We start from the raw sequence: 57,671 nt of genomic DNA, 5'->3' as shown, positions 1-57,671 counted from the left end.
TCCCAATTACAAACCATTCCGCATCCACCGCTCAACCTCGGTTTTACCCCGAACCCAAAACTCCAGGAACTCCTTGCCGGAAAACAGCTACTCCTCGAAGATATCGACCTGCCGCTTGAAGAAATCCAGACCCACTATGAAAATGGCTTCCTAACTTATTTAAAAGGAATCGAATTCATTAGAAAAAAACCTCACTGCTCCCGGTGCGGGAACAAGGACCCCCAGCTGTTCGCCTCATTTGCATGTGCAAGATGCGGGGAAGTTTGCCGGTATTGCAGGAAATGCATCATGATGGGACGGATTAGTGATTGCACCCCGCTCATTGGCTGGTCAGGACCGCAGCCTGCTTTTGAAAATACCAGGAAAATTCTCGAATGGGATGGGACTCTTTCCGATGGCCAATTCGTTGCTGCTACCCGGGCGGTTGAAGCTGTGTGCGAGAATAAGAGTTTGTTGGTCTGGGCTGTTTGCGGAGCTGGGAAAACCGAGGTACTGTTCCCGGCGATTGAAGCAGCGATTGCAAGCGGTAAAAGGGCCTGTATTGCCACTCCAAGGACTGATGTCGTCCTCGAACTTACTCCCCGCCTTAAGGAGGCCTTTCCTTCTATAAAAATCGCTTTCTTGTACGGTGGAACTGAGGAGCGCCACACTAGTTCCCAGCTGACTATTGCGACGACCCACCAGCTGCTCCGGTTCCGGCATGCGTTTGACACGATGATTCTTGATGAAGTCGATGCATTCCCGTACACGATGGATGAATCGCTCCAATATGCCGCTGAAAGGGCAAGAAAGTCGGTTTCTTCCATCATTTACCTAACCGCCACCCCGAGCAAGAAATGGCAGGCGGAATGCAGGTCAGGGAAACGACCTTACGTGACAATACCAGCGAGGTTCCATCGTCATCCTCTTCCCGTCCCGGAATTTTCCTGGTGCGGCAACTGGCGGAAACAGCTTCATAAAAATCAGCTGCCAAAAGAATGTACAAGATGGACCAACGAAAGAATCAATGTAGGCAAGCAGGCGCTCATCTTTTTCCCGAATATCGAATTGATGCAGGCAGCTTTGCCGATTTTACAAAAGCTTCATAAAGGTATTGAATCTGTTCACGCAGAGGACCCTGACCGGAAAGACAAGGTTAAGAGGATGCGGAACGGCGAAACGCCCATCCTCCTGACTACCACCATCCTTGAGCGCGGCGTCACACTCTCAAACATTGACGTCGCAGTCATTGGCGCCGAGGACCGCATTTTTACCGAAAGCGCCCTTGTCCAAATCGCCGGCCGGGCGGGAAGGAGCGCAAGGCACCCAACCGGTGTCGTAACATTTTTTCATTATGGTAAAACAAATACGATGGTTGATGCCCGAAAGCAAATTCTCGCAATGAACAGGGAGGGGAAAGCCAAGGGTCTGCTTGATTAATCAGCCTGCAGGTATCCTTACGTAATAATCCCGGCCGGAGGGATTAGCTGGTTGGCAAATCTGAAAATGGAACCTGAATATTCTTAGAGGAGGATCAGGAATGCTTTTTACAACAAACCGCTGCCTGCTGTGCGGGAATGAAACCGATGAAGAGGAATCATGGACTAACCTGTTTGCGCAGGTGAAGGAATACATAGTCTGTGAGCCGTGTACGAAACGCCTCCAAAGGGTGGAAGGGAGCCAATGCGGCATTTGCGGGCGCCCGTTTTCCGCATACGACGAGAGGTTTCGGGTCGGGGAGCTTTGCGGTGACTGCCACCGCTGGGAACAGGATGACGAGTGGGCGGGGCTGCTGACCCGCAACCGTTCGCTTTACGTATACAATGATTTTCTGAAGGAAGTGATTGCACGGTTCAAGTACCGGGGTGATTACATCTTGGCAAGGGCGTTCAGCGAATTGGCCGCTAAGGAAATTCGAAAGTGGAAGCCGGATATTGTTGTGCCAATTCCGTTAAGCCAGGAAAGACAGTATGAGCGCGGCTTTAACCAGGCGGAAGCCATCGTAAGGGAAGCAGGCCTCCCGTACGAGCTTTTGCTTGCAAGAATCCACGGTGAAAAACAATCGAAGAAATCCCGGGAAGCGCGGATCCATATCCCGCAGGTTTTCCGCCTCGCGGGAACCCCAATACTCAACGCGAAAAAAATCCTTCTCATCGATGATATTTATACAACCGGTTCGACTCTCCGCCATGCGGCTAAACTCCTGAAGGAAGCGGGGGCTTGGGAAATTTCCTCACTTACGATTGCCAGGGGCTGACACGAATCTCCATTTCCCGACAAGCTCCAAAAACGACTAGTAAAGCAAAATACCGTCTATTTTTTGATGAAAAAAGGTTGTCACTACACCTTTAGTGCAATTGTAAAATTTTCGACAAACTTTTTGTTCTGTTTTAGCAGGATTCTCATAGGGTAAGAGAGAAGTATATTTACATAGTCTTAACAAAAGGAGGAGTTTCATTATGAATTACAACATTCGTGGTGAAAACATTGAAGTAACTCCAGCAATTCGCGAGTATGTGGAAAAAAAGATTTCCAAACTGGAAAGGTACTTTACTGAAACACCGGACTCCAATGTAAACGTGAATTTAAAAGTTTTCCAAGACAAAACATCCAAAGTGGAAGTCACCATTCCGATGCCGCATCTCGTCCTCCGCGCAGAGGAAAGCCATGCAGATATGTATGCCGCGGTCGACCTGATTACTGATAAATTGGAACGCCAAATCCGCAAGCATAAAACAAAAGTAAACCGTAAATTCCGCGAAAAGGGCGATTTCGCCGCACTGTTCGCAACAGTACAGGGTTCTGATTCATCCGAGTTCGAGGATGAAGAACTTGAGGTAGTCCGTACAAAGCGATTTGAATTAAAGCCAATGGACAGTGAAGAGGCCATCCTTCAGATGAACATGCTTGGCCATAACTTCTACGTCTTCACGAACGCTGAAACGAACCAAACCAACGTAGTTTACAAACGCCACGACGGTCGCTACGGTTTGATTGAAGCTCACTAAAAAATGCAATCCGGTTCCCGTTTCGGGAGCCGGATTTTTTAACTAAAACCGTATACGGTAGCTCTTTTTAAAAATGTGAAGGATTTTCATTTAGAGTATCGAAATGTAGGGTAGTAGATGTACAATACATACGAAGGGGGACGTTTACATGACCTTTTCCATTGTCGGGTTCGATCCAGTTGAAAAAGAATGGGGGATTGCCGTCCAATCAAAATTCCTCGGAGTGGGCGCGGTAGTGCCTTGGGCGAAAGCCGGTATCGGCGCGGTTGCAACCCAGTCGTACGCCAACACAACGTATGGCCCCAAGGCACTCGAGCTTATGGCTGCTGGGAAAACAGCGGAAGAAACGCTGCAAATCATCATTGAGGAAGACAGGGAACGGGAAATGCGCCAAGTCGGCCTTATTGATGCCCAAGGCAATGCCGCGACTTTTACAGGCTCTCAGTGCTACAAGTGGGCAGGGGGCGTAACAGGGCCCCATTTTGCCGCCCAGGGGAACATACTCGTCGGTGAAACAACCGTTTCACAAATGGCCGCGACATTCATGGAGACGAAGGGAACGCTTGCCGAACGCCTTTTGGCGGCGCTTGATGCGGGCCAGGCGGCAGGAGGGGATTCCAGAGGCCAACAGTCCGCCGCTCTCTACGTCGTCAAGGAGCGGGGCGGTTACGGCTCTTTTAATGACCGCTACATCGATCTCCGAGTCGACGATCATCCAGAACCAATTAAGGAATTGATCCGTATTTATGGCCTCCAGCAGCTTTATTTCGCACCATCCAAGCCGGAACGGATCGTACCGATTACAGGTGACGTTGAAACCGAGCTTGTCCAGCATCTTGGGCGCCTTGGTTATTTTAAAACAAACATTGCCGGAAAACAGGAAACACTTAAAGCGTTGACAGCCTATTTGCATACTGAAAACTTTGAAATGCGGGAACAGGAGGAAGGCTACATCGACCTCGATGTTCTTGAATACATGAAAACACAGGAACCGTCTACACAACAGAAATGAGATGAACGTTGAATGAAACAAGCTGATTTATTCATGGCCTTTTTCCGGGTTGGCATGCTCGGATACGGCGGGGGGCCCTCATCCATTCCCCTTGTCCAAAAAGAAGTCGTGGGCCGCTACAAATGGATGGACAGCGAGGAGTTTGGCGATGTCCTCGCCCTCGCAAACGCGCTCCCGGGGCCAATCGCAACAAAGCTCGCAGGATATATCGGTTACCGGGTTGCGGGATATACAGGGATGCTGAATGCTGTCCTGGCAACCATCGTCCCAACCATCATTTTAATGATTCTGCTCCTTACCGGGCTGAATGCTTTTAAAGATCAGCCATGGGTCCAGGGGGCGGCAAGCGCGGTCGTACCAGTCGTCGCCATCATGCTATTGACGATGACATGGGATTTTATTAAAAAATCACTTGGATCAAGCCTTGGAACCGTGTGGACGATTATCTTGCTGGTGGGAAGCTTTGTCCTTCTTGAAGCACTCGGTGTCCATCCGGCCATCATCATTTTTGCCCTGCTTCTCGGAGCCTTGCTGAAAAGGGACAAGAAGGAGGGAGGCACACCATGATTTATCTGCAAATATTTTGGGCATTTTTCCTTCCCGGAATTCTTGGATACGGCGGAGGCCCGTCGACAATTCCGTTGATTGAAGCGGAGGTTGTTGACCGTTATGGCTGGATGACAACCAGCGAGTTTTCAGAAGTGCTTGCCATGGGGAACGCGCTTCCGGGACCGATTGCGACAAAAATGGCCGGTTACATAGGCTATGAGATGGGCGGTACACTCGGTGCGGCAATAGGCGTTTTTGCCAGCGTCGCACCATCGCTCGTGCTTATGATCGGGCTTCTCGGCTTGCTCATGAAACACAAGGAATCACCAAAGGTAAAACGGATGACCATGATTGTCCGGCCGGTAATCGCCGCGTTGCTCGCCGTCATGGCATATGACTTTTTTATTGAATCCTACCAGGGGCCGGGTCTTTTGCACACGGTATTTCTTGCAGCGGCTAGCCTTGTCCTGATGGAAAAAATGAATGTCCATCCGGCTTATGTTATTGCAGGGAGCCTTTTATATGGCGCGATATTTCTTGGATAGCTTGAAAACCGAAAGGGAGGAGCCCTTTCGGTTTTTTGGTGAGAAAAATAACAATGAATTATTTATTGGATTCAAGCTGCCCTCTTATCAAAATGAGATGATATTAGACGTAAAAATCAACTTTTATTCCCGAGAACAATCATTCAATTAATATGAAATACAATTTGGTTCTGCTTTTAATGCTTTTATAGAAAAAGTTGAGGTAACGGTTATAAAAGGAAGGTAAAAAAATAATACCTCTGAATAGAATCAAAGGTATTACTGGTTGGGCTTATTGCGTTTTGGTGCATGTATCGCTTCCATAAAGGAGTTTGATGAGCCGCCATGACAACTTGAGCAAACGCTATTTACATCAATATGAGCCGGAGACAGTTCAGGGGTAGGAGCTTTTACAGTAATTCCATATAGGATAGTTGAACCGTTATGGCACGCTAAGCAAAATTCACGTTCTAAGCTTTCTGACCATTCTCCGTCGGACTTATTAAAAGCTGTTGGGTTTTCATGTCCTATCGATTTTTTTAATTGTTTTATATTATCAGACCCGTGGGTATCATGACAATCAGCACACGGGATATGGCCTGCGAGAGGACTTCCATCCTCCGCTTTGATAATATGTCCTGAAAACGATTTTTCTTCAAGGGTAATTTCTCGCTGATTATAAGCGGTCTTTTCAGTTTTTTCATATTGCATTTTGATATTTTCGGTAAGATTATTATAAAATTGAGCAATATCCGGCATGTTTTCATACTTTTCTTTGAAATTTTGATTATGGCATCGCAGGCATAATTGATAGTCCTCATAAATTCCAAGTGCAGTGTTCCATTTGTTGTATTTGAATATCCTGTAATTTGTACGAGGATCTATTTTTCTCGCCAAACTATCCGTTTCATGACAAGACTCACAAAGCTGTTCTTTACTGCTCGACGGAATTTGTTTGTCATTGGGATGATCATAAGTAAAATGATCTTGCAAAAGATTAGGATTCTCTTCTGACCATTCCAAATGTGGATTATGGCAGCTTGCACATGAGTTACTTGTGGGCATTCCATCGATACTTACTCCATAATCATGTGCATGGCTCTTCATCGAATTTTCAGGCAACGGAGCCCCAACTGTTCCATCATGACAAGCGTTACAGTAATTGGAAATATTTTGACCGTCAACACCTATAGCTTGTGATAAAAGCTTTGGGTTTTCAGCGGTATGTGTACTATGGCAGTTGCTGCATGTATTTACATTTTCCTGGTAGGTGCCATGTGGATTTTCGCCAAATGGATTTTCCTCTAATAGAGCTGGATCAGAAATAGTCGTAAAGGACCAGGAACGTGGGCGGGCATAGTTTCCTGCAGTATCTGAAATTCCTTGATTTATATTGACAATATATTTTTTTCCAGGTTCTAAATCCGCCGTTGGCTTAAACGTAATGGTTTTTGTCTCAGAGTCATAGTTCGGATTTGCTTCAATTAATACTTTAGTCCCATTTTGAGAAAGAGTGATTGCTTGATCTTTAACTGAGGATTTAGCAATAGGTGATTCATCAAACAATTGTATTTTTATTTCTGTATTAAGCGGGACATGTGTCATATCGTTTTTGGGATAAACGTTTGGCAATATAATGGGTCTGCTTTTATCAAACGTATATGTGATCTCCGAAACTGTACTTTCGTTTCCAGCCGGATCACTGGCTTTAACGTAAGCAGTTTGCAATCCTTCGGTTTGGTCTGGTATTTCGATTATCCAGAAACCAGTCTCATTTGCTACAGCGGTTTTCCAGTTTCCAAGTATTTCGTTGTCTTCATTTTTGGTACACCTTATACAGAGATGAACAGTATAGTTCGGGTTGGTAAAACCGCTAAAACTTGACCTATTAATATAACCATTGCTGGCTGGCTCTATAACAGTTACTGGATTAATTTCCGTATTTACACTTATATTAACTGGATCTGATATGGCTGAATTGCCAAGTGTGTCCAGAGCTTTCGCTGTAATTGTGTGAGTGCCGTTTCGTAAGCTAACCGAATAGGACCACTTACCATCACTTTCCGGCGCAGCTGTACCAAGTACTCTGCTTTCTTCAAATAGTTCAATAGTAACATTATTAAGCGAGTTGAAATTGGAAACGGTTCCTGTGAAGATAAAGGGATTAGAGGTCACTGTATCTCCATTCTTAGGTGATGTAATAAAAATTGTTGGATTTGATGATTCCGCAGCTTTTGCCGGGTGATAATTAATGGTGGATAGAAAGTTGAAATTAATATAAACAGCAAGAGCTACAGATAGCATGATTCTTATGTGAGTTGCAAGCCCTATCTGTTTCACAGGTAAAACCCTCTTTCATTCTCAATCTTATGCAGCTCGGTCTCTTATCTTCATTTTAATGTCAGTAACACACTTTAACTAGTGATTCAGGGTGAAATTCAATAAAAATACATATATCAAAAGTAGAAATGTCACAAATATATTCAATTTTACTTAGAATTAATTACATATTTACGGAATAAGAAAAACAGGTGCTATGCCGAAGCATAGCACCTTGTTATTAATTTTTCATAAATAACAAATAGTGGGGCTATTTGTTATTTTATTACCGTTGAATTGACTTAATAGTACCGCCAAAGTTAACATCTGTCATAGGCATTCCGTTTGGATGACCCTCAGGACGGTTTGTGTTCTTAATGGTTGTAGCTTTAGAGCTATTATGGCAAGCCCAGCATACTGTCATGTTAGTGAACTTCTTAAGTGCTGATGAATTGTTCTTATCTTTCATATAAGCCAAAGCCGCATTTTTATCACCTACAAACTTGCCACCAGTAGCGGTTAGTTGTGCAACTGTTTTACCATCTGCATCCATCATGATTTCAGCGTCAGTTCCGTGAGCGAAGTGACAGCGTACACAAGAGTAGCTTGCACTGGTTGTAGTGTGGCGGAAAGATTTTGAATATGAACCAGATTTCACTCCAGTAGAACTACTTGATTTGGCAAGATAGTCGGTATGACAAGCAGCACAGAATTCAGACATTTTAACTCCTTGACCAACGAAGTCTTTAGTTGTCCCAGTATTGTTAAGAGTCTTTTCTGTCCAGTAAGCTGATTGGTTGTTTTTGTAAATTTTCAATCCGTCAATGTTTTGTACTACTTGAAGGTCCATATCAACAGTGTACGCTAGAGATACTTGACCTACAACGGCACCGTAGTTGTCAGTATCAAGACCATTTAGGATATCATTTCCTTTTACAGTTAAAGCTTTAAAATATCCGTGTTCATTGCTGAAATATACATCAGGATCTCCGTACTCGATACGTGAAGTTGAATCTACCCATGATTTTACTTCTTTTAAGTCAGCTTTGACGCCTGTAAATGTGTCACCATTATCTAACTTAAATGTTCCTGCTGGCTTTTCCCAAACTACAGTTTGATCAGCAATTGTTTCCCATTTAAGCCCTTTGGTTGTATCATTTACTTGAACTAAAGAACCCTTCCAACCAGTTGGAGAGTTATCCTCAGTAACTGCTTTCGTTTTGTAAGCTAGATGTGTGAAGTGTGGAGTACCATGAGAACCATACCCGTATAACATAGGAACTTCTTGTTTTGTAGCTCCTTTGTATAGATAAAGTACCTTTGCTTTTACACCTGAAGCTACTTCATCTTCAACAGCGGAAGATTCAGATATTACTAATTTATAATCGCTACCTGAAGTTGGAACAGTAGCGGTGGGAACTAGGTTATCAATACGATTTCCACCTAAGTTATCTCCGTTAACGACGTTACGTGGTGTGGTAGCCATTCCGTTAGGATTATAATGCAATAAACGATCTGAGTAAGATCCGTGTGGGGCATGGCAGCTTGCACAGCTGAATGAAGCACCCCATTGAGCCTGACCAGTAGTGGAAGTACCATTCTTATTACCACCTGGCGCAGCTTTAATTAGAATAGCATCATTAGATTGGTGAATACTCATATTATTAACATGGCTTCCGCCGAAAGTTCCACCACCGTTTAGGTCGGCATTAGCTCCGGTTTCAAAAACGTTATAGAATCCTAGTGTACCATCATGGCAGGCTGCACATGTTTGGTAAGTTGTATCAGCAAACAATAGCTGCTTGCCTTTCGAAGTATGCGTCTGGTGGCAGCTTGCACAGGAGTTTGTATTGTTTTGGTATTCTCCGTGTGTTTTGTGGCCATCTACGTTTTTAATTACTTCGTCGAAATTTCCATCAGGTTTAACAACGTCTACGCCGGAACCTGTATTATTTGCGTTTTCATTCAAAACTCCTGCTTGCGGAGCAGTTTGCTCCTCATTGTGGTTTTTACCTGCATCATTGTTTGCGGGATCTTGAGCAGACGCTGCGGCTGCAAAAATACCAAGCAGCATGATCGCGAACAGCAAACTAAAACTGAACTTTTTCACTTAAAAAACCTCCCGTTAAGCTTTTCTCTTTTTACTCTTTTTTACAATGCTCTTTGTCTCCAGCCATCACCTCCTTAAAAGATTTATAAATAATTCAAGATGCTTCCATTGCTCTTAATTAAACATTGCAACCCTTAAATTAAGCGTATCTGTTATGAACACATTGTCTTCACCGTCAATATATAGTCCATTTGGAAGGTTAAACTGCCCGTTGCCTTCACCCATAGAACCAAATTGGAAGGCTTGCTCCCCATCTTTGTTAAATCCATAAATGATATGTGTCAAGTTACTGACTACATAGATAAGTCCTCGGCTATCAATTCCAATTCCTCTTGGGTTTACAAAGATAGAATCTCCTTTCCCATCCTGGGAACCGTTTATAATTCGAACAAATTTTCCTTCTTTATCAAAGACCTGTACTCGTTGATTTCCTGTATCGACAACATATATATTTCCATCTTGATCAGCTGTTATGGAATTTGGGGCTATAAATTCCCCATCATCTTTTCCAGGTTTTCCTATTTCCCTAATCAATTTTCCGTTGATGTCGAAGATAAAGACTTTGTTTTGTTGTATATCTGTAACGTAAACCTTTTCATCTATTATTCTTAATCCACCGGGTGAAGTTATTTTTTTCTCTTTTGTATATTCTTTTGCGAAGTAATCTATGAATTTGCCTTTCTCATCTAATATGGATATATTTCCGTTATAAAGGTCTGCTACATAGACCCTACCTTTCGAGTCGGTTGAAATTCCATATGGAAACTTGAACTGTCCAGGTTTATCGCCTTCCTCACCAAAGTTATAAAGTGGAGAACCGGCTAAGTCGAAAACTGAAACTCGCTTATTATTAGTATCTGAGACAAAGATGAACGAATCTGATACAGCTATATCCATTGGTTTATCTAACGCCGAATCAAAACTCCCTGTCAGCTGCTGCTTGAATTCGGGTGCCCCTGTAGGATTTATTAATCCCTGTAACCCTGTAGGTACATCTTTTCCTTGGATGAAAAGGAAGGAAAAAACGGCTGCTGTTGTGAGAGAAACTACTAACATTAATATATAGGTAGTACGCCTCTTCATTGTCATTCACCTTCTGTCTTTGTTTCGTTGTGTACTCGATCAAGGGCCTTTGAAGCATCTTCATATAAAGGATCGAATTGAAGGGCTTCCTTATAGATGTCCACGGCTGCTTTATAATCGCCTTTTGCCTCAGCTACCAACCCTATTTGGTAAATGATGTCGGCATTAGCCGGGTTTAATTTATTTGCCTCCTCAAGAGCCTCCATAGCTTCTTTATACATCTTGAGGTTACGGTAGGTAATTCCTAGCTGGACATGTCCTTTATAATCTTTTGGAGCAATGCTTACAGTTTTATTAAAGACTAGTAACGCATCGTTATAGTATTCTTCGTCAAGATAAACTAGGCCAAGATTATAATAAGCATCGTAATATTTATCATCTTGATCTAATACATACTGGAATTCTTTAATCGCTTTTTCATTTTGTCCTTTTAAAAAATACGTGTAACCCAGGATAACGCGATTTTCTAAATTTGCGGGATCGACTCTTACTTTTTCTTTGTAGTACTCTAACTGCTCATTAACCCTCTTCATGTCAATGTCATTCCAGAAATAGAAGTGGCCTAGAGCATAACCAGTACCTGAGGTTAGGGCGAAGGATAAAACAATTAAAAGAAGACTTTGTAAGAGAGTAAATCTCTTTGGCTTTTTTTTAGGCTGCTTTTCCTCTTCCCTTTGAGTTGTCTTTTCTTCTTCCATGGATAATACCCCTCTCGGAAAGTTGTCATTTTTGTCGTCTATTTGGAGTTAAACTATGACATTTATTACATAAAGGCTCTGAATGGCATTGGAGGCAGGTTCCGCTTATTTTTTGATTTTCAGCGATTTTAATAGGATGCCTATCTTTCCAAGTGTTGCCGTGTGAGCTAGGGTGGCAGGTAGCACATGCGACTTGTGTAACAGGTTCATCTCCAACTATCCTGTTGTCGTGGCATGTATAGCAATTTTTCTTATCGTTTGCCAGTTTTCCGTGATTCATATGGAATAGTGACTGCTTATGGCTTTTCGGCTGCTGGCCATGACAGTTTTTGCAAAAAGTATTAGCTTTTGCATATTGGGAAACAGTCGTTTGGATATTAACACCTGTTTGTTCATTATTTAAATATTTTTTGTAATTCAGTTCTTCTTTGAAAAAGTCATAACTCTGGCTTGACATATAGGAATGGCATTTATCACAGGTTTGAAGGTCAGAGGGTTTAATTTTCCCATGCCCTCCAAGTTTAAATTCAGAAGTTTTATGGTTTTCTGGAACCATGGATGACTGATGGCATGCTGTGCATTCTAAAGGCGCTTTTCTTGCTTTATGGCATTCCATACACGTATCCATTTGAGGTTTGGTATATTTCGTATCAGACATGATGCTTTTGCCTTGGTGTTCATTCCACTTTAGATAATCAGTTTTATACGTAATTTTTCTGTCAGCTATTTTCGCATGTGCAACCCCGCTATGGCACTGAATGCATTCAATTCCTTCATTTTTATGCTTATCATGTGGAATGATGAGATCACCGGATGGAGTGACGTCACGTTTATACACATTGTGACAACGTTCACATGACTTGTCTGGTATGTCCTTGGGCATTCGAATCGGTGCGGTGTACGTTTGTGTCTGTTTTTTGTAAAGCTCGACGAGTCCGTTGCCTTTCGCTTTTGCTAAATTCTCGACCCCTGGTTCGATATGGCAGTTTACGCAATCCACTTCACCGTGGGAGGAGGCCTTCCAGGTGTAGTACTCCGGCTTCATTTCATGGCAGGATGAGCAGAATTCGGAGCTTGATGATGTTTCGAGCCCTACAAATCCGATGGTGAAAAAAAGGACCAAAAACAGCAGGGTTAACGTTGCGATTTTGAAAAACGTATTGCGAAAACGGGGAGGGGCCGGGAGTTCCTGGTCAATCTTTTCTTCTTCCATAAGACTGTCCCTCCAGTTTCAGTATTACGGTTATTTGAGCGGCCCCGTAATTCCAGGGCCGCACATGATTTAATGACTATACACCTTTTTCACTCTTGAAGCCGGTTCTGTGGCAGTACTGGCAGTATACGTCCGTTGGCGCGGTTGACTTTGTTCCTTCCGCAGGCTTTTCTTTGTCGTGGCACACATAGCAGCGGGCTTTTGCCTCTTTGGTTTCTGCTTTCGGTGCGTGTGCTGTGAGCCATTGATCGCTGTCTAGGTGGCCCGGCGGGCGGTTTCCGTGGCAGGCGGAGCAGAAGGCGCTGGCACGGGATTTGTCTTTCACGACTGTGATATTCGGTTCGTATTTTTCCTTAACGCCGTCATCCTTGATTAAAGTTAGAATGTCCTGCTTGGCAATGTCGCGGATCCATTTAGAATCCTGGTGGCAGTTGATGCATTCATTAAGCTCTTTAAATGCGGTGCCGCCATGGCTTTCGTTCCATTTTACTTTTTCGTGGCTCTTTGGTATGGCGACTTCCTTGTGGCATGTAAAACAATCCATTGAAATCTTAACGCCATCTTTTTGTTTTCCAATTGCCTGAAGGATGATATCCTGTGTTTTCTTGGTTACTTCATGGCTGCCCTGTACTCCAATTACATCCGCTTCGTGGGGCTCGGCGGTTGCAGTTTCAGAGCCATGGCCTTTCTCTTTTTCAGCGCCGTGCGTATTGACCGGCAGGCTGTAGGCGATGTCCTTCCAAGGCTCTTCGCCTTTGTTCACCTTGTCGTGGCAATCAATGCACGTTCCCATGTTCGGGTTTGTGTATTCTTTCGTCATCAGTTTTTTAATATTTTTCTCTGTCCAGTGGTCGTACGTTTCGGAACCGTTAATTCCCCGGTCGACCACTTTCGCGTGCGCAACTCCCGCGTGGCAAGTAATACAAGGAATGTCTTTTTTAATGTGCTTTTTATGGTTCACCTTCAGGTCGCCGGTTGCGGTGACTAGGCGGTTATCCGAGTGGCATTGTCCGCAGTTTACCTTCATGACCGGTTTGGTCTGTACGATTGGGTCTGGCGGACCGACAACATGGTAGTAAACTTCCTTCAAAGATTCGATCTTATGAAGGACCATATTCTTCGCGCCAGGCTCGATGTGGCACTGCGTACATTTGATCTCGCTGTGGGCGCTCGCTTTGAATGTTTGGTATTCCGGCGCCATTTCGTGGCAGCTGGAGCAGAAAGATGGATTTGATGTGAAGGCAATTGCTCCGTATGCTGTTCCGCTCATGGCGATAAGCCCGAAAAGGAGAGCGAAGCCTAGCTTCCAGCGGTTAACCGGATTCTTCCAATCTATATTTCTGAATTTGCGCCATAATCTGCGTATAAGGCCGACTTTTTTATTCCCTTCCCTTGTCTCTGTCTCAGGGCTAGTCTCTGTCTGTTTGGATTTTCTCCAAAAGGCCACGCTGTTTCACCCTTTCCGTTTTTCTGTTTGATTTTCTATCTACTTTTATTTCCATATTAACCTCTCTAAAGGTAGTATCTAACACCCCAAAGTGATTTTCCAATGTACAATTTGTGAATAAAGTTGCGAAGTCTGTCATCGCTTTTTTTGAATAAAAATTCCCTGTGGAAACTTGATGTGCCATAGCTTTCATTAACAATACGTGTGTAGTGTAAACTAGAAAGATATTAAATTTTTATACTGTAAAATGAATAAAAATCAGCTAATTCTAGCGGTTTTGAGTTGGTTTTATGCATAATGAAAATATTGAGGTGAAATTGAAGGCCAGTATTTATCAATGAGCCGAGTTGTGATTTTATTATGTGGAAGTTGTGAAGAACTTGTGAAGATTTTTTCTTTTTAAAAATTGGCCCACAAACCAAGTGGGGGAATGCAGTTTTACAAAAAGCAGTTTCTGGGAAAAGGAAACACTTGAGAGGAATGTGGCAGCCTAAACCTTTGCACCTCATTTCGAAATTGAAAACCAACTCTTCAATCCAGCCTGGAAATAAAAACGAAAAAAAGCAGGCAGTATTAAAAATGAAGGAAATATCATTTTAGACATTTTCGAATCCCCCAATGGGTCCTTTTGCATAGCGGAAAGAATTTGTGGAAAATTTTCAAAAAGACCCTTTGGTTGACAGGTCCTATGCCTTTATCAAGGTGGGCATTTGTTGTCACTGCATAGCGGAAGTGGTAAGATGGTAACAGAAATTGGCGAATTATTTTTAGAGGAATTTTGCGCTGTAAAGAGAATCCTTTCTCCTTATGGGATTCGAATGCTGAATGAAGAAGGAGAGTCAAGATGGGAATTTTAAATAAATTGTTTGATATGAATAAACGCGAAGTCAAGAGGCTGACCAGGATGGCCAGCCAGATTGAGGCTCTGGCGGATGAAACCGAAAAGCTGACAGATGACCAGCTTCGCGAAAAAACCGAAGAATTCAAGCAGCGTTACCAAAATGGCGAGTCGCTTGATGACCTGCTTGTCGAAGCGTTTGCGGTGGTCCGTGAAGGCGCGCGCCGTGTTTTGGGGCTGTATCCATATCCGGTCCAGCTGATGGGTGGTATTTCCCTTCATGAAGGAAATATTTCTGAAATGAAAACAGGGGAAGGAAAAACACTGACAGCTACGATGCCCGTATACCTGAATGCTTTGTCCGGCAAAGGCGTCCATGTTGTTACCGTCAACGAATACCTTGCCAGCCGCGATGCCACTGAAATGGGCCAGCTGTACAATTTCCTTGGCCTCACTGTTGGATTGAACCTGAACAGTATGTCGAAGGAAGAAAAGCAGGAAGCATACGCGGCGGATATCACGTATGGAACGAACAATGAATACGGCTTTGATTATCTCCGCGACAACATGGTGTTATATAAGGAACAAAAAGTTCAGCGCCCACTTTATTACGCAGTCATTGACGAGGTTGACTCCATCCTGATCGACGAAGCGAGGACGCCGCTGATCATTTCCGGTACCGCCCAGAAATCGACGTCCCTCTACATGCAGGCGAATGCATTCGTTCGGACACTGACAAGGGATCAAGATTATACCTATGATGAAAAGACGAAAGGCGTCATGCTGACCGAGCAGGGAATTTCGAAGGCTGAGCGCGCATTCGGCATCGAAAACCTTTTTGACATCAACCATGTAACGTTGAACCATCACATTAACCAGGCGTTGAAGGCAAATGTATCAATGCACTTGGATATTGACTACGTTGTCCAGGACGGCGAAATCGTCATCGTTGACCAGTTCACAGGACGCCTTATGAAAGGCCGCCGCTATTCAGAAGGCCTTCACCAGGCAATCGAGGCGAAGGAAGGCCTTGAAGTCCAGAATGAGAGCATGACACTTGCGACGATTACATTCCAGAACTATTTCCGTATGTACGAGAAGCTCGCTGGTATGACCGGTACCGCGAAAACCGAGGAAGAAGAATTCCGCAACATATATAATATGAACGTTATCGTCATCCCGACCAACCGTCCGATCATCCGCGACGACCGCGCTGATTTGATCTATGCATCTATGGACGGGAAATTCCGGGCAGTCGTAGAGGACATTGCCGATCGACATAAAAAAGGCCAGCCAGTCCTTGTTGGTACAGTCGCAATTGAGACTTCCGAACTCATTTCGAAGTATCTACAGAAAAAAGGCATTCCCCACAACGTGCTGAATGCGAAAAACCATGGCCGTGAAGCGGAAATTATTGAAGATGCGGGCCAAAAAGGTGCCGTGACGATCGCGACGAACATGGCCGGGCGCGGTACGGATATCAAGCTTGGTGAAGGCGTTGTCGATCTTGGTGGGCTTGCCGTTATCGGTACGGAACGCCATGAATCACGCCGGATAGACAATCAGCTACGTGGACGTTCCGGACGCCAGGGAGATCCGGGGGTAACCCAGTTCTACCTTTCCATGGAAGATGAACTGATGCGCCGCTTCGGTTCCGATAATATGAAGAACATGATGGCCCGCCTTGGTATGGATGACTCCCAGCCAATCCAGAGCAAAATGGTATCGCGTGCCGTCGAGTCTGCCCAGAAGCGCGTTGAAGGCAATAACTTTGATGCCCGTAAGCAGCTCCTCCAGTATGATGACGTTCTGCGCCAGCAGCGTGAAATCATTTATGGCCAGCGAAACGAAGTGCTTGACGCGGAAAACCTTCGCGAAATTGTAGAGAATATGATTAAAGCAACCATCGACCGCGCAATCCCGGCTTATGCTCCTGGCAGCGGGGATGAAGACGAATGGAATATTCAGGGCATTGTCGACTTCACGACAAACAACCTACTCCATGAAGGCGACATCACAGTTGCTGATTTGAAGGACAAAGATCCGGACGAAATGGCCGATGTTATTTTTGCGAAAGTAAAGGAACGCTACGACGAGAAGGAAGAAATCCTGTCTCCTGAGCAAATGCGTGAATTCGAGAAGGTTATCGTCTTACGCGCCGTCGACTCCAAGTGGATTGACCACATCGATGCGATGGACCAGCTCCGCCAGGGTATCCACCTTCGCGCGTACGCCCAAACGGATCCTCTGCGTGAGTACCAGCATGAAGGCTTCGCGATGTTTGAGACTATGGTCGTCTCCATCGAGGAAGAGGTTGCCCGTTACATCATGAAGGCGGAAATCCGCAGCAACCTTCAGCGCCAGGAAGTTGCAAAGGGCCATGCCGTCAACCCGAAGGAAGACGGAGAAAAGATTAAAAAGAAGCCTGTCATTAAAAAGACGAACATTGGGCGCAATGACCCATGCCATTGCGGCAGCGGCAAAAAGTTCAAAAACTGCCACGGGGCGGTTTAATAGTGTTACTGATGGGGGCCGGCGGTTGCCGGCTTCCTTTGTTCTGGGCCCCAGTAGCCATAGCATGTGCATGTTTGTAGCCAGCGCCACATTTTTAGTTGATATAAGTTCAAAAGAAAGCTTCTCGATTGTTTGGACACGGAACTGAATTTCCGGGAAGTAGGAGTCCAAAGATACCCATTGTTTGGACACAAAACCACATTTCCGGGAGGTAAGAGTCCAGAGGTGCCTGTTCTTTGGACACGGAACTTCATTCCCGGGATGTATGTGTCCAAAGATGCCCAATGTTTGGACACAAAACTGCATTTCCGGGATGTAGGAGTCCAAAGCTACGCTTATGTTCGGACCTTACCCTATGCTTTATAGGAAATTTTATCGAACGTTTCCCTGTTTTTTGCCTTCGTAGCTGGGCTTCGGCGGCTTTTAATTTTTCCTAGAGCTTTGGCATTCGAGGCTTGAGGGTATATACTAGATAATGACTATTCTAATGGAAAGATGTTTGAGGTGATTGATATGGAGTTTTCAGATATCAGAAACGAGTTGGAGAAAACAGCTAAGCGATTAGCGGGCTTCAGGGGGTCTCTTTGACCTAGAGGAAAAGGAGGCACGGATAGCGCAGCTTGATAATGAGATGCTGCATCCGGATTTCTGGAATGACCAGAATGCCGCGCAGACAGTGATTAACGAGGCAAATGCTCTAAAGGACCAGGTGCATGCGTTCCTGGAGATGAATGAGAAGTATGAGGATTTAGAAGTGACATTCGAGCTTCTTAAGGAGGAGCCGGATGCTGAATTGCAGGAAGAACTTGAAGAGGAGCTTACAGCATTGACAGCACGTCTTGACGAGTATGAGCTTGAGATGCTGTTGAGCGAGCCTTATGATAAAAACAATGCGATTTTGGAGCTGCATCCCGGTGCTGGCGGTACGGAGTCCCAGGATTGGGGCTCGATGCTTTTGCGGATGTACACCCGCTGGGCGGAGAAGCGCGGCTATAAGGTCGAGACGCTTGATTACCTTCCTGGTGATGAAGCCGGAATCAAGAGTGTTACCCTGGCAATTAAAGGGCATAATGCGTACGGCTATTTAAAGGCGGAGAAGGGTGTCCACCGGCTTGTACGGATCTCGCCATTCGATTCGTCGGGCCGCCGCCATACATCGTTCGTTTCATGCGAGGTTATGCCGGAATTCAATGACGAGATTGAAATCGACATTAGGACCGAAGATTTAAAGATTGATACGTACCGATCGAGCGGTGCGGGCGGTCAGCATGTCAATACAACTGATTCTGCGGTGAGGATTACGCATATTCCGACTGGTGTGGTTGTGACGTGCCAGACGGAGCGATCGCAGATTAAAAACCGTGAACGGGCGATGAATTTACTGAAGGCAAAGCTGTACCAGCGCGAGATTGAGGAAAAGGAAAAGCAGCTTGCGGAAATCCGCGGCGAACAGAAGGAGATCGGCTGGGGAAGCCAAATCCGTTCGTACGTGTTCCACCCGTATTCAATGGTGAAGGACCATAGGACGGGTACGGAATCCGGAAATGTGCAGGCTGTGATGGATGGGGAGCTTGATCCGTTCATTGATTCGTATTTGCGGTCGAAGCTCTCGTAAGATTTACATTTTGAAAAATTAAAGCCTTTGCCGGAAATACCGCCGGCAAAGGCTTGTTTTATTTTTTGGATTTCATTTGCCGACGTGGAATAGTCGGAGAGGCTAAAGCTGCATGCGTTTTTTAATTGTGGAGATCTCGGTTTCGTGGATGCCGGATTTGGCACTTAGGTGTGCAATATCAAACTTTATTCCTGTAATTTCGTCAGCAATGACGTTGAAAACTTTCTCGTGACCGTCCAGTTTGGTGTGGATTTGCTTAAAATGGCTCCTAAACTCAGTTGCGTGGTTGTTGATTGTTTCCAGTCGTCCATCCACTCGGTCCAGCCTTGCGTCAATGCCATCAAGCCGCTGATCAATCCCATCGAATCTCTTGCCCATCAGTTCAAACTGATTATCGATTTTTCCCATAAAATCTTTTAATAGCTCTTCCACTTTTTCACCTCCTTTTTGCGAGTATACCATAAATTTTCACCTTAAAAGCCTAGGAATAAATGTGGAAATTCATTGATTTATCAACAAAAAACAGTGGATAACCAACTTATCCACAAGATTTCCGCCCTGCTTTTTATAGTTATTCACAGTTGGCCCGGTTAGAGAGCAGAACTACGGGTTATCAACAGGCTATTTCCTGAAAACGCCCGAACATATCCACAGGATTTATAAAAAAATTTTATGTTTTTTACGTTAATTTGCGCGGCCTGACGGTGAATGCTATACTCTTGCTTTGGTATGGGTATATTTTTCATAAGATGAATCTTTCATCAGTGAACTATGTTTCCCCGGGTGCTATCTATTAAATGGAGTCAGAGAGAAGGAGTGCGTCCTCTTGAGAAAGCGCAGAAAGAAGGCTTTAATTGTTAAAACGCGTGCTCAGAAAGTGCTTGAATATATTTATATACTGACTGGGTCTGCTGTTGTGGCGCTATCGTTTAATTTATTCCTTCTGCCAAACAGGATTGCCTCAGGCGGGGTAAGCGGGATTTCAACAATCCTCGATGCGGTCATGGGCTGGGCGCCGGCATATGTGCAGTGGTCGCTGAATATACCATTATTTATAGCAGGGGTCGTTTTACTTGGCAGGAATTTTGGCATCAAAACGCTTGTCGGGACCATTTTTCTCCCATTTGTTGTCCTTTCTTCCGCACATCTTCAGCCATGGACGAATGACCCGCTCCTGGGAGCGCTGTTTGGTGGAGTGGGGGTCGGCCTGGGCCTCGGAATTGTTTTTCGCGGAAGGGCATCGACCGGCGGCACAGACCTGGCTGCGCAAATCATTACCAAATATACGGGGCTTACGCTTGGCCGCAGCGTGGCGTTGATTGATGGCTTGATTGTACTGTCCGCGGCGATTGTCTTTGATATTGAACGGGGACTTTATGCACTTATTGCCTTGTATATTACGAGCAAGACAATCGATCTTGTCCAGGTCGGTTTCGGCCGTTCAAAGATGGCGATGATCATTACCAATAAACAAATGGAAGTTCAGGAAGGAATCCTGAATAAGATTGACCGCGGTGTCACAAGATTATCAGCCTACGGCGGTTTTACTGATTCCGAGAAGCCCGTCCTAATGTGCGTAGTTGACCAAACAGAGTTCACAAAGTTGAAACAATTGGTCAAAACCATTGACCCGACTGCATTTGTCATTGTTATGGATGCGGCGGAAGTCCTTGGGGAGGGTTTCAAACGGGAATAGTATTGGTATAATTATGTAGGGTTTAATAACTTTGCTAAAGGGGTTATATAAATGAAGAAAAAACTACTTGCCTTGCTCGTGGGCGCATCAATGGTATTGGCTGCTTGCGGAGGCGGCGGAGACAAGGATACCGCTTCCGATGTAAATCCTGAAAAGCTGTATAACCAAAAATGCTCAGGATGCCATGGCGGTGACCTTAAGGGCGGAGCAGGTCCGGATTTGACTAAGGTCGGGTCTGCGCTTTCAAAAGATGAAATTCAGAAAATCATTGAAGATGGAAAAGGCGGCGGGATGCCTGGTGGCCTTTATAAAGGTGAAGAAGCATCCAAGGTTGCCGAGTGGCTTGCAGAGAAAAAATAATGTCAAAAAGCGTCCTGTCGAATGGCAGGACGCTTTATATATGGAAATAATAATTCAGTTGGATTTTAAGCCACCATGAAATTTTTTATTTTGATAGAAAATTCTAACAATAAACCAACCCCTTCCTCGTTAGGAAAAATTTTTGAAATGAATTTGTAATAAAGACTCACCTTTGAAAAGATATTGAAGAAAAATGTTTTCTCCTCAAAATACTCCTCGCTGTTACTCCCCCACTAAATAGCGGTTTTATTTTACTATTTTCAAAGAGGGAAAATAATGATATATTCGCCAATATAGGATATTATTGGCATATTTCGACTTACTTGAAAAGAAACTGTAATATTTGAACCCCTTTTTTTACAGGTTTTCAGTGTTATAATGGGTTTGTGCTATTAAACACATAGGTTTTTTGTCAAAAATGCGAGAATAATGTCCACCAAGATCAATCAACACGCAGGTTGTTGTCGACAAAACAAATTAGGTGATTGTTTCCATGATAGAAATGCAAAATGTTTATAAAAAGTATCCGAATGGCGTTACGGCTGTTAGCGGCATCGATGTCCGGATCAACCAGGGTGAGTTCGTTTACGTGGTTGGGCCGAGCGGGGCTGGGAAGTCGACGTTCATTAAAATGATGTATCGGGAAGAAGTACCTACATCAGGGACTATCCTTATAAATGGTGTAAATATTGCAAAGCTGAAATCGAAAAGGGTGCCAATTTTCCGCCGTAATCTAGGCGTAGTCTTCCAGGATTTTAAACTGCTTAATATGAAGACGGTTTATGAAAATGTCGCCTTTGCTCTCGAGGTAATTGAAGAACATCCAAAGTACATTAAGAAAAGGGTTATGGAGGTACTCGACCTGGTCAACCTTAAGCATAAAGCCAGGATGATGCCGAATGAACTTTCCGGCGGGGAACAGCAGCGTGTGTCAATCGCCCGCTCGATTGTAAACTCCCCAAAGGTCGTGATTGCAGATGAGCCGACTGGGAACCTGGACCCGGATACATCTTGGGAAATCATGAAAATATTTGAGGAAATCAACACGCGCGGCACGACGATTGTCATGGCGACCCATAACCGGGAAATCGTCAATACAATCAGGCACCGTGTCATTGCGATAGAAGAAGGCAGAATTGTCCGTGATGAGCTAAAGGGGGACTACGGCTATGAAGCTTAGAACCTTGGGCCGCCATACACGGGAGAGCTTGAAAAGCATTGGAAGAAACGGGTGGATGACGTTCGCATCGGTCGGCGCGGTCACGGTCACGCTCATTCTTGTCGGTGTCTTTTTCATTATTATGATGAACCTCAACAGGGTGGCGGAGACCATCGAGGAGGACGTGGAAATCCGCGTACACATCGATACCACCGCAAATGACGACCAGCAGCAGGAGCTACGGAAAAAGGTAGAAGCACTTCCGGAGGTCGGGGACATTAGGTACTCGTCTAAGGAAGAGGAACTCCAGATATTAATAAAAAATCTCGGTGAATCCTACAAACTTTTTGAACAGGACAATCCTTTAAACGATGTATTGGTCGTAAAAACGAAGAATCCTGAGGATACAATGAAGGCCGCGGAAAAGATTAAGAAGATGGATTTTGCCTATAAGGTACAATACGGGCAGGAGAGCGTCGAAAAGCTGTTCAAATTCATTGCCGCGAGCCGGAATGTAGGGCTCGCACTGATTGCCGGGCTATTCTTCACCGCTGTGTTCCTAATCTCGAACACAATTAAAATAACGATTATTGCAAGAAGAAGAGAAATCCAGATTATGAGATTAGTAGGGGCAACAAATGCCTTCATCCGCTGGCCGTTCTTCCTTGAAGGCTTGTGGCTAGGGGTTCTTGGGTCGATCGTTCCGGTCACCCTCCTATCAATTGCCTACTATCAGGCTTACAGTTATCTTGATCCATTGCTCGAAGGCCATTTTATCCAAATCCTTCCCTTTGAACCATTCATGTACCAGGTAGCGGGTTTACTTATCTTAATGGGAGCGTTTATTGGAATTTGGGGAAGTATGATGTCGGTCAGGAAGTTTCTTAGGGTTTAGAAAAGTTGTTTTTGAAGGCAGGCTTACGGGAACAGAGGGTTCCAAAAAAATAGAGACGATTTACCTGTACATGGGTTGCAGTGGAAAGGAGAAATCGGGAATTGAGAAGATCAGCCATGGCGCTTGCCGCGTCAATCGTGGTAGGCATAGGGAGTTTATTTGGGGGTTCGATCGTTCACACAGAAGCTTCAAAACTTTCGAACTTAGAAAATGAGAAAACACAAATTCAGAAAAACCGTTCTGAAGTGGACGCCAATATCAGCGAGTCGGACGAGAAAATTAAAAAGCTCCAGTCCGAGCAGCAAAAAGTCAATGCGGAAATCAAGAAGCTTGACCTTGCAATAAGTGATACAAACAAGAAAATCCGTGAAAAGACACAGGATATTAATGAAACACAAAAGGAAATCAAAAAGCTCCAGGGAGAAATCAAGGTTCTCGAGGAGCGGATTGCGAAGCGGAACGAGCTTCTAAAGGACCGCGCACGCACCTTCCAGGAAAATGGCGGAATGGTCAGCTACATGGATGTTTTAATGGGTGCGACAAGCTTCAGCGATTTCGTTGACCGGGCAACCGCGGTTGCGACAATTATGGAAGCGGACAAGGACATCCTTGAACAGCACAAGGCCGATATCGAAGAACTTGAGCAAAAGAAGCAGAAGGTTGAAAGTGACCTTGCTAAGCTTCAGCAAATGCTCGCCGACCTTGAAACGATGAACAAACAGCTTAGCTCACAGCGTGCCGCAAAGGACAAGCTGATGAAAGAGCTTGTAAAACAGGAAGAGGAAGAGCATGATCATAAAATGGAGCTCCAGGAGAAAAACAAAATCCTGAAGGCTCAGGAAGCAGCCATGGCAAAGGCTATCCAACTCGAGAAAGAGCGGATTGCAAAGGAAGCCGAACGCGCGCGCCGTGAAGCCGCAGCCCGCGCCGCAGCCGCACGTGCTGCAGCGGCTAAAAAGGCGAGTAGTGGCGGTGGTTCCCATGAATCTTCTGCCCAAGCCGAAGCTCCGCCTGTTACATCCGGCAATTTCATGAAGCCTACGAATGGTGTTTATACATCGGGATTTGGCTCCCGCTGGGGAACATTCCACTATGGTGTTGACTGGGCAAACAGGGCTTCGAATGTCCCTGTTGTCGCCGCGGCAAGCGGAGTTGTTATCAAATCCTATTATTCTCCAAGCTATGGAAATGTCGTTTTCGTTGCCCACTATATAGACGGGCAAACATATACAACCGTCTATGCGCACTTGGATATGCGCGCAGTCGGGGATGGAGCGGTCGTTTCCAAAGGCCAATTCCTTGGTTATATGGGGAACACCGGCCATTCCACAGGGAAACACCTTCATTTTGAACTACACAAAGGCGAGTGGAACGACAGTAAATCAAATGCGGTCAATCCATTTGCATACGGTGTGCCGCGTTAAGCACGCACTGAAAATTATAATTAGTAAGGCTAAAGAGCGGAGGAAGCATGGCTTCCCCGCTCTTTTTTTGGACCCGGCCTGTGTAATTCGTGATGTCGGACGCCGGGGCCTACATTCTATTTATTTCCTTTTTGTGCATCCTTGAAACTAGTGCTTTTTTCGTGTTTTCCGCCATGCCCCGCCGATGATCAGGATGCAGGCGATGCCGGATGGCATGAAAAGATGATTTTGCAGGTGCTCCGACCGTAACGGAACCATACGCTATGAAAAGATGTCCGCAGGATGTAGGCGGTGCCAGACTCCATGGAAAGGTGTGTGCGAATTGAAGGTGGTGCGGATGGCATGGGCCACTTTTTCCAAAAACGGCTTTTATCATAACTCGTCCATGCCGGCATATATGTATAGTAACGGGCATCGCTTGTATGGTGGTGCTTTTTCAAAAAATGGCTTGAGATGTTGGGAGTGAGGGCATGAGGCGGAAGTGGATGGCGCTGTTGGTAGCGGGGGCACTCGCGGTGGGTTCCGGGGGGACATTTGCCGGGATGAAGTGGGCGGAGTCGCGGGCTGAAGGGTTTGCGGTTGATGCGGCGGCGATGCCTAAGAAGGGAAAGGAACGGCAGACGGATTCGGCGTTGCTTGATAAGGTGGACCAGGCGTATGAATTGATTGTCAGTCAGTATGTGGAGAAGGTTGAGCGCGAGGAGCTGGTTGAGGGCGCGATCCAGGGGATGCTGGCTTCGCTTGGTGATCCTTATTCGGTTTATATGGACAAGGAAACGGCTCGGCAATTCAATGAATCATTGGAATCGTCGTTTGAGGGGATTGGCGCGGAGATTGGAATGGAGGACGGCAAAATCGTGATTGTGTCGCCTTTTAAAAATTCTCCTGCGGAAAAGGCGGGGTTGAAGCCGCATGACCGGATCATGAAGGTGGACGGAAAAAGCGTCGAGGGGCTTGATTTGATGCAGGTGACCGTGAAAATCCGCGGCGAGAAAGGGACCATTGTCCGTCTTGAGGTAGAACGGAAAAATGTAAGAGAACCAATTACGGTAGAAGTGAAACGCGACCAAATCCCGATTGAGACGGTTTTTTCAAAAGTGAAGAATGTGAATGGGAAGCGGATTGGGGTAATTGAGATTTCTTCATTTGCGGAGGAGACGGCGAGCGATTTTAAAAAGCAGCTGAAGGCGCTTGAGGAGAATGGAATTACCGGGCTTGCAATCGATGTGCGCGGCAATCCGGGCGGTCTGCTTATAAGTGTGGAGGAAATCCTGCGCGAATTTGTGGACGGTGATAAGCCGTTTGTCCAGATTGAGAAGCGGAATGGGAAGCGTGATAAGTATTTTTCAACTTTGAAGAAGGGGAAGCCGTATCCAGTGGCGGTCCTTGTTGATAAAGGAAGCGCATCTGCCTCGGAAATCCTTGCCGGTGCGCTTGCCGAGGCGGAAGGATATCCGCTCGTCGGCGAGAAGACGTTTGGCAAAGGGACGGTGCAGCAGGCGATGCCAATGGGTGATGGCAGCAATATTAAGCTGACGCTCTTCAAATGGCTTACGCCTGACGGAAATTGGATCCATAAGAAAGGTATTAAGCCGGATGTGGAGGTTGCACAGCCTGTTATTTATGGGACGCACCCAATCCAGGTGGATGGCGCGCTTGAAGCGGATATGAACAATGAGCAGGTAAAGAACGCCCAGATTATACTTGAGGGGCTTGGGTATTCGCCTGGGCGGACGGATGGCTATTTTAGTACGGGGACTGTACGGTCGGTGAAGGCGTTCCAGCAGCATGCCGGGTTGCAGCCTACTGGAAAAATTGACGGGAAGACCGCAGTGGCGCTTGATGAAGAGAGGGCAGCGGAAACGAAGAAAGACAAAAATGACCTGCAGCTAAGGACGGCGCTGCGGCTGTTGGCGAAATAGGGTTTTGGGCTTGATGTAAGCAGAAAAGGTTGGACTCGGGCAGGGAAAAAGAATCCCCTGCCCTTTTTGTCGTGCGGGTGAAAAAATGCGAACAGTGCCTGGCACCACCCAAAAAATCTTGTTTCACGCTGATTGTTTCACGGAAAGTGCATTGCGGCTTTTGAGTAGATGGAGTATTTGAAAGAGAGCAAACAGTTTTATGGGAGGTTCGTTAGTCTTACTGGTGTTTATGAACCGATTTTAAAGGTTTATGAACCGATGTTATGAGTTTTTGAACCGATAATAAGGTTTTATGAACCAACTCGTGTCGAATATGAACCGGAATGAAACGTTTATGAACCGAGTCATGCAGGGCGATTTTGGGAAATAAAAAAAAGCCCATGGCTGGACTCCGAAATTATCGTTCGCAGGCAATGCCGTCTTTATCGCGGTCTTTCGATTTGTTCGCATCATAAAGCGCTTTAGAGACAAATGGCTGGTAGCGCGTCTTTCCTCCTATGTTTTTAACCTTGGAGTCTTTTGCAACGCCGCCTTTGTAATCTTTATTCAGTTCTGTGCAATTAGCGTATTTTTTTGCGGCGCCTTCAGCTATGGTTGCTGACCCGTAGGCAAGTCCGAAAAATAGAGTGGATGAGAGTATAATCTTTAAACCTTTTGCCAAATTCCCAGCTCCTCAAGTTTTATTTTCCTTCATTTTACAATATGCCGACAGTGCAAACAACCATAAATTGTAATATAAACACATCAAATTACCCCACTGGGAAACACTATTGTTGACCAACCTGTATATACAGGATATACTTAGTAATGTAACTTGTATATACATGTTAGTGGTTGTCCTGGATTATGAAGCCGTTTGCTTGTCATGAGAGAAATATATGAATCGGATTTAAATGTATTTTTTGATTAAAAATGAAACAGTAACTGCATATAGGCAGGATTCATAATCGATAAAAAGAAAACGCTGTCATTCATTTAATTTTAGGAGGGCAAAGAGAATGGATTTAAAAAGAACAGCTACAGAAATTATTGATGCGGTTGGAGGCAAAGAGAACATCGCTGCCGCAACCCATTGTGTGACACGGCTGCGTTTTGCGCTGAATGACGAGAGCAAGGTAAATAAGAAAGAACTTGAAAAAATAGATCTTGTGAAGGGCTCGTTTTCCGCAAGCGGGCAGTACCAGGTTGTAATTGGCCAGGGAACTGTTGACAAAGTCTACAATGAGCTAGCCGCGCAGGCTGGGATTGCCCACGCGAGCAAGCAGGAAACTAAAGACGCTGCGGCTCAAAATCTGAACCCTTTCCAACGAGCGATTAAGACGCTGGCTGATATTTTTATCCCAATTTTACCCGCGATTGTTACAGCAGGTTTATTGATGGGGATTAACAACGTCCTGACAGGGCCGGGAATTTTTTACCCGGACAAGTCCTTTGTCGATGTTCATCCGAATTTTGGTGATTTCGCATCCATTATCAACCTGATTGCCAATACGGCGTTCGTCTTCCTTCCGGGATTGATTGGCTGGGCTGCGGTAACCCGGTTCGGCGGCAGTCCGCTTCTTGGGATTGTACTTGGCCTTATGCTTGTCCACCCGGATCTTCTGAACGCATGGGGATGGGGAGCGGCAAAAGCCGAAGGTGATATCCCAACCTGGAACCTGTTTGGCCTTGAAATCCAAAAGGTTGGCTACCAGGGACAGGTCCTACCGGTACTTGTTGCTTCGTATGTTCTGGCGAGAATTGAACGTTTCCTTCGCAGCAAGATCGCTGATGCGTTCCAGCTGCTGCTTGTAGCGCCAATTGCGCTTTTGGTTACCGGTTTCCTTTCGTTTATCGTCATTGGGCCAATCACGTTTACTATCGGACAATGGATTACAAATATGTTTACGGGCATTTTCGATGCCGTACCAGCGATTGGTGGACTTATTTATGGAGCCCTGTACGCACCGCTTGTCGTGACGGGTATGCACCATACATTCCTTCCAGTCGACCTGCAGCTAATTTCAAGCACAGGCGGAACATTCCTATGGCCAATCCTCGTAATGTCCAACGTTGCCCAGGGATCCGCCGCACTTGCGATGATGTTCCTGCTTAAAGACGAGAAGCTTAAGGGTTTGTCCGGAACTTCCGCGGTCTCCGCATATCTCGGCATTACTGAGCCTGCTATGTTCGGGGTGAACCTCCGCTTCCGCTTTGCCTTCATCTCCGCGATGATTGGCTCCGCTCTTGCCGGAATGTTCATTACTATTAACAAAGTTCTTGCGCCATCGATCGGGGTTGGCGGCTTGCCCGGCTTCCTGTCGATTGTTCCGCAAAAATGGGTGCCATTCTTTATCGGCATGGCAATTTCAATCGTGGTACCGCTCGCCCTAACATACCTATGGGGCAAAACAAAAGCCCGTAAAGGCGAACTCGCTTAATTTCAGGTTGAGCGATAGGGCCAGGAACCCAGGATGGATTATAGTGTCCCGCCGGGTTCCTGGCTTTAAAACTGGGCATTATTCTTTTCAAAAGAGTGCCTGGCACCATTACAAAAGAGGTGATCAGCATGAGTGAACCGTGGTGGAAAAGATCGGTTGTGTATCAGATTTATCCGAAGAGTTTTAAGGATACAACAGGGAACGGCGTTGGGGATTTGCAGGGTATTATTGACAAGCTTGATTATTTGAAGGAACTTGGCGTGGATGTAATTTGGCTGACGCCGATTTATAAGTCGCCGCAGCGCGATAATGGCTATGATATTAGTGATTATTTTTCAATATATGAGGAATACGGTACGATGGACGATTTCGACCGCCTCCTCGATGAAGCTCACAAACGTGGCCTTAAGCTCATTATGGATATTGTCGTCAACCACACGTCCACCGAGCATCCGTGGTTCCAGGAATCACGCAAATCGAAGGACAACCCCTACCGGAACTTCTATATTTGGAAGGACGGCGTCGATGGCGGCCCGCCAACGAACTGGGAATCGAAATTCGGCGGCAACGCCTGGGAGTATGATGAACAGACCGGACAGTACTACCTGCACTTGTTTGATGTCACCCAAGCCGACCTGAACTGGGAGAATGAAAAAGTCCGCGAGAAAGTTTATGACATGATGAAGTTCTGGTTTGAAAAAGGGGTCGATGGTTTCAGGCTCGATGTCATTAATCTGATTTCCAAAGACCAAAACTTCCCGAACGATGATAAAGGCGATGGCCGCCGTTTCTATACGGACGGCCCGCGCGTACATGAGTTCATGAAAGAGATGAACCGCGAGGCATTTTCCAAATACGAAAGCATGACCGTTGGTGAAATGTCTTCGACGACCATTGAACATTGCATCCAGTACAGCAATCCAGAGAACAGGGAACTAAGCATGACTTTTAATTTCCATCATTTGAAGGTGGATTACGAGGGCGGCGATAAATGGACGCTTGCAGACTTTGACTTCATTGCACTAAAACGAATCCTGTCCACCTGGCAGGAGGAAATGAACCGGGGCGGAGGTTGGAACGCACTGTTCTGGTGCAACCACGACCAGCCGAGAGTTGTATCCCGTTACGGCGATGACGGAGAATACCGGGTCGAATCCGCCAAGATGCTCGCGACAACCATCCATATGATGCAGGGTACGCCATACATCTACCAGGGTGAAGAAATTGGGATGACGAACCCTGGATTCGAATCGATTGACGACTATCGGGATGTTGAATCCCTGAATATTTTCAGGTTAAAAAAAGCATCTGGAATGGGCGAAAAGGAAATACTCGAGATTCTAAAAAGCAAATCGCGTGACAATTCGCGGACACCAGTTCAATGGGACGCATCCGCGAATGCCGGTTTTACGTCAGGTACCCCCTGGATTGGCGTAGCAGGCAATTACCCGGACATTAATGTTCAAAAGTCGCTTGCAGACAAGAATTCCGTTTTCTATCACTATAAAAAGCTAATCGGCTTACGGAAAGAATACGATATTATTACGCACGGGGATTACAAACTCATTCTTGCAGAAGACCCGCGGATATTCGCCTACACCCGCTCCTGGAACGTAGAAACTCTGCTCGTTGTGAACAATTTTTATGGTAAAAACGCGCAGTTTGAGCTGCCGGATGGCGTTCGAATCGAAGGTGATGGCGTGAAAGCCAACGTGCTCATCTCGAATTACAAAGACCATCCCGAAGACTACCGCAGCTTCACACTCCGTCCGTACGAATCGATTGTATTCCATTTGAAAAAGTAAAATGCGAACAGTGCCTGTCACTCCCCGAATTTTCTTGTTTCACAGGTATTGTTTCACAAGCAAAAGGGATTAGGCTGCATCTTCATAACCAAAAGCAGCAGTGTTACAATGAATGGGAGGCGGTTTAAGCTGCCTCCCAATTTTATGAACCGGGTGAGAGCCGTGGTAATGAACAAATACGACAGCATTTATCAGGATATTGCCGAGCAAATCGAAAGCGGGAAGCTGAAAAAGCACACAAAGCTGCCATCGGAGAACGAGCTCGCGGAAATGTATGGGACGAGCAGGGAAACGATCCGAAAGGCGCTGAACCTCTTGTCGCAAAATGGCTATATCCAAAAAATAAAGGCAAAAGGGTCGGTTGTACTTGACATTGGCCGTTTTGACTTTCCGGTTTCGGGACTGACAAGCTTCAAGGAAGTGGCGGAAAAGGTTGGGCAAAGATTCCACACGACCGTCCATGAGTTATATGTTATGAAGCCGGACAATTTTTTACAAAACGAATTGAAAATCTCCTCCAAGGAGGAAGTGTGGAAGGTAGCGCGGACCCGTGAAAAGGACGGGGAGCGGATCATTCTCGACAAGTCGTTTTTTGTGAAAAAATACGTACCAGGACTAACGAAGGAAATTTGCGAAGACAGCATTTATGAGTATATCGAAGGCGAATTGAACCTGAATATTTCGTTTGCCCGGAAGGAAATCACTGTTGAGGAATGCACGGAGGAAGACCGCACCTACCTTGATATGAATGGATACGAACATATCGTTGTCGTCCGGAACAATGTTTTCCTCGACAATGCGTCCGTGATTGAATATACGGAGTCTAGGCATCGACTCGACAAGTTCCGTTTCGTCGATTTTGCGAGAAGGAGCAGGTAAGCCATTCATAGAGGTAACTGAATAAGACTTACGCTCGCAATAGTATGACATATGAAAAAGGCCGCCAAGGATTCATCACATGGCAGCCTTCTTTTTTTATGGGATATTCCAGCCAGGTCATTCCCCAGTCCAATTCCAATAAGCGAACTCGCCAACCTGGGCCGACTGAATCGTTTTCAGTTCCCGCAGCTTCAAAAGTTCCTTCACCGGCCCGGTCACAACGGCGCCGTACACTCTAAATCCATTTTCCTTCAAATAATCATGCCTTTCCTGAAGGAACCTCAGTCCAAGAACATTTTCCAGGTAACTTTTATTTTCAGATTCCAGCAAGTGCTCCATATTCGCGAGCATGATTTTTTCATTCTCTTTGATCCCATCAGGATGCAGACCGATTTCACTGTAGGATTTGTAATCATCCGTTTCCCGGGCGCGGGCCATTCCGAGGCCATCCACCGTAAAATAGGTCCCGCCTGCAACACTATAACTAACGTCTTTTATTTCCTTCAGCTCCCCCGCATATAAAGGCATCCAAAGTACATCAACATCATAATTGGACAAAAGCTTAAGCAATTCTTCAGGTTTGTAATAGTGGTCAGTCGAGAAAGCAAAATCTGCAACTGTCCCTTCATGCACCTTTTCTAGAGTGGACCATACCGTAGGGTCTACCTTTAAATTTAGTTTTTTTCCTGTCCGGGGATCCTCGGGTAAGAAAAACGAAAAACCGGATTGTGCGGATGGATCGGTAAAGGTAATGATTTTTGATGAAAGAGGGTTGATTAGCCTTTTGGTTACATCAACTGAACCAATCTGCACCTCCTTTTTCCCAATCGTACGAACTAAGGGCAACGATAGTTTTTGGCTTAAAAAGGGAGTGATTTCAGCCTGTAAAAAGGGATCATTTTTTACAAGGTACCCATTCTGAGTCCAGTTAATAGCCTGCGATATGGAAAAATAATTCTTGTCGGCCATTTCCGACTGGTCATATGCAATCGATAGAATTATGTTATATGCCCAGTATAAAAAACCAATCGCAAGCAGGACCCGTACGATTCTCAGTGTCAGCGTAAACCGGTATTTCCATAGTATTTTCTTTTCCTTATCCGTCGTCCATTCAGTCATTCAAAAATTCCTCCTTCGCACCGAGCTGCTTTAGCTTTTGCCTCGCCCGATGCAGTTGCACTTTTACCTGGGCTTCAGTTAAACCAAGGGCTTCTATCAACTCACCGTATGAAAAGCCCTCGTATTCCCGCAAATAGATGATTGTCCGATAATTTTCAGGCAGCAATCCGAGCAGCCCCTCCAATTCCCGGGCGGTTTCATCGGCGATTACCTCCTGCTCAGGCGTCCCATAAGGGCTTATCATCTCTTCTTTATCAAAGAATGGCACCCACTTCCAGCGCTGCCGGCGCCGCCATTCGTCAATATAAATATTTCGCGCTATTCGGAAAAGCCAGGGCTTGACATCCTCATGCCGGTAAAATGACAACGAAACAGTTGCCCGTAAAAATGTTTCCTGGACCAGGTCCTCTGCAATGGAGGGGGAGCCGGAGAGCCGAAGCAGGTAGCCGTACAATCCTTTTGCATATTTTCTGTATAGATCATCGAGTTTTTCTATCCGCGAACTTTCCAACGTTTCCCTCCTCCCGCACCCATACAACGAATGAATCCATTTTTTGTTACACCTAGATTGAATTTTAGCACGAACGAAAATCTAGCAATATGTTTTATAGGCCTTTTTTGATAGAATGGAAGTAAATCGGTTGGCTGCAAGTGGCGTCAGCTCAAACCAAACATTACACAAAATTTAACCAAATTATTTTACATACAGGGCGGTGCGGGATTTGATTGAGCAATGGGGTATTGAAGTGCTGAAAGGAATAGGGAGGATGCTGCTGAATCCGGTTTTCTATTATGCGTTTTTCCTTGCGGCTGTGCTCGGGGTCAGCCGGGTCAAGCGGGAACGCAAAAATTTCACTGTCAGGGCGAAGGATGCGTACTTCGAGCTTAGGCAGCTGGTGCCGGCCGGGCTTATTGCCGGGATAGTTCTGTCACTCGTAGCGCTGGCGTCCGGCCTTGCGGTGCCGGTTGCGGCCATCATGCTCGCGGCTCTCTTCACGCTTCTTTTCAGCCTGACCGGAAATATGCGGCTTATCGGGCCCGCCTACACGGTCGGCGCGGCGTTTTTCGCGCTCATTTACCTTGGAGGGAAAACCTTCAACGTCCCATTCGTCCGTGAAGCATTCGAATCCGCTTCCGGCCGGATTTATCCCTCCATCGCTGTTCTGCTTGCCCTCCTGCTCATCGCCGAAGGAATCCTGATTTTAAAAAGGGGAAGCATCGCAACCTCGCCGAAACTTATCACCAGCAAACGCGGCCAGCGGGTGGGCGTCCACGAGGCAAAAAGGCTATGGCTCGTACCCGTATTCCTGCTCATTCCGGGGAGCGTCCTCACATTGCCGTTCGATTGGTGGCCTGTGTTCAGCATCGGGGAAAACACGTATTCCTTGTTCCTCGTTCCTTTCGCAATCGGCATGCACCAGCAAATCCAGGGCATGCTTCCGGCTCAAGCTGTCAGGGGTTATGGGAAAAATGTGACAACGCTCGGGGTGCTTGTCCTGCTCGTTTCGGTGGCAGGCTACTGGTACCCAGTTGGTGCAATCGGCGCCGCGGCCCTTGCCATCCTAGGACGCGAAGCGATAGCATTTTTTCAAAAAGTGAACGAAGATAACCGCCCATTCTATTTTTCACGCAAAAATGAGGGTTTGATGATCCTTGGCGTCCTTCCGGGTTCGCCCGCGGATAAGATGGACCTGAAAGTCGGCGAACTAATCAGCAAGGCAAATGGCATGCCCGTACGGGATGAAAATGAATTATACGAGGCACTTCTGCAAAACCGTGCCCATTGCAAGCTGGAGGTCTTCGATACAAACGGGCAAATCCGCTTCGTCCAGCGGGCCCTATACGAAAACGACCATCACGAATTGGGCATCCTCTTCGTCCATGACGAACGAAAGTGGGACGAGAAGGCGGTTTAATGTAAAACAACAAAATTGACCGGATTTCGTTCGGAAATTACCGGATTACCAGCAAAAAAGTTCGGATTAAGAAATCAAAATTAATCGGATTACATTCATAAAAAGCGGACAAAAACAGTAATGTAAGTGTTTGTAACAAGTGTTATTTTCCAAAAATATATCTCTAGTTAATTGGGAACATTAGATAGTATTGAGGTTTCATATTCAAGCAGAATATTTTTGTAAATTATATAGGAAAATACACTGAGTTGATAGAGGAGCTGATGCTTCTCTTTTTATGTAAATGATTTTTTCATGCATGGTTGGGAGCTGAAAATCAAGATAGTTCTTTTATTTAAGGGGGTATGATTTTGAATAAAACAAAGGAAAAAATAAACAAAAACTACATTTCCCTTAAAGAAAAACAACTGGAACTAATCATATTACCTGAACCATATGAAGATGAAAGTTTTGGTGGGTATTTTTTACGATTGGCAGAAAAAAACTTCTATCCAACTCCTAAGTATATTTATGATTTAGCTATAACATCTTCACAAAAAATTTCTGGAAATCCTTATAAAATTGATTCGAATTTAACAAATCTTAAACAGTTAGGCGTTTTAGTAAATTTACCTGAAAAAAGATTATGGTCTATGCTTTTACCATACCAATCGGAATATAGTAATCCAAAGACACATATCGAAAAATTTAAGACACAAACCAGTGCAAAATACTTTAGTACTAACAATCGAATTTGTATAGAGTGTTTAAAGAAAAGTAAATATATTAAAAGATGGTGGGACATATTTCTAGTCACTACCTGTCCTGAGCATTCATGTTTTCTTATTAATGAATGTCCAACTTGTAATAAAAAACTAAAATATAATAGAAGCAAGATTGATTTCTGCGAATGTGGTTTTAATCTCTTATTTCAAGAATCGAAGCCTGTTAAGGACTCACTTGACTTAATATTGTCAAAATTAATTTTAAAGGTGTGTAATTTTACTGTAGGTGAAACAGTTGATAAGAACCCTTTGAACTTTGTAAGTTTTGAAGAATTAGTAGATTCAATTCTTGCTGTGGCAAGAACCTTTTTTAATCATCGATACATTACTAGCCCTAATTTTACAATTATGGATCTACACGAGATTTTAAAGAGTTGTTTAATTATATTTGAAAAATGGCCAAGTAATTATTTCAATGCATTAGATGTACTACGGGAAAAGAATAGTTCAGATAATAATATAGGGATACGTAGATTTGGACATTTTTATCAGTTACTATATGGTAAAGAGACTAGGCGCCGGAATGCTAATCTATCGCTACTAAGAGTAGGATTTAAAGATTACTTAAAATTAAATTGGCAATATGAAAATATAAATTTGCTGAAAAATATGGATATAAATGAAAATGATATTGAATATGTAACTAAGAATAAAGCTGCAGAGATATTAAGAAAATCTGAGGATACAATAAAAATGTTACTTGAAAAGGGAATATTAAAAGGGAAAATTAAAAATAATAAGTCAAAAAACCTTTATTTTATAGAATTAAGTAGTATTGAAGAATATAAAAGGTTGGAAGAAAAACCCAAAAAACAAGAAAGAAAAAATTTTCATGAGTTAGGGGAGTTAATTACTAAAATTGATTTAGAGAGGTTTTTATTAATAAGTGAAACAACTATAAAGGAACTGGTAATAGAAGGAATTTTTAACCCAGTATCTGGACCTGAAATTGGTAAAAATTCAACAAGGATTTATGAAACAAAGGAATTATATAGCTTTTTCTCAACCCTAGATTCAAAAGTAAATAGTAATATTACCTGTGAAAGTAGTCGTTTAGTTTCTTTCAAAAGTGCAAGAGCCTTAATAAATTGTCACTATGCTGATTTTATTAAATATGTATTTTCCTCTGAAATAGCTTTAATGAAAATTTCAAATAAAGATGAAGATGTTAATTTAAATCAATATTACTTTTTAAAGAGTGAGATATTAAATAAGGTTAAACAAGAAATCAACGGTTTTAATATTATTGAAATTGGATCTCTATTAGGTGTATCACGGCAAAGTGTTCAGAACTGGATACAAAAAGAATTATTTACATATAAATTTCATAAGGGGAAAAAAGTAATTAGATTACAAGATATAGAAATATTTAAGAATAAATATATTCCTCTAGTGCGTGTTCCATTTTTCAACAAACACGACTGTGATAATACGGTAAAGAAACTTAATGAGATAGGGATTTTTCCGGTTAGTGGATTCACAAAAGATAAAGGGAAAGGGTATCTCTATGTTAAACGAGATATTGAAAAAATATGTGGATACAAGCTACACTGGTAAATCAAAGGAATTTTTATTTAACTGAAGATGAGTTGTTATAGTTTACTTTTGATAAACATACTAATGTATCCAATAAGTTGAACATATGAAACTACGTTAGCGTGACGGCAGCTAAGGGGAGAGGCCGTCATTCTCAAACTGTCTAATTAGTTTTTCCTATTTCTCATTCATAATGATGATTTTCCTTTCAAAAAAGGGTAAAATCAATCCTGCCCCAATTCGACCCCAATTTACTAATTTTCATACTTCCTAATATGTAAATAAAAAAAGAAACCCTTGTATATTAAGGGGTTTCAAGAGCGTCTCAGTAAGGATTCGAACCTCAGGCCTACAGTTTAGAAAACTGTTGGATTTTAACTAAATTGGGTTCATAAATCTTTTTATCCCAAATAAATGCTTTAAATACCTAACCTAGAAATATTTGTCGCTATCTTTTTTTATCACTTAGAGATTCAAATAAAAAACAGCTATATGATAACAATATTTATTTTTTCTCCATCTCAAGTTTTATTTCGATTAATCTCAAAATTTCCTCTTGATCCTTGTCGGATAACTGTCGAAAAAGTTCCAGTAAATGGGTTTCTTTGGTGGTTGATGCGTTGGAACTTTCCCCTAAAAGTATCCAATCGGTTGATACTCTAAACACATTACTTGTAGCAATTACCGTATCAATAGATGGTTTAGATGTCCCTTTTTCAATACTACTGAGTGAGCTTTGCTTTATACCTATCATCTCTGCAAATTCAATTTGGCTTAGTTTTTTCACCTCCCTCAATTGTTTAAAACGCACCGAAATTCCAAACATAAACAGCCCTTCTTAAAGTTTTTTTAATGCCCCAAGATTAACAACAAATTTGTAATTAACCCGATTTAATTTTACCGTATTTAAAGTTATATAGTAACGTACAAAAGGGGATATAAATAGGTACAGGGACCTGTTTTTTGAATATTCTTATAAAAATTCTGGAAAATAAAGATAAAACTATATAAAATATAGATATTAACTATAACCCATCAATAACATGAAACTAAGAACTTACTTAACAAAGGAGGATTCTAAATTGTTAACAAACGAAGAATAGATATATGAACAGTGGAACTATATAAGGTGCCTCTAAATGTATTCCTATAAGGTAACTAGTAATAAATCCATAATGTGAGGAAAAAGTAGTTAATAAGTATCTCTTGAAAATAAGAGTCTTTTACCATCCCCGGTGTGGGGACCATAGATGGCCTGTATTTTTTTGATGCGATGTAAATTTAGTATTTGTTTGACAGTCTTTTTCTTCCGAAAAGAAAGTTGGTAGGTAGTAAGAAAACAGTTGTAAAAATGTTGAAAGCTTATAAAAGTAACGGAATTTATTTTTAAACCGACTTGTTGTAATCGTCCAGTTTCTATCCAGTAATGAATATCGCTCCTTTTAACTCCAAAGATGAAAGCTAAATCCCTTAGTGATATTGTTCCCAACTTCTTTGCTTCTTTTAAGAATATGTTCTCTAAAAAATAGTAACATTGAGATCTAGAAACAAAAGAGTGGCCCAATGATTCATTAATCATTAACTTCAAAGATCCATTCAGTATGCCTTTTAATATTAAATTAGCATTATCTGGACCTATCCATTCAAATGCTTCATTAAGAGAAATTTTATCTGCTATATCACTAATGGATTTTTCCTGCAGTTGGTTTTGAAAAGCTTCTAAAGAATTTTTTGGAACACCCCAGGCAAGGACGGAGCCATAATTGAAATTGTAAATTCCCTCTAAAATATTACCTACTAATATAGAGTAAGTTGCTCTAGCGCTGGTTTGCCATATCTCTCTGACTTCTTCTTTTGTCAAAAGTGATTTTACAGTTTGACTCCAAGTGTGTATCTCATGTGATTTGAATAAAATAAGCTTGGTTTTGTTAATAAAGCATTGATGGGTGGGGAAATTCTGGTCATTTATTGTTTCTTTATATCGATGTACAAGGCTCTTTGCCTCATCCATTCGAAGCATTTGATGTTTCATATCTAATAATAGTAGTTTAGATTGTAGAAATTTAGTGAATTCTTTAGAGACACTATTCATAGAGGTATCGATATGTTTTACCACAGCTCTTTTATAAAACATTTCAAACTTATTTTTACTTTTTAGGTATGTATGTTCTAACAAAGTGTAATAAGTCTCAGGCCATTCTTTTAATAGATTATACGCAAGAGAATAAAGCACTATGGATTGATATTGTGATTTTGTTTTCTTTAATCTTGTTTTCGCATGTGTACTCCCATCGAACTTAAATCCATCTATAGGCGGTATATAATCTTTTGTTGTAATAAGTGGAATCCAGGTGGCGAAAAACTCAATTGCCTGAAAAAATACCGGCGCCTCTTTAATCCATTCGTTGAATTTTAAGTTTTTCTCTCCATAAAGAAACTGCTTTAGGTAAGTTTGGTATTCAGTTACTTCTAACGACCTTACTTCTGTTGACTCCATTCTATGTAATTCCATTCCACATAAACAAAGTCCTTGTACAACTGTTTTCGAATTAAGCTCTCTATTACAGTTCGTACACCTATCAATTAAATATCTTTGATGTTCAGTGCAACAGACTGATTGACCCAGGCACCAGTCTATTCTCACATAGGGGTGAAGTTTTAGGCATTCTGGGCAGCACTTAACAGTTCTATAGATAAACCAAGGGCACTTATAAATATCGTCCCAGTCAATTCCCCATTTTTTCAACTTCTCAGAAAACGTCATGCAGGATAGTTTTTCTTCTTCTAGGCCGGTAAATAAAGAGAGTTCTGCAAACAGTTTTTCACTTTCAATCCAATCTATAGTATTTTGGCTTAATTGTTGTGTATTAGTCTGGGTGTTAAACGTTTTTATTATCCATGAAAGATTATCCATTAGATTGCTTTTACTTATTCTAAAAAGATAGCTACTAAGGGTTTCTTTAGGATATGGTCTGATTTTTTTAATTAAAGTCTCACTATCTATCATTAATACACCCCTTTTCTTTTTTTAGTATTAACAGTTGTGGCAATAAACATACTTTTGAAGAAGGTGATACTGTTGAAAAAGCCAGCGAGAAAAATTAAGGCAAGTAAAAAGGGGAGTTTTCGTGGAAAATTTCCAAGTAAGAAAAATAGGAAAATGATTTATTGGGAGAGTTTATTAGAGCGGGACTATATTAAAACATTAGAATTTGATAAGGAAGTACTAATGTTTGAATCCCAACCTCTCGAAATTGAATATTTTTATTGTGGAAAAAGAAGAAGCTATTTTCCGGATTTTTTGGTAACAATGAGAACAGAAAAAGTTTACTTAGTAGAAGTTAAGCCGATTGATAAAGTGGAAGAAGAGGAAAATAAAATTAAGGCTGAAGTTGGTAGAATGTACTCTGAGGAAAAGGAGTGGGAGTATAAAATTGTAACTGAAAAGGATATCCGTAAAGGTTACTTCCTTGAAAATTTTAATTTTCTAAAAAACTACAACAAAGAAAGAACAAGTGTTAGGAAATTGGCATGCTTACAACGACTCTATGAAGAAAATATACCCTGTTCAATATCTGAATTGAAGAAGAAAGCACTTATGGAAATGGATGATGGGGAGTTTTATGTCCACCTTTACTATATGGTATATGAACAAATTATAGAGACTAATCTTTATAAGGAAAAAATTAATGAAGAAACGATATTAGGTAAATTATTTTAAACATGGACGTTAACAATAAAACAATATCCTAATAGAAGGTAGGGAAAAGGATGTTCACTTTTAGAGTCGGAATAAGATTTTTAATGGAAGATAATGAATATCAAATTCGGAATATTCAAGGAACAAATATAGAATTGGAAAATTTATGTTATAACAAATTGATACAAATGAAAACCTTAGATGAATTACTAGAAAAATGGCAAAAAAATGAATTGATTTTTAAGAGGAATTCGGAAAAGAAAAAAAATAAAAATACTCTTGAAGAATTTTCCCTACTTCCTGAGAAGAAGAAGGAGGAAGCGAGAAGACGATATAAAATTCTTAAACCGGTTTTGGACGGGGAGGTATTCGTGAGTGAAATAAACGAATATTTAAGAAGACTTGAAGTGGGAAGAACGCAGTTTTATGTTTGGAAGAAAAAATGGGAAGAGATTGGGGATATAAGGGGGTTGGTTTCTGGTGATAAAGGGCCAAAAACAGGTAGTAGAAATAAAGTGGTAGTTAAAATGATAGAAGATATAGTTGAAGAGTTTTGTTACTCAGGTGAGAATCATACAGATGTAAGTTTGCACGCTGAATTGGCTTTAAGAATTAAGGAAACAAATGAGCTTCGTGAGAAAGAGGATAAAATCAACAATATTTCAATTTCCCAATTTCGAAGAGAGAAGAAGAAATTAATTGATCAATATAGAGTTGACCAGGCAAAGCTGGGTTCTGTTGAGGCAAAACGTAGGAAAGTTGGGACTACCAAAGAGGTTTTAACGACAAGACCGTTAGAACGTGTTGAAATAGACTGGACTCCAGCACATATGATGCTGATAAATCCAGCTACAGGAAAGGCGGAACGCCCTACCTTTATTTATGGGATAGATAAATATACAGGTTATCCTTTGGGGTTCTATTTTACCTTTGATGATGTCAATACAGCAGCTTTAAAGCAATGTTTACTGCATATCATTATGCCAAAACATTATATAAAAGAGCTATATCCAGAGGTGAAAAATAGATGGATTACCTATGGAAAGCCTGAAGTAATTGTTCTTGATAATGCATCAGTTAATGAGTCTTTGGATTTTGAAGATGCCTGTTTACAGTTAGGAATTGAAATTCAGTATACAAAGGTAGCTTCCGGTAATCAGAAAGGGACTATCGAGAGGGGATTTAGAACTCTTAACGACAGGTATTTTCATAGTATGTTTGGAACTACTTTTTCAAATCCTCAAGAAAAAGGTTTATATGATTCTCAAGGTAAGGCATGTATTACAATTAATACCTTTATCTATATGGTTCATCTAATGCTTGTTGATGATCTTGCCCAAAGCTACAGTGAAAAAAGAAAAGGAACTCCGGCGGATTTATGGGCGAAGGCGTTAGAATTTAACCCTCACCTCTCTTTTCCACTTACACAAACAGTAGATGACTTAAAACTGGCTTTAATGAGCGGTTTAGCAACAAGAAAAGTCCAAGAATCAGGGGTAATGATAGAAAAAGAGTATTATAATAGTTCAAGTTTAATGGAATTGAGATCTAAGCTTAAAGCAAAATATTCAAATAAGGAATACCATGTTCGTGTGCGTTACGATCTTGCGGATATGAGAGAAGTATATGTTTGGGATGAATTTAAGGGATATTACATCAAAGCTATACAAACAGGAATAGAGAGACGTGGGATTACTTACCCCGAGCATATATTAGAGAGGAAGCTAGAAAAGGCAGAAGGTAAAAACCCTAATCCTAAAGAAGAAATATTAAATAAAGCAGAAGTAAGACGTAAGATACTAAATCTACAGGATGCAGACGCAAAAGCTTCTAAAAGACGAAAAGCAAACAAATCAGAGCAGGTAATTGTGGATCAGGAAATAGAAAGTGTTGATACTGATTTAGCTGGTATTTCCGGTCTTGATTGGTCTGAAAGTGATCAACCTATAGCATTAGTAGCACCACTAAAAGTACAAACCGAAAATAAACCGGATTTAAGGAATAATAGAACATCTAGTAGTAATAAAATCAAAAAGCGCTCTAGTAGTTCCAAAGATAGAGTCGAAAATATCCAATCCGATCTTAACAACGAAGATACTCAACAGTTTATCGATTTTGAGATTTCATTGGTATCGGAGGGTTTAAAGAATGGGAATAGGACTTGAGGTATTTGAGCCGCTAAATGGAAACATCCCAGATACAAAGGAGATAAAACGAAGACGAAAGCACATAGAGGAGATAGTTATAAATTATCCTGGTTTTGAACAAATATTAAAAGAGATTGAAGACCATCATTTACTATCAACATCCTCAGAAGAATCTAAAGGATTGTTCTTAAAAGGAGAACCTGGTGTAGGGAAATCAACACTATTAAAGGGGTACACTAAACGTTACCCTTCTTATCGTGAAGAAGGAGTAAAGAAAGTACCTGTACTATATTCAAAGGTCCCAGTAGGGGCTACTCCAAAATCCTTAGCTTCCAGCATCCTATTAAGACTGGGCGATCCGGTTTATGATAGAGGTGGTGAAAATTCTTTAACCGATCGTTTACTACAATATATTGGGAAGGAGATGTGTGCGGTTGAACTTATTATTATTGATGAATTTCAACATTTAATTGATCGAGATACAGATAAAGTGCTTAAAAAAGCATCTGATTGGATAAAATCTTTTTCTGAGGATGCTGCAGTACCAATACTTATTTGTGGAATGCCAGAGTCTGAAAACATTTTTGAACGTAATGCTCAATTGGATGATAGATTTTCATTAAGAGAGGAAATGAAGAGCTTTGAATATGAATCAGATGAAGAAAAACATTTATTTAGAAGTTTTCTTCATAATTTAGATAAAGCTTTACCGTTTTCAAGTCGTTCCAAACTCGCTGACCGTCTAGTATCGGATAAGATATATTATGCAACAAAGGGAAAACAAAGGATGATTAAGAAAATTTTAGTAGAAGCCACTATTATTGCATTAAAATCAGGTAAAGATTCCATTGATGAAATTGACCTGTATTTAGCATACAGACGAATTAATATATCATCCCGTAAATTTGCAATAAATCCATTTACTGAAGATAGTTTTTACCTACCTGAAGAATGGGAGAATGAAGAAACAAGGAAAAGAAAATCGGGCGAAGACGGAAGAAATAAGGATAGGGGAAATAGAAGATGGCGAAATGAGTAAAACTACTGTTTAATTTATATTAAACTTTGGTTTTTATTATAAAAAAACCTATTTTAAGGATAAATACGGTGATTAAACTTTAATATTTTCCATAGCATTCCCCTATTGGACCTAACACAGCATTCATAAATACACTATTTTTGTTTATATACTCAAGATTATAAGGGCAATAGGCATTGGTGCAAAAGTTATAACTGGAAAGTTCTACTCTGCAATTTTGGAAATTATCAAACATAATTTCTTTCTAAATTACCTGTAGGAAAAGACCTTCAAATATATAGGTGGTTGTTTTTGCATTTCTAAGGACGTGTAAATAGATACACGTCTTTTTGTTATTAAATAATACTCTTACAAAAAATGAAAAATAATGTAAAATATTACTTAAGCATTATTAAAGGAAAGAAGGAGAAACAAATGAAAAAAATTCTTCAACCTAAACCAATAAACGGTACAACCAGATTTTATTTTGAAACTAAGTTTGGCTTTAAAACATTTATGAATTTACTAGAAGAATTTAAAAATGAACATGTTTCTGTAAAACTCCTTTCGAATTCACATATATTATCTTTTAAATTAATAAATAAGATTGAACCGAGTGCTATTGAATTAACGCCATCTTACATATCCTTTTTTCCAAAAATAGAAGATAAACAACAAATTGAAGAGCTTCGTGAAAGAATCTATAAGCACGTTGCGAAGAGATCGGATGTATATAGACGTACTTCCAAAGAAAATGAAGAGCTTTCTATAACTTCCTTGATAACTGGGGATTTAAGGGCTTGCGCTAGTTTGTTATATTATTGCTTACATAAATTAGTCAGTAGCCTGATGTATGATTATTTTAATGAGCATCTTCGTTTAGATGATCATGAAATTGAACATAAGGAGGTCGAACACTTTACAAGCGGCAAATATTTAAAATATTTTCGGAATGGACTACCAATAGAACCAGTTAATAAGCAAAATTATTTAACAATATTAGGACACCGAGTAAAACCCTTTAAATTACTCAGATACATAATAAGTGATTCTCAACTTTTTGAAGTAGAAAAAATATTGATTCCCTACATTGAGGTTATATGCAAAAAAATGTTTTCCATTGACTTTTATGACCCAGCACTAATGGAAAAGTTAGACAATAAAATCAATGAATATAATCGTTTAACTGAAAAAAGCAGTCAAGAGGAAGAAGTAGATGTGGGAATTGCTTTAGCGATGAAACAGTACAAGGTGGGTATTAATAATTCCCTCAATGCTCTGTTATTGTTAGATATTTTAGCTCTACGCTTATATTGGTTAAGACAGACTGCTGATTATGCATATGATTTTGAAGTAAAGACTTCATCAAGAGAAATGAGTGTTTTACTTGCTACAGTTCAGAAGCTAATATCAATTTTAAGTGATTTTGAACAAGGCACATTGAAGGAAAATAAAGAGATAATTAAGGAACCAAATCATGCTGAGCAAAGTCAGAAATATAAACAAGAACATTCTATTCAACAAGGGGGGGTTTCGAAAGATGTGAAGTTTTTTTATGCTCCCGCCAAATTCCCCGACGAAATTAAAGTAAATAGAGCAGAAGTTTTTATTTATATGACAGCAATACACGTTGATAGCAGTTTCGATAAGGAAGATCTATTAGAAATATTAAATCTTCACGAAGGTATAAGGAATGAGGGTAAATATTTTGTGTTTGAAAGTAAAAACCCTTTAACAAGTCCTTTATATTTATACATTAATGATGACGGGAGATGGACTTTATGGTTTTCTAATAAAGATAAAGGCAGTCACTTTTTAAGCAATGAGGATCTGATATTCGGTTTAAAAGAACTTATCGATACCATAAAGGAAGGATACAAAGAACGTTTTAATGAAGATGTTCAATTTAATATAGTGTCTTCGTTGCCCATCTTAAATGAGAATCCAAAACAAGTAGATGCATTTTCAATACTAGAGTTAAATCATGCAATAAATAATAAAATAACAATTTTGGAACATGAAGTTACTAATTGTTTAAGAAAAATATTGAAGTTGGAATATGTAAGGAAAAATACATTAGGTTTATTGGATATGAATTTAGAAATTAAAATAAATTTTAGCGGCAGAAACGATGTTGCTACAATACCCTGGTTTAAATTGATTGAAAATAAAGTTAATGAAAAAAAACAGAATACTGCATACCTCTCTATTCTCATTGAAGATTCGGTTAAAGATCCGTTAATACAAGATCGTGTAGAATACGCCGAGGCGATAAGCTCTACATTTATAAATGAGTTTGGCTATAATTCTATTATAAGAAATGAAATTGTGCTTTTAACTCCTCAACAACTGAATGAATTTTTAAATGAAAAGGACAATGATTCACAAATTATTAAGGGAGTTTCATCACTTCTCAATGAAATAGCATATCAAGAAATCCATTTAGGAATAGTTGATCAAAGAATTAAGTCAATTATTGAGTTGAGTATAGAAATTTACCCTTCATATTCATATCCAATTGCTACATTAGGAACATGGTACTTTAGAAACAATGAGCTAACAATTGAGGAATCACGACAAAAGGGTATAGAGATGTATTCTAAATCAATTTTATTAGAAAAGAATCAAAATGAAAATTCCTTTCTCAAAATTGAACAAAAGTATTATTTAGAATTAGCATTGTTTCAAATGGAACGGGAACTTAATATCGACCAAGCACTTAAAACGATTGAACAAGGGTTATTAATAACAGAGGATGCATTTCGTACAGACCTTTTAGAACTACAGCACAAATGTAATGAAATTCAATATCCTATCGACCAAGCTTCGTCATCGAATGAATTTAATGCCCTTTTTGACGGACAGGGTGATGAATAACTATTTTTGAAAAAAAAACGATATTGTTGCTATACGAAGGATTTATAAGATAGCTTTTTATAGAGATTATTTATTACTTTAACGGCAGCTGATCAATTTGCGGTGGGGTGCGGGCATCCATCGTTTCGCTTGCGCCATCCGTGCACGTGCGGCTAGGGTGACAAGGGCTTGGGGCCGAGACTAGTCGACATCGCTCACGACAAGGGCGGTTCTGCCTACATTGGTGACGGTCCAACCGCTGGTCAGCAGTAAATCGAATTGATGCCGTATACATATACCGCCTCGCGTTGGAAAACGACTAGTTGGTTCACATCCAGACGGGGTTAGCACATGAAGGTGTGCCTTTTCGAGACATCGTAAGTGTTATCGGCAAGTTTAGGAGATGAGTGTTATGCTTCATGTATTCTTAGATTCAAATGTTTGTTTCACTGATCCCTTCATGGATAAGAATATTCATAACCGTTTATTGATTGAGCTTGCTGAAAGAGGGTTAATAGACCTTTATGTTTCAGAAGTAGTTAAACAAGAAATCATAAACAATTTTGAAAGTGAACTGATAAATTATTTTGGCGACATAAGAAAAGGTGAAAACAAGATTACCAAATTGATTCGGCAACATGACAAGTCCCCAATTGAATGGAAAAACACCCTAGAAGAATTTGTTTTGAAACTGGAGGACCATTTTGATGAGCTGGAGAACTATGGATGGATTGAAATCCTTCCATATCCAAATGAAATACTGCCTGAACTGGTTACTAGGTCTATCAAACGGATCAAGCCTTTTTCCGATCGGAAAATGGAATTTCGTGATGCCATAATCTGGTTTACATATGTCGGTTATGTAAAGGATAATCATTTTATCGATAAGGGATATTTTATTACAAACAACACAGAGGACTTTATGTTAAACGGTAGAATTCATCCTGATCTCCTGCGGGATTCCACCGATTTGATTTTCTATAAATCTGCTCAAGACTTTATCCAAAACTGCGAGGAAGTAAATCAGCTTCAGAAAACACTCACTCTAGTAAAATGGGTGGAGAATGAGGACTTAAATAACAGTCCAGAGTTAATCCTCGATATGATCCATGACCATAGCTTTCAACATGTCTTTGAAGAATGTTGGGATTATGTAAGTAAATATAGCCAACGTATACCAACTAATTATGGACCTGACGCAGATGCCCTGGAGGTAACTGACATCCAGCTATTGAAAGTAACACACCTCAAAGTTGAGGTGGTTCTCGACCATGTAATCGTAACGGGATATTTGGACGTGGAAGTTGAATTTGATGTAAACATGAACGATTATATTCATGAATCCTACCACGATGCGTTTGTAAAAATCGGTTCTGATTCAGTGATTTTAAGCATTGAATTTACCTTAACTGTTAATCAGGACATGAAAGCTGACTGGCTGGATATTGTACAAATTGATCAAGTATAACCCTTAATTCGGAAATTTTTTTATCGGATAATCTTTAAATTAGTCCAAATGGGTTGCATAGCTGTGTCTTAATTGAAAAGGATGAATCTTTTTCTATAAACGGAGGTAAGTATTATAAAGTTATAAATGGACCTGTTGATATTGATTGGGTCAATAATTATGTTAGGGAAAATGAACAATAAGAATATAGATGTTGGATTGTGTATTATTATTCTTTAGCTAACGGGTGCGTAGGTCCAGGAAGGATTACCGCCCTTTTTTATTGAATTCCTTATTGAACAAACGGTGCAGTTTAGTGGAGGAAGGAATACTAATTAAAGGTGAATAGATGCACGCCAAAACAGTTCCGAAATTTTACAATTTATATGTTAAAATATCCAAAGTGATAAACTTTATTTAATATTACGAAAATTTACGAAGAAAAGAGTGCGAAAGGGGAAATGGTTTGTTATGGAATTTAGAGGTGCTAGCGTTTACGACCAAGAGGATTTTTTTTCAAATTATATGAAGAGAAGGGGTAGAAAGGATAGTCCCAACAATGCTATCGAAAATCCTATCATTTATGAACTTATCGGTGACTTTCAAAATAAAAGTATTTTAGATTTAGGTTGTGGTGAAGCTTCGTTTGGAAAGGAATTACTGAATCAAGGTGCAGCTTTTTACACTGGAATAGAAGGTTCTAAACTAATGGTATCATCTGCAAATCTTAATATTGTTAGAGAAAACGGGACAATTCATCACGAGACATTGGAGTCATATAGTTTCCCGACGAACAAATTTGACATTGTATCTTCTCGTTTTGCAATACACTATGTCTCAGACATTCATTTACTGTTTCAAAATGTGTATAAAACCTTAAAAGATAATGGTAAGTTTGTGTTCAGTGTTCAACATCCCCTCACTACATCATCTTTTATAAGCAAGCAAACAGGAGATAAACGTGAGAACTGGATAGTTGATGACTATTTTCTCGAAGGTGAAAGAAAGGAACCTTGGATTGAACAAATAGTTGTAAAGTACCATCGAACAATTGAAACTTACTTTAAAGCCCTTACTAAATCTGGTTTTTTTGTAGTTGATTTACGAGAAGGAAAGCCAAAACGCGAACATTTTACCAATGAAGCAGAGTTCGTGAGAAGGCAAAGAATCCCCGTCGTACTGGCTTTTTCTTGCACGAAGCGTGAATAGTTCAGCATATAAATAAAAAAGCTTGGATTCCAAGCTTTTTCCTATTACGTTGTCAGGACGCCAGAGACATGCTAGATTAACACAAAAAAGTTAAAACACATATGTTGATTTACGATTAAATGTTTTCCATAAGTAATTACTTTGGAGAGATTGTGAAGAAATGTACTAAAACAAACGGGTGCTTTAACGGAATAAGAACGGGAACGTCCAAATCAGACGTTCCTGAAAAACAACAATACTATTTGACAAAGCCTTTTTAATAAAAGAAACTTTGTTCTAATCTTTCTGTGGAAGTAATTTTTACAATGGTCTTGAGGCGGATGCGGTGCCAGCTGGCCAATTCTCTCCGTGCGTAATCATTCGATAGTCCGGCGGCAATCATTATTTTGTATTCTCCTCGAATTCTAAATACCAATCCCACCGGTATAGTGCGCTTCTTTTTGGTCGGAGGAAGGATAATATCATGTACCTCTTTAACCGTAAGATTGGCCATAGTGGCGATTGTTATATGGTTTTTCATTTGCCCATGAAGTTTTTTGACATACTTCCTTTTCCACATTGGCACCACGGCGATCACCCCGGTATTGGAATAAAAAAGACCCATGAAGGAGTCAAAGTAGGGAGTTGTTTCACACATCTGCAACTGAAATGCTACAACTGAAGCGTAACCTAACACTCAGAATATGTAAATATATGTCACAAAAGGTTCTTAAGGAGGCGGAGACAGTGAAAATGTCGGTTTATGTTTATAGTTCCAACGACTGCGGCCGGGCAACCATTGTCGACATTGTTAACTCTGTTTTTATTTCCAGCTATTTGAACAGCCAACCATATGAACATTAGATATTAACAAAATTACTAAACTCAAAATAATTCTAATGTACCGGGTAATAATATGTGTCTGACGGCCCCTCAAAATAAATAGAGGGGCTTTCTTTTGTGAAGCCTTATTCAACAAGCGGGGCAGTTTAATTTGAATAAGTATTAAAAATGGTGCATTGATTCAGAAAGATTAATGTGCTTTTTTATTTAAAAGGGACATTTTTGTATAAATTTCTATTTATGTTAGGTAAATACAATTATAAAATAATAATATGATGATTATAGAGGTGAAATATATTGGCAAAAAGACGAAGAAAGAAAGAGCAAGTAAGTTGGGAAGGATTATTAATCGTAGGAATTCTTTACTTTGTTTGGAATCCTATTTATCAATCTACTGGTTCTGGCTATATAGCAGCAGGTGTATCAATGTTTGTAGGGGCACTTATACTAGGTACATATATACTCATTTTAAGAGCAATTAATCATAAAAGGAATGAACGTCTAAAAGATTCTGGAATCATTGAAATTGATAAAATGACGGGGGAACAATTCGAAAGATACCTCTCGCAAGTTTATAAATCAATGGGATATTCTGTGCAGATGACCAGCAAAACAGCAGACTATGGTGCAGATCTTATTCTACAAAAGGATGGTAAGAAAATAATAATACAAGCAAAAAGATACAATTCTAATGTTGGTATTAAAGCAGTTCAGGAAGTTATAGGTGCAATTAATCACTATAAAGCAATTGAAGGATGGGTTGTTACAAATAGTTTTCTTACTAAGAATGCAAAAAAATTAGCAGAAAGCAATAAAGTGAAAATAATAGAACGAGAGGAACTAATCGAACTAGGTTTAATAATAAAGCCAAGGGTGTCATAAGTTCTTCAACAATAGGTTAGTTGAAAGAGAGAATGGGAGTTTTTAATTATTTTACTACAGTTTACTAGAAAAAAAAGATTTAGGAGTGCTCTTTGATGATTGAAAATACAGACTTTATTTTCAACCCATTCACTAGTATGAAATTTACATATGAAGAATGTTTTTTATGTGGTGTTAAACTAACTCTGGAAAATGAAACTGAAGAACACATTTTTCCTAAGTGGCTACAACACCGATTCAATCTTTGGAATCAAACTGTGAGCTTGCTAAATGGCACTCGTATTCCCTATAGAATGCTCAAGATTCCTTGCTGCTCAATTTGTAATGGAATCCACCTATCAAACCTTGAAAATATTATTAGAAACGGCGTGGAAAGTGGATTTGATGAATTTATAAAAATTGACAAGTTATTTATATTTCAGTGGATTGTAAAAATTTTTTATGGCTTGTTATTTAAGGAGCTCTCCTTAAATATAGACAGAGGGGATTCAAGTAAAGGGACAATTACTACCCCTGAGTTGTTGGACAGCTATAGTATGACTCATACTTTTTTACAATCTGTCCGGACACCTGTAGAGTTTTATGACTTTGTTCCATGGTCAATTTTTATCCTCAAAGGGCAAATTTATAACGATAATAGAGATTTTCATTATATCGACGGGTTAAAAACACTAACTTTTTCGATAAAACTTGGGGAAATTATAATAATAGCTAACCTACAAGATAATGGTATACATCAGGAACAAGTAGATGATTATTTTAAAAGATTAGATAACAAGTCATTACATAATATACAATTTATAGAATTGGCAGCTAAAAATGTATACAGTTCTCACCTGTTAAATTTTCGACCGTTCTATATGCTTACGAAATCATTTGAGGACCAAACTCTAAAGGTATTTAGTCTGAAACACAGCTATTCTTGGGACGATTGGAATAATTATCATTATGCTAATGTGCTTTATCATTATTTAGTGCATACTTATGACTACTTTAAGTTTGATGATTTATATGCGGTGGATGATAATTTAGGTGATGCGGTAGCAACTACTCTTTTTAATGAGAAGGGGGATTTTGAAGTGCTTCCTCCTGATGTTAAAGTGGTATTTAAAAAAATAAAATAGTAATAGAGTTCTCGGTATAACCTCGTATAGTATTAGCTTAACGGGTTCGGTTTCGGTTTTCGAGTGCAAAAACATAATTCGCATACAAATTAGCAGTCCAATTCGCAAATGAATTGGACTGCATCTTTTTGTTGATCGTTCAGGGTTTTCTGTACATTTAAGGGTGTTTTAGCACCCGAATTCGCACCCCTTTTAGCAGGATGACAGAAGTTTTTGTCACCGTGCTAATTCGTATGCTAACTGATATGCGAATTAGTGTGTTAAAAATGATAAGCAGGTTTCTGGATATTTATGTTAAAATTATAGGGAGGCTTACTCAACTAACGTGGCAGTTTAGTTTAACAAGAATTAATAAAAGGAGTATAAGTTATGGATTATAGCTTCAAGGAATTTCTTGAAGATTCAAAAATAGGAAGAGAAATTCATTTCATTTTTGGTTCCGAAAATTACTATATCGGTTGTAACACAGGTCAGTTTATGTTTTGGAAATTCGATGATTCTAATAGTGAAGTCATAGGTGAAGATGCTGAAGAACTACTCCAAAAAGTTAAGTTTGATGGGAAGCCTTTAAAAGAAGTATGGCATTTAATCAAAATTGATACTATTTTCTAGTGTGAATGTCTTATATAGACAGCTTAACTGGTTATTCAACTATCGGGGCAGGTTTGTTCAAGCAAGCATTACTTTTAACTAAGTAATGCTTTTTTAATTTGTCTATTGATTTGATGTAAACATAGCTATAAAATATCTATATATAAGCAAACGATAAGTGAGGTTGTCTATAATGAATGATGAAGAACGATTTTGGAATGCCTCAGTTGAAGAACTTTCAAATGGGTACATCCTCTCAAATGATGAATATGTATGTCTTCTATGTAGCGAAAGTTTTATTGATGGGATTATATATCCAATCGATGGTACATTGTATGAAGCCAAAAAAGCAATAGTGAGGCATATACAGGATATTCATATATCCGTATTTGATTATTTACTAAACCTAGACAAAAAGTACACTGGATTGTCAGAACACCAGAAGGAATTGCTTCATTATTTCAAGAAAGGCTTAAGTGACAAAGAAATTCTAAAGGAGTTAAACGGCGGCAGTCCCTCTACTATTAGAAATCATAGATTTAAGCTCAAAGAAAAAGAAAAACAAGCAAAGGTTTTTATTGCGGTAATGAACCTTTTAAGCAAAGGTCCAGTTAAGCAAATTGAAGATGACTTTGTAAGTTTTCATAAGGGGGCAAAGATGGTGGACGAACGCTATGCAACAACAGAAGAAGAAAGACAAAAGGTTTTATCTAACTATTTTAAACAAGGTGTTGATGGTAGATTAGACACTTTTCCAAGTAAGGAAAAAAGGAAGTTAATCGTATTACAAAATATAATAAAGCGTTTCGACCGAAATAAGGTCTACACTGAAAGTGAAATTAACGCAATATTAAAAGAGGTATTCAGTGACTTTGCAACAATCAGAAGATATTTCATTGAGTATGGATTTATGGATCGTAGCAAGGATTGCACACAATACTGGATAAAAAATTAAGGGGGAATTACTATGAATGTTGAATTAACGAGATTTAAAGTCAAAGATGGTAAATCGGAAAAAGTTGATGAATGGTTGCAGTTCCTTAATGACAATATGAAGGATGTTCTTGTTACTTTAGAAGGTGAAAAAATGTATGTAGAAACTATATTTAGAGAAATCCTTGATGGAAAGGAGTATTTATATTGGTACTCCGTCCAAGGTGAAGGCGGACAAGAGGTACAACTTTCTGAGCATTGGATTGACAAAAGACATATGGAATATTGGAAGGAATGTATTGATCAGAGTTTTACCCCTGTTGACTTAACAACTGAAGTAGTAATGATACCTCAGAGTATTAAAAAAGTAATGGAGCAATAATTTGGCTAAATAAAAATCTGGTTGTATCAAATTTCAAAGAAGTTATTGCGTTAATCCATTAAGTGATTAACGTTTTATTGTTATACTTCTTATTGAATAATGAGGCAGTATTCCTATATGTAAAAAGATTGTGTAAAAATGCACTTAAACTAACGGGTGCTTTGATCCAGAAGGATTAAGGCACCTTTTTGTTGAATTCCTTATTAAGCAAACGGGGCAGGTTAGTTCAACAAAGTTAAACAAAGAAATGCTTTTGTTTGAATATAAATTTAGCGGATTTATAAAAATGGTTGCACGGCCAACTGCAATGTTATAGTCGGTTGTGCAACCATGGTACTTATAATTCTTTACTTATTTTTTCATGTAATCTTTTCATTCTATTTTGTGCTTCGTTTCCTTGCTTTTTGTCCTTTACCTCAGTTAAAAACAGTATGGATAACATTACAGCGGTATCATATTGATACAACCATTTAACGATCTTTGGTACTCTGTTCATTTCTTTATTAAAGTCCTTATATCCCGTTATAAAATCCTCAGTAAGATGACCATAATCCTTTATTCTCATTAATTCAAATACTGGATCTCCTATTAAAGCATTCGTCCAATCAAATATAGCTCGTATTTGGGAACCAGTATGTATTGTATTGGCTGGTCTAATATCCATATGTAGTAATTTATTCTTCGAGGGAAAAGATTTTAAGACTTGTTCAATTACCTCAGATGATGGAAAGAGAATTTTTTCATTAGTTATCCTTTCAATTGCCTTGGTCCGTTCTATAATTCTTTGAGCAATTACAAAATTAATATCAATAGGATAAAGATCAGGTAAATCGCTTAGTTGATGAATAGAGTATGTAAGTCTCCCTAAATCTTCAAAAGGAAAATCGCCTTTGTTCTCTGAATGCATGAATTCTTGGACTATAAAATCGATATTGATTCCTTTGTGGAGTTTAAACACTTTTGGTACAGGTATTCCGTATTTCATACAATGTTTAGTTAGGAGGTATTCTTTCTGCAATCCATCCAAGGAATTAATGGCACCATCAATATCATTCTTTTCATATCTATTCCAAGGGACTTTAATTGCTATTTCTCCCCACTCTATTGTTTGGGCTTTAAACACGCAATTTTCTACTCCAAAAGAGTGAGGGGATAATTTTAATACTTTACAAAAAGATGCTACCTCTATTTCAACAATTTTTTGAAGTTTTTCTATTTTTTCGTTCAAGTTATTCATTTTTCCTAAATAAAGCAGTATTCAGGTTTGAATTACCAAAAAACTCTTTAGTATCATTCATCCTTCTAATTTCAACCACTTGGAAATCTAGAAAGATTTGTTTTAACTTTTCCTCCGTAAAACCCAAGCCGCCACTTAAGCTCATTTCTCTATAAACATCCCAGTCAGTTAAATCCGAACCTCCAAGGCTTCCTCCAGGAACAAAGCATGTTAGAGCAAACATACCACCTGGTTTCAATGCTTTTTTAAGAAGTTCAAGATAACTTAATCTTCTATGTGGGGCTATATGGTGAAAGCATCCTGAATCATAAACTAAGTCATACGAATTTTTATCAATTTTCATTTCAAAGATATTTTCTTTTACAAAGTTTACAGTCAGGTTTTGTTTTGAAGCTCTCTCTTTTGCCCAAGTTATTGCCTCATCGGATAAATCAACGGCATCAACAGAAAATCCGTTTGCAGCTAAAAAGAGTGCATTCCTTCCTGGTCCACAACCAAGCTCTAAGACAGTTCCAGGTTTAATTAGGTCATTATTGATGTAATGAACCAAATTTTCATCTGGTAGATCCTCAAAGAAAGGAATGTTTCTGCTGCGATCCGAATAAAAAACATCCCAATTAAATTTACGTTTTTCCTCTAACAAATGGTCTAGCATATAAAGAATATCTTCTGCTTTAGTGATTGTTTCTTTCCCCAACATTTATCCCTCCAGATTTTAAAATATTAATATTTTATCTTTGATCTAACAAAGATATGGTTAATTCAGGATTACTCTTCCTTAGGTCCATTATTGTTGAATTCAAAGCATCATAGTCAAAACTGTTTGGAAAGATTTCCTTATTAGGTAAAATCGATAGACTTGTACCTGTACTGGTGGATTCTCCAATAATAGAAGGTCTAGAAAGGGGTATACCATGCTTAAAGTCCTGAAAATAAATATAACCATCTCGTCTGATAATTGCCTTCAATCTACTCGATAGGGCATTCACTATTGAAATTTCCAGACCTTTTTTCGCGGAACTCGCTATATAATTGGTGTATTTATTTTCTACGTTCGTTAATACATCTTGTACTTTGAAATTATTAATTCCTGCTAAAAATTTGGTAGGAATTCCTCTTCCGTCATCAGAAACGGTTGCACTTCCATCTTCATGAAGAATCACCAATACCTTATTACAATGTTTAGCTCTGTGTTCCTGAATGGAGTTCTGTAAAATTGCCAATATTAATTGATTTGGATTATGTTTATTATTTTCTCCAATATAGTCTTCGGCGTTTTCACGGACGTCCATGAGAGAAAGGTAACTGCCTGTGTCATAAATTTCTGTTACTGCTGATAAAAGGAGAAGAAGGGGTAAAGTTCTTTCAATAGGAACTTTATAAGCTCCACCTCTTTCATCCTGACTTATTAAATTGGACCCAAGTAAAGGCTTAAGGTGATGATAAAGTTGCCCCGTGGTACCCATGTTTAATAGCTCTACAAGTTCGCTTGCAGTTTTAGGTTTGATTAAGAGAGTGCGGATAATTTCTAAACGTTGTTTGTTACCAAGAGCTGCTAATATATTTGCCATTTTTCCTGCACTAAATAATGAAATAGATTCTAACGATTTTTCTTGTAGAATCACATGATAGTTCTCTTGGTTGGTTTTGTAATGCCCTGAATAAAATACCGTCAGATTACTGGCTTCAAGTGAAGATGGACGGTTAACAATTTGTCCTTCCTGTGTTGGTAACTGAATAACTTGTAAAATTTTATTGATTTGTTCTTTTAACTCATCAATCTCTTTACCATATTCTCTTTCTGACATAACAATCCCCCTAAAAATTACGTATTATCGTAATGCGTAAATCCATTATATTCCTGGTTTAATTTGATTGCAAGTTCAATTAATTATTAATATAAGTTTATATGCGAAGGAAAGGTTATCCTATATTAACTTACATGTGGAATGCCAACGGGATTTCAACACTTTTTGGTTGAATAGAAATTAAATAAGCAGGGCAGGATTCCCTGTAATAAAATGAGTTTGTGAACAAATGCACTTAAACTATCGGGTGCGAGAGAACAAAAGCAACGCCGAGAGCGTTGCTTCTTTGCTTAGAAATATTTTTGGTAAAATTCCTGCCTTAGCCTTCCGCTCAGCTGAGCATAAATCCGTGTGGTTTCACTCTTCTCGTGGCCCAAAAGACTTTGTATGACTTCAACAGGAGCTCCGTTATTCAACAAATGGGTTGCATAGCTGTGTCTGAGTTGATGAGGATAAATTTCCTTATTTATGGCCGCACGAGCTGAGATTCGTTTTATGACATATCTCATTTGGGCAATACTCATCCTATGTGGCAGCCGCTCAGTCACAAATATGGCAGGATCCGTATCCTGGCGACCTTCAATGTACCGCTTAAGCCAGATTTCGGCTCGTATATTAAAATAAACCTCACGTTCCTTGTCTCCTTTTCCCCTAACAATTGCAGAACGATTGGACCAATTAATGCAATTACGTTCAAGCGAAACAATTTCC

At 40.6% G+C, this 57,671-nt stretch carries 48 protein-coding genes (1 of these 48 running past the window's edge); 31 read left to right on the top strand and 17 right to left on the bottom strand.

The window, feature by feature from the left end; all coding sequences use genetic code 11:
- The 6 genes from RB160_RS11445 to RB160_RS11420 all read left to right on the top strand — a co-directional run.
- Positions 1–1,419 carry the 3' portion of an ATP-dependent helicase ComFA gene (locus RB160_RS11445; protein WP_316570453.1) on the top strand. It extends 87 nt beyond the left edge of the window, so 1,419 of the gene's 1,506 nt are visible here — the last part of the coding sequence; its start codon lies beyond the left edge, outside the window; its stop codon occupies positions 1,417–1,419.
- Positions 1,420–1,519: 100 nt separating this feature from the next.
- Positions 1,520–2,236, top strand: a complete 717-nt coding sequence (locus tag RB160_RS11440; protein ID WP_316570452.1) for a ComFC family protein — start codon at positions 1,520–1,522, stop codon at positions 2,234–2,236.
- A 202-nt stretch (positions 2,237–2,438) separates the two neighbouring features.
- The gene (hpf, locus tag RB160_RS11435; RefSeq protein WP_316570451.1) at positions 2,439–2,987 is read left to right on the top strand and encodes a ribosome hibernation-promoting factor, HPF/YfiA family; all 549 of its coding nucleotides are present in this window, start codon (positions 2,439–2,441) and stop codon (positions 2,985–2,987) included.
- A 148-nt stretch (positions 2,988–3,135) separates the two neighbouring features.
- The gene (locus tag RB160_RS11430) at positions 3,136–3,999 is read left to right on the top strand and encodes a DUF1028 domain-containing protein (protein ID WP_316570450.1); all 864 of its coding nucleotides are present in this window, start codon (positions 3,136–3,138) and stop codon (positions 3,997–3,999) included.
- 12 nt (positions 4,000–4,011) lie between these two features.
- Positions 4,012–4,566 carry a chromate transporter gene (locus RB160_RS11425; protein ID WP_316570449.1) on the top strand — a complete coding sequence of 185 codons (555 nt, stop codon included), beginning with the start codon at positions 4,012–4,014 and terminating at the stop codon, positions 4,564–4,566.
- Positions 4,563–5,093, top strand: a complete 531-nt coding sequence (locus tag RB160_RS11420) for a chromate transporter (RefSeq protein WP_316570448.1) — start codon at positions 4,563–4,565, stop codon at positions 5,091–5,093. Before RB160_RS11425 ends, RB160_RS11420 begins: the two co-directional genes overlap by 4 nt.
- A gap of 258 nt (positions 5,094–5,351) precedes the next feature.
- On the opposite strand, the gene RB160_RS11415 is transcribed toward RB160_RS11420, so the two are convergent.
- The 6 genes from RB160_RS11415 to RB160_RS11390 all read right to left on the bottom strand — a co-directional run bounded on the left by RB160_RS11415 (position 5,352) and on the right by RB160_RS11390 (position 13,942).
- A complete protein-coding gene (locus RB160_RS11415; protein WP_316570447.1) occupies positions 5,352–7,412 on the bottom strand; it encodes an Ig-like domain-containing protein in 2,061 nt (686 codons plus the stop codon).
- Positions 7,413–7,677: 265 nt separating this feature from the next.
- Positions 7,678–9,501 carry a cytochrome c3 family protein gene (locus RB160_RS11410; protein ID WP_316570446.1) on the bottom strand — a complete coding sequence of 608 codons (1,824 nt, stop codon included), beginning with the start codon at positions 9,499–9,501 and terminating at the stop codon, positions 7,678–7,680.
- A gap of 114 nt (positions 9,502–9,615) precedes the next feature.
- The gene (locus RB160_RS11405) at positions 9,616–10,584 is read right to left on the bottom strand and encodes a 6-bladed beta-propeller (RefSeq protein ID WP_316570445.1); all 969 of its coding nucleotides are present in this window, start codon (positions 10,582–10,584) and stop codon (positions 9,616–9,618) included.
- Between the two features lie 2 nt (positions 10,585–10,586).
- Entirely contained in the window at positions 10,587–11,282 is a 696-nt protein-coding gene (locus tag RB160_RS11400) for a tetratricopeptide repeat protein (protein ID WP_316570444.1), read from the bottom strand.
- Positions 11,283–11,307: 25 nt separating this feature from the next.
- On the bottom strand, positions 11,308–12,495 hold the full coding sequence (locus RB160_RS11395) for a NapC/NirT family cytochrome c (RefSeq protein ID WP_316570443.1): 1,188 nt from the start codon (positions 12,493–12,495) through the stop codon (positions 11,308–11,310).
- 76 nt (positions 12,496–12,571) lie between these two features.
- Entirely contained in the window at positions 12,572–13,942 is a 1,371-nt protein-coding gene (locus RB160_RS11390) for a cytochrome c3 family protein (RefSeq protein ID WP_316570442.1), read from the bottom strand.
- A gap of 713 nt (positions 13,943–14,655) precedes the next feature.
- Between RB160_RS11390 and RB160_RS11385 the strand changes: the two genes are divergently transcribed.
- The 3 genes from RB160_RS11385 to prfB all read left to right on the top strand — a co-directional run bounded on the left by RB160_RS11385 (position 14,656) and on the right by prfB (position 18,909).
- Positions 14,656–14,799, top strand: coding sequence for a hypothetical protein (locus tag RB160_RS11385; protein WP_316570441.1), 144 nt, complete (start codon positions 14,656–14,658; stop codon positions 14,797–14,799).
- Positions 14,787–17,294 (top strand): preprotein translocase subunit SecA, encoded by a 2,508-nt coding sequence (secA, locus tag RB160_RS11380; RefSeq protein ID WP_316570440.1) that lies wholly within the window; start codon positions 14,787–14,789, stop codon positions 17,292–17,294. Before RB160_RS11385 ends, secA begins: the two co-directional genes overlap by 13 nt.
- A gap of 513 nt (positions 17,295–17,807) precedes the next feature.
- Positions 17,808–18,909, top strand: a protein-coding gene (gene prfB / locus RB160_RS11375; protein ID WP_316570439.1) for a peptide chain release factor 2 whose coding sequence is annotated in 2 segments (ribosomal slippage) — positions 17,808–17,879 and positions 17,881–18,909 — 1,101 coding nt in all. Because the reading frame shifts where the segments join, the coding sequence is not laid out codon by codon here.
- 102 nt (positions 18,910–19,011) lie between these two features.
- Here prfB and RB160_RS11370 read toward each other — a convergent pair.
- Complete coding sequence (locus RB160_RS11370) at positions 19,012–19,341, bottom strand: hypothetical protein (protein ID WP_316570438.1); 330 nt, start codon at positions 19,339–19,341, stop codon at positions 19,012–19,014.
- Between the two features lie 394 nt (positions 19,342–19,735).
- Between RB160_RS11370 and RB160_RS11365 the strand changes: the two genes are divergently transcribed.
- The 6 genes from RB160_RS11365 (at position 19,736) to RB160_RS11340 (ending at position 26,365) form a co-directional block, all read left to right on the top strand.
- Complete coding sequence (locus tag RB160_RS11365; RefSeq protein ID WP_316570437.1) at positions 19,736–20,605, top strand: YitT family protein; 870 nt, start codon at positions 19,736–19,738, stop codon at positions 20,603–20,605.
- Positions 20,606–20,656: 51 nt separating this feature from the next.
- Positions 20,657–20,965, top strand: coding sequence for a cytochrome c551 (cccB, locus tag RB160_RS11360; RefSeq protein ID WP_316570436.1), 309 nt, complete (start codon positions 20,657–20,659; stop codon positions 20,963–20,965).
- A gap of 493 nt (positions 20,966–21,458) precedes the next feature.
- Positions 21,459–22,145 carry a cell division ATP-binding protein FtsE gene (gene ftsE, locus RB160_RS11355; protein WP_316570435.1) on the top strand — a complete coding sequence of 229 codons (687 nt, stop codon included), beginning with the start codon at positions 21,459–21,461 and terminating at the stop codon, positions 22,143–22,145.
- Positions 22,135–23,019 (top strand): permease-like cell division protein FtsX, encoded by an 885-nt coding sequence (gene ftsX, locus RB160_RS11350; protein WP_316570434.1) that lies wholly within the window; start codon positions 22,135–22,137, stop codon positions 23,017–23,019. The genes ftsE and ftsX overlap by 11 nt, the downstream gene beginning before the upstream one ends.
- A 101-nt stretch (positions 23,020–23,120) precedes the next feature.
- Positions 23,121–24,443, top strand: coding sequence for a murein hydrolase activator EnvC family protein (locus RB160_RS11345; RefSeq protein WP_316570433.1), 1,323 nt, complete (start codon positions 23,121–23,123; stop codon positions 24,441–24,443).
- Positions 24,444–24,913: 470 nt separating this feature from the next.
- Positions 24,914–26,365: a S41 family peptidase gene (locus RB160_RS11340; protein WP_316570432.1), complete on the top strand. Its 1,452-nt coding sequence runs from the start codon at positions 24,914–24,916 to the stop codon at positions 26,363–26,365.
- A 397-nt stretch (positions 26,366–26,762) separates the two neighbouring features.
- Here the strand turns inward: RB160_RS11340 and RB160_RS11335 are convergent, their stop codons facing one another.
- Positions 26,763–27,026, bottom strand: a complete 264-nt coding sequence (locus tag RB160_RS11335) for an excalibur calcium-binding domain-containing protein (protein ID WP_316570431.1) — start codon at positions 27,024–27,026, stop codon at positions 26,763–26,765.
- A 337-nt stretch (positions 27,027–27,363) separates the two neighbouring features.
- On the opposite strand from RB160_RS11335, the gene treP reads away from it, so the two are divergent.
- From treP to treR, 3 genes are all read left to right on the top strand, one after another.
- Complete coding sequence (treP, locus tag RB160_RS11330) at positions 27,364–28,785, top strand: PTS system trehalose-specific EIIBC component (RefSeq protein WP_316570430.1); 1,422 nt, start codon at positions 27,364–27,366, stop codon at positions 28,783–28,785.
- Positions 28,786–28,913: 128 nt separating this feature from the next.
- On the top strand, positions 28,914–30,590 hold the full coding sequence (treC, locus tag RB160_RS11325; RefSeq protein ID WP_316570429.1) for an alpha,alpha-phosphotrehalase: 1,677 nt from the start codon (positions 28,914–28,916) through the stop codon (positions 30,588–30,590).
- A gap of 162 nt (positions 30,591–30,752) precedes the next feature.
- On the top strand, positions 30,753–31,469 hold the full coding sequence (gene treR, locus RB160_RS11320; RefSeq protein ID WP_316570428.1) for a trehalose operon repressor: 717 nt from the start codon (positions 30,753–30,755) through the stop codon (positions 31,467–31,469).
- Between the two features lie 117 nt (positions 31,470–31,586).
- On the opposite strand, the gene RB160_RS11315 is transcribed toward treR, so the two are convergent.
- Both RB160_RS11315 and RB160_RS11310 read right to left on the bottom strand, forming a co-directional pair.
- Positions 31,587–32,588: an anti-sigma factor gene (locus RB160_RS11315; RefSeq protein WP_316570427.1), complete on the bottom strand. Its 1,002-nt coding sequence runs from the start codon at positions 32,586–32,588 to the stop codon at positions 31,587–31,589.
- The gene (locus tag RB160_RS11310; RefSeq protein WP_316570426.1) at positions 32,581–33,099 is read right to left on the bottom strand and encodes a sigma-70 family RNA polymerase sigma factor; all 519 of its coding nucleotides are present in this window, start codon (positions 33,097–33,099) and stop codon (positions 32,581–32,583) included. Before RB160_RS11310 ends, RB160_RS11315 begins: the two co-directional genes overlap by 8 nt.
- A gap of 211 nt (positions 33,100–33,310) precedes the next feature.
- Here RB160_RS11310 and RB160_RS11305 point away from each other — a divergent pair, with 211 nt between their 5' ends.
- Positions 33,311–34,504 (top strand): PDZ domain-containing protein, encoded by a 1,194-nt coding sequence (locus RB160_RS11305; protein ID WP_316570425.1) that lies wholly within the window; start codon positions 33,311–33,313, stop codon positions 34,502–34,504.
- Positions 34,505–34,854: 350 nt separating this feature from the next.
- Complete coding sequence (locus RB160_RS11300; protein ID WP_316570424.1) at positions 34,855–36,825, top strand: TniQ family protein; 1,971 nt, start codon at positions 34,855–34,857, stop codon at positions 36,823–36,825.
- 484 nt (positions 36,826–37,309) lie between these two features.
- Here the strand turns inward: RB160_RS11300 and RB160_RS11295 are convergent, their stop codons facing one another.
- A complete protein-coding gene (locus RB160_RS11295) occupies positions 37,310–37,630 on the bottom strand; it encodes a helix-turn-helix domain-containing protein (protein ID WP_316570423.1) in 321 nt (106 codons plus the stop codon).
- A gap of 366 nt (positions 37,631–37,996) precedes the next feature.
- Entirely contained in the window at positions 37,997–39,811 is a 1,815-nt protein-coding gene (locus tag RB160_RS11290; protein ID WP_316570422.1) for a TniQ family protein, read from the bottom strand.
- Between the two features lie 72 nt (positions 39,812–39,883).
- On the opposite strand from RB160_RS11290, the gene RB160_RS11285 reads away from it, so the two are divergent.
- From RB160_RS11285 to RB160_RS11260, 6 genes are all read left to right on the top strand, one after another.
- The gene (locus RB160_RS11285) at positions 39,884–40,525 is read left to right on the top strand and encodes a TnsA endonuclease N-terminal domain-containing protein (protein ID WP_316570421.1); all 642 of its coding nucleotides are present in this window, start codon (positions 39,884–39,886) and stop codon (positions 40,523–40,525) included.
- 50 nt (positions 40,526–40,575) lie between these two features.
- On the top strand, positions 40,576–42,669 hold the full coding sequence (locus RB160_RS11280) for a Mu transposase C-terminal domain-containing protein (protein WP_316570420.1): 2,094 nt from the start codon (positions 40,576–40,578) through the stop codon (positions 42,667–42,669).
- Positions 42,653–43,690, top strand: coding sequence for an ATP-binding protein (locus RB160_RS11275; protein WP_316570419.1), 1,038 nt, complete (start codon positions 42,653–42,655; stop codon positions 43,688–43,690). Before RB160_RS11280 ends, RB160_RS11275 begins: the two co-directional genes overlap by 17 nt.
- 414 nt (positions 43,691–44,104) lie before the next feature.
- Complete coding sequence (locus RB160_RS11270; protein WP_316570418.1) at positions 44,105–46,546, top strand: hypothetical protein; 2,442 nt, start codon at positions 44,105–44,107, stop codon at positions 46,544–46,546.
- A 391-nt stretch (positions 46,547–46,937) separates the two neighbouring features.
- Positions 46,938–47,993: a PIN domain-containing protein gene (locus RB160_RS11265; protein WP_316570417.1), complete on the top strand. Its 1,056-nt coding sequence runs from the start codon at positions 46,938–46,940 to the stop codon at positions 47,991–47,993.
- 450 nt (positions 47,994–48,443) lie between these two features.
- Positions 48,444–49,181, top strand: a complete 738-nt coding sequence (locus tag RB160_RS11260; protein WP_316570416.1) for a class I SAM-dependent methyltransferase — start codon at positions 48,444–48,446, stop codon at positions 49,179–49,181.
- 256 nt (positions 49,182–49,437) lie between these two features.
- Here the strand turns inward: RB160_RS11260 and RB160_RS11255 are convergent, their stop codons facing one another.
- Positions 49,438–49,746 (bottom strand): hypothetical protein, encoded by a 309-nt coding sequence (locus tag RB160_RS11255; RefSeq protein ID WP_316570415.1) that lies wholly within the window; start codon positions 49,744–49,746, stop codon positions 49,438–49,440.
- 554 nt (positions 49,747–50,300) lie between these two features.
- Between RB160_RS11255 and RB160_RS11250 the strand changes: the two genes are divergently transcribed.
- The 5 genes from RB160_RS11250 (at position 50,301) to RB160_RS11230 (ending at position 53,915) form a co-directional block, all read left to right on the top strand.
- The gene (locus RB160_RS11250; protein ID WP_316570414.1) at positions 50,301–50,885 is read left to right on the top strand and encodes a restriction endonuclease; all 585 of its coding nucleotides are present in this window, start codon (positions 50,301–50,303) and stop codon (positions 50,883–50,885) included.
- Positions 50,886–50,980: 95 nt separating this feature from the next.
- A complete protein-coding gene (locus RB160_RS11245) occupies positions 50,981–52,009 on the top strand; it encodes a hypothetical protein (RefSeq protein WP_316570413.1) in 1,029 nt (342 codons plus the stop codon).
- 369 nt (positions 52,010–52,378) lie between these two features.
- Positions 52,379–52,621: a hypothetical protein gene (locus RB160_RS11240; RefSeq protein WP_316570412.1), complete on the top strand. Its 243-nt coding sequence runs from the start codon at positions 52,379–52,381 to the stop codon at positions 52,619–52,621.
- A gap of 172 nt (positions 52,622–52,793) precedes the next feature.
- On the top strand, positions 52,794–53,555 hold the full coding sequence (locus RB160_RS11235; protein WP_316570411.1) for a DUF2087 domain-containing protein: 762 nt from the start codon (positions 52,794–52,796) through the stop codon (positions 53,553–53,555).
- A gap of 12 nt (positions 53,556–53,567) precedes the next feature.
- Positions 53,568–53,915, top strand: a complete 348-nt coding sequence (locus RB160_RS11230; RefSeq protein ID WP_316570410.1) for a DUF6176 family protein — start codon at positions 53,568–53,570, stop codon at positions 53,913–53,915.
- Between the two features lie 337 nt (positions 53,916–54,252).
- Here RB160_RS11230 and RB160_RS11225 read toward each other — a convergent pair whose 3' ends face one another.
- The 4 genes from RB160_RS11225 to RB160_RS11210 form a co-directional block, all read right to left on the bottom strand.
- Positions 54,253–55,143 (bottom strand): phosphotransferase family protein, encoded by an 891-nt coding sequence (locus tag RB160_RS11225; protein ID WP_316570409.1) that lies wholly within the window; start codon positions 55,141–55,143, stop codon positions 54,253–54,255.
- 1 nt (position 55,144) lies between these two features.
- Entirely contained in the window at positions 55,145–55,852 is a 708-nt protein-coding gene (locus RB160_RS11220) for a class I SAM-dependent methyltransferase (protein WP_316570408.1), read from the bottom strand.
- Positions 55,853–55,883: 31 nt separating this feature from the next.
- On the bottom strand, positions 55,884–56,960 hold the full coding sequence (locus tag RB160_RS11215; RefSeq protein WP_316570407.1) for an ATP-binding protein: 1,077 nt from the start codon (positions 56,958–56,960) through the stop codon (positions 55,884–55,886).
- A 290-nt stretch (positions 56,961–57,250) separates the two neighbouring features.
- On the bottom strand, positions 57,251–57,671 hold a 421-nt coding region (locus RB160_RS11210), incomplete at its 5' end, for a tyrosine-type recombinase/integrase (RefSeq protein WP_316570406.1).

It is taken from the genome of Neobacillus sp. YIM B06451, assembly GCF_032667185.1.
Classification (GTDB): Bacteria; Bacillota; Bacilli; order Bacillales; family Cytobacillaceae; genus Bacillus_D.
This window is presented reverse-complemented; position numbering and strand designations above follow the sequence as displayed.

What these genes read in the sequence shown, in the direction of transcription:
- secA (WP_316570440.1), top strand. Translation starts at nt 14,787, where the DNA reads ATGGGAATTTTAAATAAATTGTTTGATATGAATAAACGCGAAGTCAAG.
- RB160_RS11270 (WP_316570418.1), top strand. Translation starts at nt 44,105, where the DNA reads ATGAAAAAAATTCTTCAACCTAAACCAATAAACGGTACAACCAGATTT.
- RB160_RS11440 (WP_316570452.1), top strand. Translation starts at nt 1,520, where the DNA reads ATGCTTTTTACAACAAACCGCTGCCTGCTGTGCGGGAATGAAACCGAT.
- RB160_RS11420 (WP_316570448.1), top strand. Translation starts at nt 4,563, where the DNA reads ATGATTTATCTGCAAATATTTTGGGCATTTTTCCTTCCCGGAATTCTT.
- cccB (WP_316570436.1), top strand. Translation starts at nt 20,657, where the DNA reads ATGAAGAAAAAACTACTTGCCTTGCTCGTGGGCGCATCAATGGTATTG.
- RB160_RS11340 (WP_316570432.1), top strand. Translation starts at nt 24,914, where the DNA reads ATGAGGCGGAAGTGGATGGCGCTGTTGGTAGCGGGGGCACTCGCGGTG.
- RB160_RS11230 (WP_316570410.1), top strand. Translation starts at nt 53,568, where the DNA reads ATGAATGTTGAATTAACGAGATTTAAAGTCAAAGATGGTAAATCGGAA.
- RB160_RS11405 (WP_316570445.1), bottom strand. Translation starts at nt 10,584, where the DNA reads ATGAAGAGGCGTACTACCTATATATTAATGTTAGTAGTTTCTCTCACA.
- RB160_RS11215 (WP_316570407.1), bottom strand. Translation starts at nt 56,960, where the DNA reads ATGTCAGAAAGAGAATATGGTAAAGAGATTGATGAGTTAAAAGAACAA.
- RB160_RS11235 (WP_316570411.1), top strand. Translation starts at nt 52,794, where the DNA reads ATGAATGATGAAGAACGATTTTGGAATGCCTCAGTTGAAGAACTTTCA.
- RB160_RS11290 (WP_316570422.1), bottom strand. Translation starts at nt 39,811, where the DNA reads ATGATAGATAGTGAGACTTTAATTAAAAAAATCAGACCATATCCTAAA.
- RB160_RS11295 (WP_316570423.1), bottom strand. Translation starts at nt 37,630, where the DNA reads ATGTTTGGAATTTCGGTGCGTTTTAAACAATTGAGGGAGGTGAAAAAA.
- ftsX (WP_316570434.1), top strand. Translation starts at nt 22,135, where the DNA reads ATGAAGCTTAGAACCTTGGGCCGCCATACACGGGAGAGCTTGAAAAGC.
- RB160_RS11400 (WP_316570444.1), bottom strand. Translation starts at nt 11,282, where the DNA reads ATGGAAGAAGAAAAGACAACTCAAAGGGAAGAGGAAAAGCAGCCTAAA.
- RB160_RS11245 (WP_316570413.1), top strand. Translation starts at nt 50,981, where the DNA reads ATGATTGAAAATACAGACTTTATTTTCAACCCATTCACTAGTATGAAA.
- ftsE (WP_316570435.1), top strand. Translation starts at nt 21,459, where the DNA reads ATGATAGAAATGCAAAATGTTTATAAAAAGTATCCGAATGGCGTTACG.
- RB160_RS11430 (WP_316570450.1), top strand. Translation starts at nt 3,136, where the DNA reads ATGACCTTTTCCATTGTCGGGTTCGATCCAGTTGAAAAAGAATGGGGG.
- RB160_RS11395 (WP_316570443.1), bottom strand. Translation starts at nt 12,495, where the DNA reads ATGGAAGAAGAAAAGATTGACCAGGAACTCCCGGCCCCTCCCCGTTTT.
- RB160_RS11260 (WP_316570416.1), top strand. Translation starts at nt 48,444, where the DNA reads ATGGAATTTAGAGGTGCTAGCGTTTACGACCAAGAGGATTTTTTTTCA.
- RB160_RS11425 (WP_316570449.1), top strand. Translation starts at nt 4,012, where the DNA reads ATGAAACAAGCTGATTTATTCATGGCCTTTTTCCGGGTTGGCATGCTC.
- RB160_RS11240 (WP_316570412.1), top strand. Translation starts at nt 52,379, where the DNA reads ATGGATTATAGCTTCAAGGAATTTCTTGAAGATTCAAAAATAGGAAGA.
- RB160_RS11315 (WP_316570427.1), bottom strand. Translation starts at nt 32,588, where the DNA reads ATGACTGAATGGACGACGGATAAGGAAAAGAAAATACTATGGAAATAC.
- RB160_RS11265 (WP_316570417.1), top strand. Translation starts at nt 46,938, where the DNA reads ATGCTTCATGTATTCTTAGATTCAAATGTTTGTTTCACTGATCCCTTC.
- RB160_RS11275 (WP_316570419.1), top strand. Translation starts at nt 42,653, where the DNA reads ATGGGAATAGGACTTGAGGTATTTGAGCCGCTAAATGGAAACATCCCA.
- treC (WP_316570429.1), top strand. Translation starts at nt 28,914, where the DNA reads ATGAGTGAACCGTGGTGGAAAAGATCGGTTGTGTATCAGATTTATCCG.
- RB160_RS11220 (WP_316570408.1), bottom strand. Translation starts at nt 55,852, where the DNA reads ATGTTGGGGAAAGAAACAATCACTAAAGCAGAAGATATTCTTTATATG.
- RB160_RS11280 (WP_316570420.1), top strand. Translation starts at nt 40,576, where the DNA reads ATGTTCACTTTTAGAGTCGGAATAAGATTTTTAATGGAAGATAATGAA.
- hpf (WP_316570451.1), top strand. Translation starts at nt 2,439, where the DNA reads ATGAATTACAACATTCGTGGTGAAAACATTGAAGTAACTCCAGCAATT.
- treP (WP_316570430.1), top strand. Translation starts at nt 27,364, where the DNA reads ATGGATTTAAAAAGAACAGCTACAGAAATTATTGATGCGGTTGGAGGC.